This is a genomic window from Bacteroides sp. An51A (genome assembly GCF_002161565.1).
Taxonomy (GTDB): Bacteria; Bacteroidota; Bacteroidia; order Bacteroidales; family Bacteroidaceae; genus Phocaeicola; species Phocaeicola intestinalis.
Map to the genome: position 1 here is coordinate 57,672 of NZ_NFIC01000003.1, position 57,671 is coordinate 115,342.

The following is a 57,671-nucleotide window of genomic DNA, read 5'->3' on the forward strand; positions in this document are numbered from 1 at the left end:
CATGGTGGGCATCTTGTTGCTCGTGGCGGCACGGGCGGCAGGCATGCCCTTTTCGTATAGTTTCCGCAGCCTGTCGGTGTCCGACGGGTTGCCCGATTTGGTCATCAACACTTGCTATAAGGACCGGTCGGGCTATATGTGGTTTGGTACCAATGTGTCGTTGGAACGTTTCGACGGCATTCGTCTGAAGCATTATCTGATAAAGGGGAAAGCCGAAAACCTGAAACGGGTATATGCTGTTGCCGAGATGGCAGAGGGGGAGATATGGGTAGGGTCGGATGTGGGGTTGCTGCATCTGGACAAAGCGACTGATGACCTGGAGGCTGTAGAGCCGGTATTGATAGATGCTCCGGTATATTGCCTCTTGTCGGACGGGAAGCAAACGCTGTATGCAGGCACGCGCAAAGGACTGTTCGTTTACGAGGGCGGCAAGATGCGTCACATCCTGATAGACAAGAACGTGTTTTCGCAATGGAACGAAATCAAAGGGTTGAACATCGGCGAAGACGGCCGTTTGTGGCTGGCTACCTTGAAAGGGGTAGTGGCTTTGTATACCGCTTCGGGCAAGCTGGAGACGTATGCATACCGGAACCCGTTTTACTCGCTGACCCGTATCGGCGGGGTATTGTATCTGGGAACGATGAACGAAGGAATCGTTACGTTCGATACGCAGGAAAAGGCTTTCGGCAAGCTGGTGGATGTGGGCTGCTCGGTCATCTCTTCTCTTTCTACCGACGGCAAGGACCTGCTGTATGTAGGGACGGACGGAAATGGAGTCCATTTCGTGTCGGTGACTCAGCGAAAGGTCGTGAAGTCGTTCCGGCACGAGACCGGAAACGATGCCAGTATCCGTTCCAATTCGGTGTACTCGCTTTTAGTAGACCGCGACGGGTTGCTTTGGATAGGTTTTTATCAGCTGGGGGTGGACTATACGTTGCACAATAACGGGCTGTTTGCGGCTTATCGGTATCCGCCCTATTTGGATACGCGTGACATGCCGGTGCGTACCATCGCTTTCCACCAGGGGGAAAAGCTGGTAGGCTCGCGCGACGGGCTGTATTTTATCGATGAAGACAGGCGGTTGTTCAAGAGTTTTCATAACTTGCGTGCCAATATGATTATTTCCAGTTGCTATTTCGAGGGGAAATACTACATCGGTACGTATGGAGGCGGCATGTATGTGTTCGACCCGCTGACCCTTGAACTGGTTGATTTCGATGCGGCGGAGGGCGAGCCATTCCTGACAGGCCATATATTCTGCATCCGTCCGGATGCGGACGGCGATTTGTGGATTGGCACTTCATCGGGGCTTTACCGCTATCGGGCAGGGAAGCAGGTGGCTCATTATACCGGTTCCAATTCCAAGTTGCCCGAAGGGAATATCTACGAGGTCTTTTTCGACTCTACCCGCAAAGGATGGATTTGTACCGAGAAAGGGCTTTGCATTTGGGATGCTTCGTCGGAAAGCATCCGTACGGATGTCTTTCCCGAAGGATTCATCAACGAAGAGAAAGTAAGGGTAGTCTACGAAGACTCCAGGCACAATCTTTATTTATTGCCCGAAAAGGGTACCTTGTTTGTGTCCGACCTTTCCATGAGCCATTTCTCGCGTTTCGACAACGAACTGCTTCGGGGCAAAACGCTGATGTCGGTGGTGGAGGACAATGAAGGATGGCTGTGGCTCACTACCAACAACGGCATCTATCGCTACGACAAGAAAGACCGGGTGATGCCTTATAGCCTCTCCGACGGTATCTTGAGCCCTATCTTTATCAACTGTATGCCGGTGAAGGACGAAAGCGGCGGACTTTGGTTCGGCAACTCCAAAGGATTGGTTTATCTGGACATGAACAAGCTGAAGTCGAGAAACGTTCCGCCTTATAAGCTGGCTGTTTCGGGAGTGCAGGTTGATGGGGAAGAGGCGGTTCCCGAAGTGTGGAGCAGAGGACAGGCGGACGGCATTTACCTGGACAAGGTGAAAAACAATCTGACCGTTTTCTTTTCGGCACTTACTTATACCTATCCGTCTGATATGTTTTACGAATACAGGTTGGAAGGCGGAGAGGATGACGTGTGGAAACCTTTAATCGGTAAGTCGTCTGTTTCTTTTTACAATTTGTCTGCGGGAGGTTATCTGCTCAGGATACGTAGCATCGGGTTTCCCGAATCAGAAATCGCATTGCCTGTTAAGGTGCATTCCGTATTTTGGAGCTGGTTTGTGGCAGGGGCAGGACTGTTGTTTATCGGAAGCCTTGCCTGGTTTCTTGTGCGGAAGAAACGGTCGGGACGCCTGCATGTATCCGGCAGGCAGGAAAGCCAGGATAATCCCGTTACGCAGCCCGACCCGGACAAACTGGTATTGCAGACCATTCTAGACGGTGCGCTGGAAACATACATTCCGCCGATGGAACATTCGGAGGACGAGCCGGCAAAAGAGAAATACAAGGTGCACAAGGTAGACCCTGAAGAATGCCGCCAGCTCCAGAAAATACTGGAGCGGCTGATGCAGGAAGAAAAACCTTATAAGAATTCCGACCTGAAGATTGCCGATTTGGCAAAGATGACAGGATACACCTCGCATACGCTTTCTTACTTCTTCAATCAATACCTGAAGAAGAACTATTACGATTACATCAACGAATACCGTGTGGAAGAGTTCAAGCGGCTGATTGTGGATGAGCAATATGCCAAGTACACGCTGGAGGCGTTGGCAGAAGTATGCGGCTTCAGTTCGCGTGCCTCTTTCTTCCGTTATTTCAAGAAGGTGGCAGGTATCACTCCCAATGAATACATCAAGCAGTTGAACCGTTAAGAAATAATACCTGCAGTGTCATGAAGGCGCAAAGAGGTTCTATTCCTCTTTGTGCCTTTTGTTTTGCCCGATGCAGATAGTTGCGTAGGCAAACGCAGGCAGGTGCGTTGTTTGTAAGATTATTAATCTTCCGGCTGTAAGATTATTAATCTTACACGTGTAGGATTATTAATCTTACAGAAAAGTTACTTATTTTGGTGGAACGATGCAGTTAGGTCAATGGGGCAAGAGAGTTATTTGCCGGTGTGGGAGGATATAAGCTGGGAAAATAGTTTCAGAAATCTGGGGTTAAGGCAGGTGCCCGGTTGTGTATGTTGATGGATAGGCTGGCAGGATATTCTGTTTTGTATGTTGTTTTTGTGTCTTATCGTGTTCTTTTGGGTTATTCTGTTATTATTCTGCAATATGTAAAAGGCAGTAAAACGTCACGTACAGTATCACACAATTATTTGAGACTTCCATTCGTACTCTTCTAATCATTTGAAAAATAATTATTTATTGATTGTTTAGTCTCTATTTATTGAGTGATATAGCTTTTATTCCTGAATAATTTCACATGTAAGATACACTACATATATTTGCATGTAATTCAAAAAAAGATTTAATGATATGAAAAACCGTATTAAAATGTCAGACCAGTTGATAACCGAATATTATGAAGAATACCGTCGGATAGTGTTTTTCTATATTTGCCGTCGTATCGATGACAGGGACGATGCGGAAGATTTGACTCAAGATGCTTTTTTACGATTACTTGAATACCGGATGATGATTCGTCGGGATACATTGAAATATTTCCTTTTTACCATTGTGCGTAATTTGGTAAACGATTATTTACGCCGTTTATATAAGAAGCAGGAAATCGACCGCTATCTGTATGAGGTGCTTCCGGTTTCTGTTACGGATTTGGAGAGCCAGGTGATTGCAAAAGACTTGCGGCGGTGGGAGTACCGGAAAGTTGCTACGCTTTCCGAACAGCGTCGGAAGGTGTATGTGATGAGTCGGTTTCAGTCTAACTCCATTTCGGAAATATCCCAAAAGCTGAATCTGTCCTTTCGTACGGTAGAAAGCCACCTTTTTGTTAGTAGGAGAGATGTACGTGAATTCATGAGAGCATGTATCTAAATAAATTGTTAATTTAAAAATTGATTTATGAAAAATGTAGTGAGAATGTTGTCAAAGAGAATGTTATTCTCTGTCTTTATGGCATCACCTTTGATGGCTGGAAGTTCGTTATCGGCTTTTGCAGGTATAGGCAGCGTAGGGTGGATGCAGCAAGCTAATGTTGTAGAAGGTATTGTAACTGATGTGAACGGTGAGCCGGTTATTGGTGCCAGCGTTGTAGTGAAAGGCACGTCAAACGGGACTATTACAGATTTGGATGGTAAGTTTAGTTTGCCGGATGCTCAAGGCGTTTTGGTTATTTCGTATATCGGTTATAAGACGCAAGAAGTGGTTCTTGACGGGCAGAAACATCTGAAAGTCATGATGGAAGAAGATTCGAAAGCTTTGGATGAAGTGGTAGTAGTGGGGTATGGTACACAGCGTAAATCAGACCTTACAGGTTCTGTTACCACAATCAAGTTAAAAGACATTTCCGGTATCCGGGGAGGAAATGCCGGAGAAGCTTTGCAAGGGAAAAGCGGTCTGACGGTCGTGACTTCAGGAGCGCCGGGAGCAACTCCTACCGTCCGTATTCGTGGTATTGGTACGGATGGTGACGCTACTCCTGTGTACGTAGTAGACGGGGTAATGACAAATAATATAGATTTTCTTAACCCTAAAGATATCGAGAGTATGAATGTGCTGAAAGATGCCTCAGCTACTGCTATTTACGGTTCAAGAGGAGCCAATGGCGTGATTATGGTGACAACAAAAAGAGGCGAGTCCGGAAAGCCTGTCGTTTCGTACTCAGGGAGTGAAGGCTTTCAGTATATCATTGATAATTATGATGTCTGCAATGGTTCCGAATATGCCCGCTTAATGAATATTGTTGCCCAAAATTCCGGACAAGAACAACCTTACGGAAATCCGTCGGGGTATGGAAAAGGAACTGATTGGCTGGGGGAAATGACCCGGAACGGTTGGACACGTGACCATCAACTTTCTGTATCGGGTGGCTCCGAATCTGTGAATTATAATGTGAGTGCCGGATATTTCAAGCAGAATGGTGTATGGGAGAATACGTCTTATGACCGCTGGACTTTCCGTATCAATAATGAATATAAGCTTTCAAAATCTATCCGGATAGGACATAACTTGAATTTAGCTGTCAGCAACAGTGACGGCAGAAGCGATTCATATCGTTTGATGCGTTCCGTTTTGTCTGGTTCACCTCTTATTACACCCCAAAATGAACAAGGAGAGTGGAATTCTATGCAGAATGGTGATTTGATAAATCCTGTTGCGGAATTAGCCCTGAATGCCGGTTATAACAATAAGCGGATACGTTTCTTTGGGAATGTATGGGGAAGCTGGGAAATAGTGAAAGGGCTTACATTCCGTACGTCGTATGGTGTTGATTGGTTACATGGTTATGAACATCAGTTGAAGGGGATTTACAATATCAATCCATCCCATCAAAGCAGCAGTTCTAATACCTTTATGGAGAATTATGCGCTCGAAAACACATGGTTGTGGGAAAATACATTGACGTATGATCGTTTATGGGGGAACACTCACCATTTGAATATCCTGGCAGGTTTTACGTCTGAAAAAGCACGGACACAAGGATTGGGAGCAAACAGCCGGAATATTTTGATGTACGACAAGGATTATGGCATGACAGCTACCGCTCCTACTGATGCAGACCGTACTGTGGCAGCGGTCAAACCGACAATTACGACAAGAGCTTCTTACATGTTCCGTGTCAATTATTCATTGAAAGACCGTTATCTGTTTACGGCTACAATGCGTGCGGACGGTTCTTCCAAATTTGGAAAGAATAACCGTTGGGGGTATTTCCCGTCGGCTGCAGTAGGTTGGCGGGTCAGTGAAGAAGCGTTTCTGAAGGATGTGGACTGGTTGAGCAATTTAAAGATAAGAGGAAGCTGGGGACAAACAGGTAATGACAAGATTCAGGACAATGTTTCGTATGCGTTGGTATCGATGGTTGATGAGTATCATGCTGTTTTTAATGGACAAGTATATCCCGGTGTAGGTATTGTAAATGCATCTAATCCGGATATCAAATGGGAACGTAGTGAACAGGTTGATTTGGGATTTGACTTGGGGTTGTTTAATAGTATGCTGACTCTTGAGTTTGATTATTTCAACCGTAAGACCAAAGACCTCTTGATGATATTGCCGATAAAAGGCGGTTCGGTGGGTATTACGCCTACATATTCCAATGCAGGTTCAGTCCGTAACAGTGGTTTTGAGTTTACTGTTGCATGGCAGGATAACAGGCATCCGTTCAATTATGGTTTTACATTTAGTGGAAGTACATTCAAGAATGAAGTAACCGATTGGAAGAATCAAAAGACTATTTCCACTGCTTGGTCTACTAATCTTCAGACAGCCAAGGAAGAAGGAAAACCTTTCGGATATTTCTATGGGTATAAGACGCAAGGCATTTACCGCACTCAGGCAGACCTTGACCGCTGGAACGAATATGCCCGTAGCAAAGGGGCGGACGTTTATCATTCGGAAGCCCAATTGGGAGATTTGATTTATGTAGACGTTGACGGGGATGGAAGAATTACCGCAGAGGATCAGACGGATCTTGGAAACCCTTATCCTAAATTTACGGGAAGCTTGGGATTTAATGCGTCGTGGAAAGGGTTTGACTTGTATTTGGATTTTACCGGAAGTTTTGGAGGGAAGGTGATGAATAACTCTTACAATGACTTTACATCGGTGACCAACAATATGCATCGTGATTGGTGTGATTCATGGACTCCTGAAAATCCGGACGCTGTTATGCCTCGTTTGGCAGGCGGATCTATCAATGTGGGAAGAACATTGGATATAATGGTTTTCGATGGTGATTATCTGAAATTGCGTTCTGCAGAATTGGGCTATACGTTGCCTGATGAATGGATGAATAAGATTGGGATTGGCAGACTTCGTATCTATGTAAACGCATCTAATCTGCTTTACTTTACTAAATATAAAGGTTTTACTCCCGAAATCATGGATGGGCAGGATTCGAATACTTATCCGATGGCGGGCAGTGTGAACTTCGGTTTGAATTTGACTTTATAATAATTCTTTTAATTCAGAAGATATGAAACAGATAAAAACATATATAATGGCATTGGCTGGAACTTGTATATTAGGTTCGTGTAGTGATTTCTTGGATGTTACTCCGCAAGGAGAATTGACCACAGATTTGTATTTTAGCCAAGAAGAACGAATTAATGAAGCGGTATCACGTGTTTATTCATCCATTAACTGGCGTTTTTTCCGTTTGGGTACAATGTATTTTACAACGCATGAGTTTCCTTCGGATGATGTGCGGATGAATACGGCAGACGCTAATTTCTTGACTGCATATAACTTTCAGTACGACCCCAATAACGTTTATGTGGAACGGTTATGGGAAAGATGGTATCAATATATAAATGATTGCAACCAGGTATTGGAACTTACGAAAGATTATGATGATGAAACAGCAGCTCTTTATAACGCGCAGGCACGTTTTTTCCGTGCATATTGGCATTTTGATTTGATGAATGTATTCGGTGAAGTAGTGTTGCGTGACCATGTTCCGGCAGAAAATGAATATAATATTCCCAAAAGTTCAGAGGAAGATATTTATAGATTGGTAATATCTGATTTGGAATACGCTATAGAACATCTTCCTACCCGTCAGGAATGGGGAGAAGAAAACTTGGGTCGTGTGACCAAAGGAACGGCAAAAGGGATACTGGCAAAGGTTTACTTATATCGTCAGGATTATGAAAACGCCTACAAGTATGCCAATGAAGTTGTGAATGTAGACCATGAATATTCACTCGACCCGGATTATCGGAATCTGTTCTCTATTCAGGGTAAATATTCTTCGGAAAGCATGATGCCGGGACACTATATTTACCAGAATATCGAGGGGCGTTTGCGTAATCCGTATGTAGAGTTTCAAGGTATTCCCGGCTCAGGATTGGGGTCTGCTTATTTTGTTCCTTCCGATGAATTTGTAAGTGCTTATGAAGAGGGAGATCCGCGTAAGGAAGCGACAATCTTTGAAAAGGGAGAAACCATTGAAGGCTATACAGGTGAAATAACTTGGCTGGAAGAAAAAGATGAGGCAGGGAATGTTGTATCTGAGTTTAACTATGCAAACAAGAAAGTGATTTGGCCCGCTACGCAATGGCCCGACAATGACTTTTTCAAGCAAGAATTGAACCTGCCATTCCTCCGCTTTGCGGATATCTTGTTGGTTTATGCCGAATCGGCTAATGAACTTGGGAAAACAACAGAGGCAGAAGATGCCCTTGAAAAAGTCCGTTTCCGCGCTCGTGGAAACCAAACGTATGCCGAGGCAGGTGTATTGCCGGAAAAAAGAGGGTTGGGAAAAGATGCCTTACGGGAAATAATCTGGAACGAACGCCGTATAGAATTGGCTTTTGAAGGAAACCGTTGGTTTGATTTGGTGCGTTATGAAAAAGTAGTACCCAATTATACGACCAACCTCATGCACCGTAAAGGACGGACGAATTTTGACTATGCGAAGCATAGCAAATTCCCTATTCCTACCTATTATATAACCAGTTCAGAAGGGGTCTTGACACAAAACCCTGCATGGCAATAGGTTTTAGTATCAGATAAATTTCTAAATTTGAATATCCGCAAACATTCCATGTAGGAGTAAAATGCGGATATTCATTTTTTAATGGTAAGTCTGTATTTGCTTTCATTGGGGCATACTCTCTTGCTTTTTCGGGGAAAAATAATTATTATTGCAAAGTGAATGTCCGCAAACAGCCCATGTAGGGGAAATGAGGATATTCGTATATTTTACAATCATAAACCGTAACACGTAGATTCTTATGAAACCGATTTTTCTAAAATGGACCTTTGCCGTATGCTTTTTGAGTATGGTTTATGGCATACAGGCACAGTCTTATGTATGGATATGCAGTACAGAAAACAATTATTGGAAAGAGGATGAGACCAAGCTGCAATCCCGTCCCGTTCAGACTCCTTTGCTGGAAATAGATGGGACAGAAAAAGGCGTTCCTTTCAAGGCATGGGGTACGACGTTCAACGAGTTGGACTGGGATGCCCTGCTGGCGCTGACCCGTGATGAACAGGATGAAATTATGCATAACCTGTTTGCTCCCGACGGAGACTTGAAGTTTACCCGCGGACGTATCCCGATGAATGCCAGCGATTATGCCCGTTCGTGGTATAGCTGTGACGAAGTGGCAGGCGACTTGGAACTGCGTTATTTCAATATCGACCGCGACAAGCTGGGCATCATTCCTTTGATTCGTGCCGCCCAGAAGTTCAATCCTCGCTTGACTTTCTGGACATCTCCCTGGAGTCCGCCAAGCTGGATGAAAATCAATGGAGATTACCCGGTACTGAGCAGCCGTTTCAACCGGCAGGACAAGCGTTTGGACTATCTGCTGTATGGTTCGCAAGACGGGGTAGACGAGGATGAGATGAAATTCTTGGGCGAGCGTGAAGGGCAATTCCCCCGAAAACTGGCTACACAGGATTATTTCATTCAAGACCCTCGTTACCTGCAGGCATACGCCAATTATTTTTGTAAGTTCATCGATGCCTATAAAGCCCAGGGGGTAAACATCGATATGGTAATCTATCAGAATGAAGCCTACAGCTACACGCCTTATCCGGGCTGTGCTTGGACAGCCGAAGGCACGATACGTTTCAACCGTGATTATTTGGCTCCTGCCTTGAAAAAGCATCATCCGGATGTGAAGCTGTATTTGGGTACGTTTAATACCAACCGGCAAGACCATGTAGAAAAGGTATTAAGCGATGACCGGTTGCGTGCCTGCATCGAAGGGCTTGCCTTTCAGTGGGAAGGACGTCAAATCCTGCCTGCCATACGCCGTCAGTATCCCGGTTTCCATTATATCTGTTCGGAAAGTGAATGCGGCAACGGAGCTATGGACTGGAAGGCGGGCGAGCATACGTTCTTTTTGATAAGTGACAATGTGGGCAATGGTTGCGACGAATGGTTTAATTGGAACTTCTTGCTTCCAAAGCATGGCACCAGTCCTTGGGGATGGAACCAGAATGCATTGATAGAGCTGGACAGTGAAACACGGACGTTCCGCTATACGGCAGAATATTATGCCGTGAAGCATTTTTCTCATTTTGTCGTTCCCGGAAGTGAAATGATAGGCTATGCTCCCAAAGAGAAAGACGGAACGATAGCGGTGGTCTACCGTACTCCTGAAAAGAAAATTGTCGTTATAGCAGGCAATTTGGGCGATACGCCGCAGCCGGTAAGCGTGAAGATAGGGAAGAAATACCTTAACGTGACGCTGGACGCACATTCCCTGCATACTTTTGTCATGAAGTAGTTTGTTGGTAAATGAATTTCACCACAGTATAAATGAAGTGGCACGATGAAGAAACGCAGCTTCACGCAGATTTTCGCAGATTATAAATAATGAATGTCCGCATTTTGCCCAATAAGGAGTTAAAAGGAGTTATTTCAAGGAGTTAAAAGGAGTTAGAAGCCAATACTTTTGCTCATGGGAGCCATAGCAGGATTAACTCCTGCCGAAGGCATAACTCCTTCTAATTCCCTTTTATACTATGGGCATTTTGCGGATATTCAAAAAATTTAAAAGCCTCTGTGTCCTCTGTGGTGAATCCCGATCCGCATCACCTTATTTGCTGAATGTCACATTTTCTACATGTTCGCCGATGAAAATCCGTGCCATATCCGCCTGTTTTGTACCATGCAGGTTTGCCGGGCATGTCGTCGAAGATAACCGTACCGTTGATGCGGAGGTTCTCGAAGCGGATGTTTCTTACCAAGCGGTCGCGGTCGTAGCCGATGATGTGCGACAGTTCGGCATGATGAAGATGGGCGAATACGTAGCGTTGTCCAACTTGCGCAATGGTACGGATAACCAGAACAATACGGGAAGCTGGCTGGTAAGTGCCACCCAGATGCCGTTTACGACCTATGAATATTGCATCGACTGCTCTTGCCGCGATAAGAACCACGGTGCAACCCATACGCAAATGGCAGATGATGAAGGTCGTGGCAGCATTCGTCCGGGATGGGAAATCCTGTACAACCATTATGCAAAGGTGGCAAATGTGGGCAGTGGCTATACGTATGCCAAGCAGTTCGCCGACAAGCTTCGTCCCGAAGGCGGTGTGGGTGAACCGGAAAACCGTTACGGTACAAACAGCGGTGCGTTCGACCAATTGGGTTGGGCAACCTTGATGCTTTACCGTGAATAGATATTGTTAAGAAGCTGTTTTGAATTTATCGTGCGATGATTTGGGATGAGTTTTTGAGGCATTTTTGCTTCTGTGATGAGGAAGATAGCGGGCTATCTGACGAAGAACAGGAGCGAAAAGGACCCAAAAATCGCCCAAAGCACACACGAAAACGGATACATCAAGCCAAGAAAAACTTTTTGGAGAAATTCAAAACAGCTTCTAAGTTAACCCAAAGAAAACGGGGCTTGTCCGGATGATGTGAATCAATCGGATAAGTCCCGTAATGTTATAAGTAACTGCTCATAAATGAGATTCAACACAGAGGACACGGGCATATACTCTCATAAGGAATGTGGCGTATAGTAAGGCAGCAGGAACCGGAAGAAACCCTGCTCCACCTCCTGGTTGGGGGATTCAGACGGTTGTTCTACAAATCTTCCTTCAATCCTTGCTTCCAACCGGGGAAAGGGCAGTGGTCGTGGATCTCACGGAAAAGCTTTAGACAGTAATTCACCAAATTACGGGCTTCTTCCACTACAATGGGGTCACCCATGATTTCAATCAACGAGCGGGAGGTGGATGTATTAATCGTCTTACGAATACCCATCTCGTTGTTGCTTAATGTTACCAGGCTGTAATCGGATTTACAAGTCATTAAGTCTATCACTTGTGGGCAGGGCTTTTCGAGCATCTGTAACAGCTTATTTACGTCTGCATGGTTGGTGATGCGCTTGAAAAAAGTGCCCCAACCCGCAAAAAGCATTACCTCGTTTTTTCCATTAAACAGGAAGTTTACTATTCCGTAAAAGCCTTTTCCTGCTTTAAATATATATTCGGCATAATCTTTACGGACTACAAATGTCATCGCTTCGCCCGCTATAAATGTGCCGCCGGCAGTTGTCTGTAAGAAAGTACGCATAAGTTATCAAATCTGTTTACAATGTTATTAAAATGCGAAAACCCACCGTGAGTGCTCTTCAGTCACCCACTTCTCCACCGTCCTTGTTTCCGATGAGAAGTTTACGCCTATCAGGTAAAGCTTGCGTTTGTCCGTCTGGAAAGGGAGGGCATAATGGTTGTCCTTGATTTGCCGGAGGGCTTCTTCGGCGGTCTTGTCAAGCTTCAGTTCTATGATGTAAATATAGTCTTTTGTCTGAATGGTAATATCTATGCGGCCTTGGCTGGTCGCCTGCTCTACCTGCACATTGTAGCCCAGCATGGTGAAAATCAGGTAGAGAGTGTTTTGGAAATCCTTTTCCTTGTCAGCTCCTGCCACCATGTAGCTTCTGCCTGCCAGCATGGTCTGGATGGTTTGCAGCAGGTCATCGGGGTTGCCCTGTTTGACGGCTGAAGTCATCTTGTTGAGAATGCCCCTGACGCTCGATTGCTGCTGTGACGTGTAGTAAGGCATCAGAAAACGGAAGAAACCCCGCTCAACCTCCTGATTGGGGAAGTCCAGACGGTAACCTAATTCGGGGTCATAACCGGCAATGGTGAGATAGCCGCTCTGGAAGAGTACGGGAACGGGGTCATCATATCCCTCGTCTACGGAAGAAAGTACATCTCCGTCCACATAAATGCCTTTCAAATCATGCAACTCATAGTCGTTCTGTTGCAGCAGCTTGACCAAAAAAGTGGGTGTGCCTGTCTTAAACCAATAGTCATTGAACTCTTTTTTTGCAAATGTATTGAGCAGGCTGAATGGATTGTAAATGCCTACACTGTTCTGCCGGAAATGATAACCGTCGTATTGCTTGCGCAACCTCTCGCATGCCTCTTCGAAGGTCATGCCGTTGGCATCGGCAAGTTCGCGGATGGAGTCGTCAAAGTAAATGTGCAGTTCTTCTTCAGATATGCCACAGATGTCCACATAGCGGGGATCCATGGTGATGTCATCCAGATTGTTTAGGTCGCTGAAGATGCTGACGTGGCTGAACTTGCTCACGCCCGTGATGAAACCGAAACGGATGTAGGCATCCAGTGACTTGAGAACAGAGAAGAAAGCTTTCAAGGCTTTCCGGTACGCATCGTGCAACGGTTTGTTGTCGATGGTGCTGAGAAGCGGTTTGTCGTATTCGTCCACCAACACCACCACTTGTTCACCCGACTGTTTGTAGGCAGTATGTATTACGTTATAGAAACGTTCTTCGGGAGCCAGGTTGCTATCAGTAGTCATGCCATAACCCTGTTCCCACATCACAAGGTGCTTATTCAATTCCGCTTTGAGGGATTCTTCATCCTCATAATTACGAGCATTCAAGTCCAGATGAAGTACAGGATACGTCTTCCACTCCGTTTCCAGTTTCTCTATGGCAAGTCCTTTGAACAAGTCTTTTTGTCCCAAGAAGTAAGCTTCCATAGTAGAGACCAGCAAGGATTTGCCGAACCGGCGGGGACGGCTGAGAAAGTAGTATTTCCCCATCAACGCCATTCGGTAAATAAATGCCGTCTTGTCTGCGTAAACGAATCCGCGCTTGCGGATGTCGGCAAAACTCTGTATTCCTATGGGGTACTTCATCATGGCTCTGTAAGTTTTTGAGTTTTTAAGTTCTTGGGATGTTTGATTTTGTTTACAAAGTTAACGATTAATCTTCAACAGACAAAGAAAAAGTCGGTTTATAGTAGAACAAAATCTCACCACAGAGGTCACAGGGTACCACAGAGAAAAAATTTAAAAGCCTCTGTGTCCTGTGGTGAGAAAATGCACAATTTCATACCGCGTAAAATATAAAAGAATGCAGACGGGGACAGACGGACACAGATTTTACTATAAAATCACTTCTGATTGACTTTAGAAGATGAAATGAGCACTTGCTTATCTGAATCTTTCTTTGTATATTTGCTGCATAAAAATGAGTTTGTATATGAAGAAAGAAATAAACGGTTGGCTGAATATTTTGCTGGGATGTATCATCCTGGCGGCAGGTTTTGTGTTTTTCATCAATCCATATAACATTGTGCCGGGAGGTGTATATGGGGCGAGTATCGTGTTGCATAACCTGTTTCCTTCCGTTCAGGTAGGTACGTTCGGGTATATGTTCGATATTCCGTTGCTTATCCTTTCGGTCATCTTTTTAGGCACGAAGCTGGGGGCGCGTACCATTGCGGCTGCATTGACCACTCCTTTGTTGATGAACATCATGTCGCGTCTGGTATATCCTACGGAAGAAGCTTTGCATGCGCTTGACCCGTCTCAGCTTTTGGGAGGCATTATGGACTTGTCGGACCATCTGATGCTGACCTGCGTGATGGGTGCCGTACTGATAGGTATCGGGAGCGGCATTGTGGTGAAGAATCAGGCTACTACGGGCGGGAGCGATATTGTGGCAATGATGCTTCAGAAGTATATGCACATCCGTTTCTCGCGGGCGATATTGCTGGTGGACGGGATCGTTGTCTGCTTTGGTTTGTTGGTGATTGGGTTCGGATTGGGAAGCGGAGAAGTATCCGAGGAACCTTCCGTTTATTTGTCTTTGTATTCGTTGATAGCTATCTTCATCGTATCGCGGGTGATAGCTTATATGATAAACGGCTCGAAGAATGACAAGCTGATATTTGTTATCAGCGAGAAGGAGTTGCCAGATTTGCATAAGTATATCTTGAATGATTTGGACCGTACCGCTACATGTATCAAGAGCAGCGGCTTGTACACGAAGAAAGAGAAGGAGATGATTTTCCTTGTGGTGAGCTACAAGGAAGTGGCGGGCGTGAAAGCCACGATAAAGCTTGCCGACCCGCGTGCCTTCGTGGTAGTGACCGATGCTTACGATACGTTCGGTGAAGGCTGGAAGCAGCTTCCTTCGCCCAATGAGATTGAGCCGGAGTGATATCGGGACTTACGCACGATATGATAACTTCTGCTAATAGAAGCTGTTTTGAATTTATCGTGTGATGATTTGGGATGAGTTTTTGAGGCATTTTCGCTTCTGTGATGAGGAAGATAGCGGGCTATCTGACGAAGAACAGGAGCGAAAAGGACCAAAAAATCGCCCAAAGCACACACGAAAACGGATACATCAAGCCAAGAAAAACTTTTTGGAGAAATTCAAAACAGCTTCTAAAATCTCAAGATGAGGGAAAAGCCAGATTTTTTTTGAAATAAATCATGTCTGTAAGTACTTTTCCGTCTTCTATGATGGGATGGTCATAGTGGAGCATGAAGAAGTCCGGTACCGTATGCGAATAGGTGAAACCACAGCTTTTGTAAAACGAGACCGTTTGTATGCTGTTTCCGGTTCCTACCATCATTGTTGTAAACTGCTTGCTGTAGAGCCGGCACAGATAGCTTATCATTTCCCGTCCGTAACCATGCCGTTGGAAAGAGGGTGCAATAGCCAGGTTTTTCAGTTCGCATACCTTGTTTCCTTCGTCTGTTACAACGGCAATGCCTATGGTATCTGTTCCGTGGTGCATGACATGCATTGTACCTCTTTCCAGGTAGCGGTCAATCATCGATTCTTGTTCGTCTGCCAGCAGCAGAAGTTCAAGGTATTGTTTCTTGTCGGTTTTTATTTCTGTTATTTCCATATTCATTACACTTGTCTACAAGGATGTCGGTTGTATGTCCGTCTTCGACAAATATAGTCAATCCGAAATAAAAAGCGAATATTTGCATACATTATTTTTATTTTTCGCAAATCAATATTGTTTCGCTATAAAAGATTGAATTATGCCAATCAGGAGTTAAAAGGGAGTTATAGGTAGTTATCGCCCGCTGGGCGGGCTGGGAGTAAGATGCCAATACCTTTTTGCGCCGCTTCTGTAGAGACGATGTGCAGAGACGATGTGCACATCGTCTCTACTACGTGGCATATACAAAATGCACAAAATAAATACCGCTAACTCCTGATTCGCATGAATTCCGCAAATGGTCCATGTAGGGGTAAAATAAAAAAAGCCGGAAACATCTAATTGTGTGATGTTTCCGGCTTCCGCCTACTGGTTACTATTAATGAATTTCAATCACTTTGTTGATTTTGGCTTTTTCTTCAGGCGTGCGTTTCGGCAACTCGATGGTCAATACACCGTTGTTGACGTTGGCGTTGATTTTATCCTTTTCCACATCGTCCGGAAGAACCAATGCCTGCTGGAATTTCGTGTAAGAAAACTCACGGCGCAAGTACTTCTTGTTTTCCTTGTCCTCTTCCTTGTTTTCGGTTTTCTTTTCCATAGAGATGACCAATTCGTTGTCTTCACTCAAGTGGATGTTGAAATCCTCTTTCGTCATACCCGGAGCCGCAACTTCAACCTTATAATCTTTGTCACTTTCTATCACATTGATAGCAGGTGCCGTTGCGTTAGCCTTTACCATCCAATCGTTATCGAAAAAGTCATTGAAAATGCTCGGTAACCATTCTTGACTGTAATTTCTTCTGCTCGGTGTCATAATCTTAATCTCCTATTTTTAAGTTCTTTGTTTATCAATTGTTCTTTTGAACTCCCTCTGCCTTTCGGCTTCCGAAGTTCACTTACAGATGTGCAAACTCTGTGCCGCCAGACGGCATGGCTTGTTTTTTAAACTTGCGAAAACTATTTTAAACAAAATGCCTTTGCTTTTAAACTTTCGGAGAGCCGGAAGGAAGAAGTTTGTCATAAGGGATTGCCTATTTGGCAGGAAAGAAGAAAAAAAGTCAGTCGGACTTGATAGAGTGCCGGTTTTATGCTATATTTATCGGCATAAAGAGAGATGCCATGCATACGAAAGGAAAGTTTGTTTTAATCCTATTGATTATGATACATAGTATTGGAAACGCCTGTTCTTCGGGTGAAAAGCGTGTCCGTATGCCGGCGGTTGCCGGTGCTTTTTATCCGGCAAAGGCGGATACGTTGAGAAAGATGATAGCATCGTTCATGTCCGATGCTTCTTCGGTAGAGCCGGATAAGGAAGTGCAAGCGGTGATTGTTCCGCATGCCGGTTATGTTTATTCGGGTGCGATTGCATCCAAAGCCATAAAGGCAATCCCTGCGGATGCTGCCTATAAGCGGATATTCTTGCTCGGTCCCAGCCATCGGGCTGCATTCGACGGTGCTTCGGTGAACGGTGCTTTCGGTAGTTATGCCACACCGTTGGGTGAAGTGCAAGTAGACAAGGAGGCATGCGATGCGCTATTGCGTGCCGATACAGTTTTTACTTATGTGCCCGAAGCTCATGTCCGTGAACATTGTCTGGAAGTTCAATTGCCCCTCTTGCAAGTACATTTGCGCGATGTCCCTCCCATCGTACCGATTATCATAGGTACGCAAGACTTGGCAAAGTTAAGAAGAATCGCCCAGGCATTGCAGCCTTATTTTACTTCGGATAATCTGTTCGTTATCAGTAGTGACTTCTCGCATTATCCTTCGTACGAGGATGCCAACCGGGTAGATAAAGCCACGGGAGAAGCGATTGAGAGCGGTTCGCTCCGGAAGTTTCTGGATGCGTTGGAGATGAATGCCCGCGAGGGTGTGCCCCAATTGTTGACCAGTGCGTGCGGGCAAAGCCCTATCGCCGTACTCCTTTCATTAATGGAGGGACGCAAGGATTTGCAAGTCAGCCATTTGGCTTATTGCAATTCGGGCGATGCCGTTTATGGAGATAAAGACAGGGTGGTAGGCTATCATGCTTTTTCGATAGTAAAGAAGGAAGAAACAGGTGCATTTGTGCTGGCAGAGGATGAGAAGACGCAACTTTTGCAAATTGCCCGTAGGAGCATTGACTATGCACTTGCCCGACGGACGGACTTGCCCTACGATTCTACGAAAATGAGTCTTGTGTTGCAACAACATTGCGGTGCGTTCGTGACCCTTCATAAAGGAGGAAAGTTGCGCGGATGTATCGGAAATCTGGTAGGGTATAAGCCGTTGTATCAGACAGTTTCTTCGATGGCACGTGCCGCCGCATTCGAAGATCCGCGCTTCTATCCCGTAGAAGAAAGCGAGATGAAAGACATTGATATCGAGATTTCGGTGCTTTCCCCTTTGCGGAAGATTCAAACCATCGATGAGTTCCAGTTGGGGCGGCATGGCATCTATATCATAAAAGGAGAGCATCGGGGGACGTTCCTTCCTCAGGTGGCAAGGGAAACGGGATGGACGAAAGAAGAATTCTTGGGGCATTGCGCACGCGATAAGGCAGGTCTGGCCTGGAACGGCTGGAAGGATGCGGAACTCTATGTGTACGAGGCGATTGTATTCGGTGAATAAAAAGGAAAATAAAACGATGCGGATGAAAGAAGCGGCTTATTATATTTCGAATCCCGACGGGACGGTGGTATGTGTGCTCTGCCCGCATCGATGCAAGATAGATGAAGCTAAGTGCGGGAGGTGCCGGAGCCGTATGAATCGGGGAGGGCACCTATATTCGTTGGCATACGCACGTATATGCGCTATGCACGCCGACCCGATGGAAAAGAAACCCTTGTTTCATTTCTTGCCGGGAGCGACTTGTTTCTCTATCGCTTCGGCGGGGTGTAACCTTTCGTGCCTGAATTGCCAGAACTGGTCTGTATCGCAGGTTTCTCCGATGGAAATCCCTTCTCAGACCTTGCTTCCCGAAGATTGTGTACGCCTGGCTAAGAAGTATGGATGCAGGGCGGTGGCATATACCTATACCGAGCCACTTACGTATCTGGAATATGTGCGCGATTGTGCTTCGGCTTGCCAAGAGGTCGGACTGAAGAACGTGCTGGTAACGGCTGGCTATGTGAATGAAGCGCCTTTACGCGACCTTCTGCCTTTTATCGATGCCGTAAACATCGATTTGAAATCATTTTCAGACGAGGTTTACCGGAAGGTAAGCCGTGTCCGGCTCCAGCCGATATTGGACACCTTATTGGCAATGCGTGATGCCGGCGTGTGGATAGAGATAACACACCTGCTTATCCCCACTGTCAATGATAACGAACAGGATTTCCGTGCGATGTGCTGCTGGCTGGTGACGAACGGCTTTGCGGACTCTCCTTTGCACATCAGCCGCTTTTTCCCTCGTTATCGTTTGCAGCAGCTTGAGCCTACTCCGTTGGAAACGTTGCTTGCTGCAAAGCAGATAGCAGAAGAGGAGGGGCTGCGTTTTGTCTATATCGGTAATACTTCTTTGCCAGATGTGGGGAATACTTATTGTCCGAGATGTGGCAAACGGCTTGTGAGACGTGAAGGGTATTGTGTCTCACAAGCAGGTTTTGTCGGCGTATGCCCGTTTTGCGGAACCAGTATTCCGGGGCAGTGGACTTGAGGGAGCAGTTCATGAGCGTTATCTTTACGGTCTGCAGCGTGTACGTCATTCGTTTTGTCCGCTTTTTACTTTTTTCAAGTATTCGGAAGGCAGCATTCCATATTCTTCCTTGAAGCACTGGCGGAAGTAAACGGTACTGTTGATGCCTACTTTAAAGGCTATTTCTGAAATGCTGTATTTCCCTTCAAGCAGCAGTTTTTCAGCAAGCTGCATCTTTATTTTCCGGATAAATTCATTGGTAGACATTCCGGTTAATGCTTTTACTTTGCGATATAGTGTAGAGTTGCTCATGCAGAGGTGACTGGATAGAAAACTGATATCGATTGTTTCTGTCGATGAGAGGTTTTCGGTAATTACATGAGTCAGATTGTCGAGAAATTCTTTGTCGAGCTTATTCAATGAATCAGTCAGGATGCTATGTTTCTCTTCGATGTCTTTTTCTGGGGAAATCGGACTTGAAGCTGTAATATAGCGTTCAGATAATCGCCTGCGTTGAGCCAATAGGTTATTGATGCGGCTGTGGAGCAGGCTGGCACTGAACGGTTTGGTCAAGTATGAATCGGCTCCCGACAGATAACCTTCCTCTTTGTCAGCAAGTGTATCTTTAGCTGTAAGCAGGATGATGGGGATGTGGCTGGTACGTATATCCTTTTTCAGCGCTTTACATAGTGCGGTTCCGTCCATGACGGGCATCATGATGTCGCTTACAATAATGTCGGGAATATATTCTATAGCTGCTTCTACACCTTCTTTTCCGTTGGTGGCTGTTTTTACCTCGTAAAGGTCGGTAAACGAATCGACCATGTAGTCGAGGATATCTTTGTTGTCTTCTACGATTAGGATGACGGGGCGCATGCTGTCTGCTGTTTCTTGCAATTCTTGGACAGGCAAAGCTTGGGGAGCTGCAGTTTCTTTCTCTTCTGTGGTAAGGTCGCGGTGAAGTGCCGAAGGATAATTGTTGGTTGCCACAATCCGTACGACAAAGGTGGTTCCTTCATTGAGCTTGCTATGGGCTTCGATGCTTCCTTCATGCAAAGTTACGAGATTTTTTACTAATGCCAGTCCGATGCCCGTCCCAGAAGCTTGATGTATGCTTCCCTCCTGGTAATAGCGGTCGAAAATGTGTTGCAACGCTTCGGGGCTTATGCCGTATCCGGTGTCTTGTACACTTAGTTCCAGATAGCGTACGTTTTGTTTGTCCGTCCAGTGTGCACTTATTGTAATTTGTCCTTTTTCGGTATATTTCAGTGCATTGCTGATAAGGTTGTCGAGGATAATGGTCATGGCTTCTTTGTCGAAATACAATGTCATTTCTTCGGCTTCAGTCTGTATCTGTATGTTTATCCGCGGGTTTTTATTCAATTCTTTGTATTTGAGTCCTATTTCGTATACCAGCGCAACTATGTTTTCGCGGCATACACATAGTTTTTTATTTTGTGTTTCAGTCTTGCGGAATTCCAGTATTTGGTTGACTAACTCCAGTAGTCTGATAGCACTTTGATGGATGACAGCGATGCGGTGTCTGTCCTTACGGGTCAGTGTATGGCTTCCCATCATGTCTTCCAGCGGACCGATAATAAGCGTAAGCGGTGTACGCAATTCATGAGTAATATTGGTGAAAAAGCGCAGTCTTTCGTCATTGAGATGCTGTTCTTGCTCGTGGTTCCATTTTTCTGATTCGTACAGGTATTCCAGATTAAGTCGTCGTTTGTAAGTTTCCAAAAGGATAAATAGCAGGGTAAGTCCGATAACGACATATGCCAGTTTGGCTATCCATGACAGCCAGAAAGGCGGTTCGATGTTGATGGATAAAGTCGTTGTCTTATCCGACCATTTTTGGTTACGGATACGGGTTTTGACCATCAGTTCATACTTGCCGTAAGGAACGTCTCTGAATGTAATGTTATTCATATCGGATATATACCATGAATCGCTGAGCCCTTTTAGCATATAAGCATATTCAACTTGTCCTTCCAGTGCGTAGTCTGGTACACTGAAAGCAATTTTAAAGTTGTTTTGTTTATGTTCCAGTTCGATATGGTCACAATTGGCGAGAGGATAGGTTTGCCCATTGCTTTCGGCCAAAGGAAACGGAGTCAGGACGGTTATTTTCATGAAGAAAGCCTTGGGAGCTTCTTTGGGAGACAACACTTGTTCGGGAGCGAAATAACAAAGTCCGTTGGTAGAGCCAAAATACAGGTTTCCTTTGTTGTCTTTGCATACACATCCGGTAGTGAAGCTGGCAAGGGGGATATTGTCTTTATGATTGTAGTTAAAGAATTGTCTCCCGTTCTGCTTGAAACAGGAAATACCTTTATTGGTGCTGAACCAGATGTTGCCGGCATGGTCTTCGATAATAGCTCGGATGTGAGTGTTGTCCAACCCTTCAGTACGCTGATATTTTTGATAATCCAAATTATTCGGAGGAAAACATACCAGACCGTCACCTGTGGCAATCCATACGTTACGTCGGGTGTCTTCATATATGTCGTTGACGGTATTGGATGGAAAGCCTGCGTATGTATCGAAAGTGTGTATCAGTTTTAAGTCTTGTGAATAAAGGAAGAGACCTCCTCCAAAAGTTCCTACCCAAATACGTCCTTGGGTATCTTTGATGACATCTCTTACTAAATTTTCGGGGATGTCTATGTGCTTGACAATCTTTTTGGAAGTCCGGTCTATCTGATATATTCCGTTACTGCTGCTTATCCACATCAGTCCGTTTCTGTCTTCGAAAAAGGAACGTACATCTGTTGTGCTCAGTTCTTGTGGAAACAGTTGGCGGAATGACTGTTTCTGGTTATCGAAATACATGATGCCTTTGCGGAAAAGTCCGAACCACAGATTGCCTTCCGAATCACAAAGAGCTGTCTGTATGGAATTTCCACTAAGATTTCCATTGTGAACCGTATAAGTGGCGGTACGTCGTCCATTCTCCAGTACGTTGATTCCTCCTCCGTCGGTTCCTATCCATAACCGATTGTGTTGGTCTATACATACGGCACTGGCTATGCGGGCATTCAGGTTGCTTCCAGGCATGTCTTGCGAATAGCAATAAGTATTGAATAATGTAGCGTCATTGTTGAGAAAGTTGACACCTCCGCCCCAAAGTCCTACCCAAATGTTGTTATTAGAGTCCTGAAAGATACTGCGTACGCTTGAATTGCTGAGACTGTATTCATCGTCTCCTTCACGGATGTGGCGGTAGTTGAGGTCTTCTGCCGATGAAAAGAAGCGTTGTGATAAGTCAATGATGGCTATACCTCCAAATTCGGTAGCTATCCATAGTTGTTTGTCGTTCAGTTGGCAGATATCAAAGATATTGTATGAAAGCAGGCTGCCTGACGTACCGAAATTCAAAAAATTTTTTTCTTCGGGATTAAACAATGCCAGTCCTTTATCTGTGCCAACCCAGATATCTCCGCTTTGGTCTTGATAAATACATTTCACTTCGTTGCCGGGCAGGGAGGTAGGATCGTTTTCATCATGTCTGAAATTTTCCACCTGTTTGGTCTTGAGTGAGAGGATACTCATACCTTCATATCTGTGTCCGATATATAAATTGCCTTTGCCGTCTTCTGTAGCAGTCCAAATATGGTTACCTGGCAATTGGGGTACGGTTGTCCGGTCGTAATGTGTAAATATGCCTGTTTTTTTGTCCAGATAATCGATGCCTTTCCAGTAAGTAGTTATCCATAAGTTCCCATCTTTTGCAGGATAGATGCCTGTCACGTCATCGGTGGCAAGGCTGTTCGGGTTGTTGTCATCGTGTCGGTAGATGGTGAACGTATTGTTCCTGTAATCGAATGCGTTTAAGCCTGCTCGTTGGGTACCTATCCACAGAATGTTTTCTTCTGGATCGTCCAACAGACAATTCAGCTCATTTCCTGTTATCCCTTGTTCGTTGTTTTCTGTCTTGTAATATGTAGTGAAAGTTGTTCCTTCCAGTTTATTCAGTCCTTCTTCTGTAGCAAACCAAAGATAACCATTCTTGTCTTCCGCAATATCGATGACAAAATTGTTGGACAATCCTTTTTCCATTCCCAGACGTTTGATGGTGTAGGTTTGCGACCAACAATTGAAAGCGTTCAGCAAACAGATGATAAATAGGAAATGTTTCATGTGGTTATATGTTTTTTCAGTTGGCAAAGTTTATAAGTTGACAAGGTCTTTGAATAGATAAAGCGGATGTTTCTTTACTCTTCAAAAACCCTGTCAACTGAAAAAGTTATTCGGCTTTCAAGGTTACTTCTGTACCTTTCAATAATGGAGATGTAAACTTGACACGGATTTCACCTTTTTCGCCTGTTGCCTGGATATAGGCAAGCAGACGTCCGTGGTACACCCGTTGGCGGTTATCGGTATAATCGCCCATGTCGCTGTTGTCCGAGTTTTCCAGTCCCAGCAGCTTTGCAGGACCTTCGATGTGGCAGGTGATGTTGTTGTCTCCCAGTTTCACTACCGTACCTTTCTCGTCTACCACTTCCACGGTGATGTGTGCGATGGTTTTGTCGGGCGAAAGGGTATCACTGTCTGCGCTTGCCCGGATGGCATAAGGACGTCCGGACGAAGTGATGGAGTAGTTGGAAAGGACATTCCCGTTCGTATCACAGCCTTCCGCTTTCAGTTTGCCTGCTTGATACGGAATGTCCCAATAGATAATGCCGCTCTTGTCATCATAGGGTTTCATCTTGCCTATTTCTTTCCCGTCCAGTAACAGGCGGGCTTGCGGGGCGTTGGTGTAGCATACCACACGAATCAGTTGTCCCGGCTCATAATTCCAGATATCCCATGCATCTTGTGAAAGCCAGTCTTGTCCTTTCTTTATCGGATAGGTGCCGATATAGGTCACCGGGTGTTCGCACCACAAGGAAGCGCGGAAGTGTCCGCGCGGTTTCGGGAAACTGCCGAAATCCAGCAATCCGGTGTATAAGCCGCGTGAAGGCCAGCGTCCGGCTTCACCCAAGTAATCGGTTCCTGTCCAGATAAATTGTCCGAAGATAAAATCTTTGTCGCGCACGGCAAGCCAAGCGTCAAAGCCTACGCCTGTTTCGCTGCCGTAGATGATACGGTCGGGATAGGTGGCATGGTCTTCGTCGTAACGGTTTTCTGTATAGTTGTATCCTACTACGTCTACAGCCTCCGGATATTCCGTTTGATTGGACATGACTACTCCTGCCAAAGCTCCGGTGACAGGACGTGATGTATCTATCTTACGTACGCAGGCAGCCAGGCGTTTGGCTATCTTACCGATACGCATGGCATCGGGGGCATCGGGCTTGTAGCCGCCGAACATCGGTTGGTTAATGGTAGTCCCGTCAAGAATCGGGTGTGAATAGGGGTCGTTCGGGTAGTCCACTTCGTTGCCGATACTCCATAAGAAGATGCAAGGATGGTTGCGGTCGCGGCGCACCATATCGGTTACGTCACGTTCAATCCATTCTTCAAAGAAATCAAAGGAACCGTCAAAGCTGGGTTCCCCTACATTCCAGCCTTGCACCCATTTGCGTTTCGGAAATTCCCATTCATCCGAAGCTTCATCCATGACAAGGAATCCCATTTCGTCGCACAAGTCGTAGAGTACAGGTGCTTGTGGGTTGTGGCTCATGCGGATGGCGTTAACGCCGATGGCTTTCAGGTTTTGCAGGCGGCGTTTCCATACTTCTTCCGGCACTACGGCTCCCAGTACGCCGGCATCATGATGCAGGCAGACACCTTTTACTTTCATCCATTCGCCGTTCAGGGCAAATCCTTTGTTGGGGTCGAATTGCAGGGTTCGCAGTCCGACACGGGTTTTACTTTCATCTATTTTCGTTCCGTTTTGATAAAGTCCGGTCTTTAGCGTGTAGAGATAAGGTGCGTCCAGGTTCCAACGGTGCGGTTTTGATAGTTTCAGGTTGACATTTTGTATGGAGATGCCTTTTTTCCCGTCTTTTATTTTTGCCTGTTGTTGGGCTACCAGTTTCCCTTCTGCATCATAAAGCATCGCTTTTACCTCTAGTTTTCCACTGACATCGCTGTGCTTCTCCACTTTCATATTTACGGCTATAACCGCACGCTTGTCGGTAAGGGAAGTCGCTTGCCATCCTACACCCCATTGTGCAAAATGGGTTTCGGGAGCAGCAATCATCCATACATCGCGGTAAATGCCCGAGCCTGTGTACCAGCGCGAGTCGGCGTAACGGCTGTGGTCGATGCGTACGGCCAATACGTTTTCTCCTTCCTTTAAATAAGGAGTCATGTCGTACATGAATGAGATATATCCGTTCGGACGTTTCCCCAGCAGGTGTCCGTTCAGATAGACTTCGCTCCGGTTGTATGCTCCTTCGAAGTAGATGTAATGCCGCGGAGCATCATCGGTTATCTGGAAATGCTTCCGGTACCAGCCGATACCTCCAGGCAGATAGCCTGTGCAGCTGGCAAGAGTCGGAGAGGCTTGTCCTTCTATCGACCAGTCGTGCGGCAAATCCAGCTTGCGCCACTTGCTGTCGTCATAATTTGTTTGCAAACTGAGCGAATCGTCTTTCAAGTTGAACAACCAACCTTCATTAAATTTGCCAGCTTTGCCAAAAGATACTTGCGCCTTTGCCGGGATGCATATCAGGCATACCAACAGGCATAACAGGGTATAAGTAAGTTTGTTTCTCATCGTTTGGATTTTTGTTATATATAATAATAGGTTTAGAAGCTGTTTTGAATTTCTCCAAAAAGTTTTTCTTGGCTTGATGTATCCGTTTTCGTGTGTGCTTTGGGCGATTTTTGGGTCCTTTTCGCTCCTGTTCTTCGTCAGATAGCCCGCTATCTTCCTCATCACAGAAGCGAAAATGCCTCAAAAACTCATCCCAAATCATCACACGATAAATTCAAAACAGCTTCTTAAAGGTACAAACTTTATTTCAATGTATATACCACAGTGGTTACACTTTCCGCATCCAATATTACTTTTTCATCTGTTGCGTAGTTTTTTTCTTTCAGGTTCTTGTCTTGTGTGGTAGTGTAAGTGGTAATGGAAGCTACATCGCCGTTCCAGCCTTCCCGGGTTTCGTTCAGCCGGACACCTTTGTCAGAATAATTGGTATAGACGGCTACTATCTCATCAGCTTCGGGCGATATCCATGCCGAACCGAAGAAGTTCATAGATTCGCTTAGTTCCATGGCAATGCGGCGGTATCCCGGACGGATAAAGCGGCTGTAGTTGCCCAATACCCAAAGGGTAGGCATGGCTTGGTAACTTCCTCCGTTACGCAGCAGTCCGGTATCACCTCCGTCACCGGTCCATCCGTTCGGTATCAGTGAAATAAGCAGGAAACGGTCTTTTTGTCCCCATTGCGAGATATCCATCGAAGTCCAATAACTCCATGAAGTCACTCCGGCTACGGTCAGGTCGTTGTGGATGACGCGCGACATATAGAGGGCAATATCCATGGTTGTGGCTGTATCATAACTGCCGAATTCGGTAGAGCTGTAGTTGTCTCCCAGCATACTCCATTCGGTTTGCCATACTTCCAGTCCGTATTGTCCGGCAGTTTGTGCCATGCGTTCGCGGGCATTCCGCATGCCGTCCCATGTGCCGTCTGTCCAGTAACTGTGTCCGCCTATCAGGTTTTTTACGTGGGTTAGGTCCCCGATGTAAGCCGATGAGCTTGGCTCGAAGAAGGCTTCTATCACTTTGCTGCGGTTGGGGTCGTCTTTGGTCGTATAGAGGTAGGTCCATTCGGCAGCTTCTCCGGGCAAGATGTCAGTAGAAAGACCACGTTCTGTCAATGCGTTGTCCAATTCACGGAGCAAGTGTGCCGCTTCGTCGTTGGTCCATGGGCTTCCTTCCTGTCCGCCGTCATTCCAACTGAATTGCGGTTCATTGATGGGAGATATGTGGGTGATATTGTATCCTTCGCTGGTGTAGTGGGCAGCTACGTCTGCCATGTAAGCGGCAAAGTCATCGTAACAGTCTTCTTTCAGGTTCGATTGGTTGCCCTCCGATGAAAATCCTTTTCCGTTCTTGGTATACTGCACGGGTGGGGTATTGCTGAACAAGACGAATTGGTCACAACCCAATTCTTTTGCCTGTTCCATAAAATAGCGTTGTCCTTCGCAACGGGTCCAGTCTAAGGTCAGGTCATCGTTCAGATACGATTCGGCACGGCGTGAAACGTTCGAGATACCGCTCTCGTCTCCTTGTTCCATGCTTCCGCCTCCCATGTTGACACGCCACATCGAGAGTCCGATGCCCTTGGGCTGTCCTTCGGCGATTTCCGAAGAAAAAAGCAATTCGGCTATCTCATTCCGGTTATTTGTCCAATATTTGCCTACAAAAGCAGGTGTCCAGCAGTCGGAAGCGGCAAATCCCTTTATGGTCTGAAAGGTCTGTCCGGCATTGATGGTGACGTTCTTGTCTACACTGACTGTCGGTTCATCGTTAGGGGTTTCTGGTTGAGATTCGTTGACTGCATCGTCACTGCAGGCACTCAGGCTTGTTGCCAGTGAAGCAAAAAGTAATGTTATCAGTTTCATGGTTTGTGAATTAAGGGGAATTTTAATAAAAAAAGGTGTGTTCAATTTTATGTTGACACACCTTTTTGTGCTTTTATAATCAGATCAACCTATTGAATATGTTATCCTATTTGTTCAGAAATACAAGCCGGCAAGCAAGTTATCGGTACATCATGGAACTTTATCCGTTTGCCGGCTTGTTTCTGGCAGTAATTAATTCCAGCCCGGATTTTGGGTGATTGAACCGTTTGACTGTGTGATTTCGTATAATGGAATCGGGAATACAAGGTCGCGGTTTACATCGAAGCTGATACCTTTGTCACTGGATTCACCTTGGTTTTCCCATTCGTAGCTGTCACGGGTGGCTTCGTTCATGTTCCATTGTACAAAGCTTCCGTTCGGACCGAGGATGCTGGCGATAACCGGTTGGTCGCTATCGTCTTTCCAACGGCGGATGTCATACAGACGGTTTTGTTCGAAAGCAAGTTCCAGACGGCGTTCCTGGCGGATGGCATCGCGAAGTTGATGTCCTGTAGTTGTAACAGCCGGCAATTTGGCACGGGTACGTACGCGGTTCAATGCTTCTTGTGCATCACCATCTTGTCCCAGTTCGTTGCAGGCTTCGGCATACATCAGCAATACATCGGCAAAGCGCAGAATACGATGGTTCAACGGACTCTTGTCGGTATTATATATTTCCGGACGGTCTTCCAGCGGAAGGAAGTACTTGCGGATGATGCGAGCTGACTTATGTTGCGCCGGGTCGATGATGTAACAGTTCGGATCCCAACCATAACGTTCAATATATTCATCATAGTTTGCCATTTCTTTGCTGTTGGCAATGAAGTCATCAAATTGGTTTTCACCTGCAATTTCAGTACAACCAGTCTTGATGATGGTCCATTTCAAACGGACAGTGTCACCTGCATCAATGTAAGCTTGTTCCAAGTTGGCTGTCGGTTGGCACCAGCTCCAACCGTCGCCGGGTCCGTTACGGCATCCGGTAACTGTTGCTAATGAACCGCCTAATGCTAAGGTCGCATGATATTCGTATTGTACTTCGAAGAGGCTTTCGATACTGTTGTCATATTCCAAATCCCATACTTGACCGAATTCCGGAAGCAAGTCGTATTCGCGACTGTTAATGACTGTTTGTAATACATCGTGTGCTTCCTGCCATTTTTCTTGATACAAATAAACTTTTCCTAACAGTCCAAGAGCTGCACCACGGGTGGCGCGTCCCATATCAGCCGCTGCATATTCGCTACGTTCAGGCAATACTTCAGCTGCAGCTTGCAGGTCTTCTTCAATAAAGGCATATACTTCTTCTTCTGAAGCACGGGTGATGCCTTGCACTTCTTCCGGCAGCAAAAAACCGGTCATTAAAGGTACGCCACCGAAATTACGAACCAGTTCAAAGTAGTAATAAGCACGGAGGAAGCGGGCTTCTGCTACCAACCGATTTTGTGTTTCGGTATCAGTTAATTCAGTTTGGCTGATACGGTCGATTGCTACATTGCAACGCAAGATACCTTTATAACGGTATTGCCAGAAGTTAGAGATAGGTCCGTTACTAGCTCCATTACCTTGATAATGTGCCAATGAAATATAGTCGCTTTGGCTTTGGGTAGTGTTTCCCATCCAGGCATCATCGCTACACATTTCAGAGAGCAGCCATACGGTGTTGATGTTCCACCAGCCACCACACGTGATGTCTTGGTAACACCCAGTAACATAAGCGTTACATTCATCGATTGTCGTGAAGTAAGTATCTAGGTTTTGTTGTCCGCGTACTTCTTCGGTCAGAAAGTCTTCGCACGAAGTAAAGGTAAGCGCGGCACCTAATGTCAATATACTAAGTAAATGTTTCATGTCTGTCAGTTATTAAAATTTAAAGTCTATGCCGAACAAGAAAGTACGTGGATTCGGGTAAGCGGTGTTGTCAATACCCGTATTGATTGCACTACCTGAACTGTCGGTTGTACCATCCAACATCGGACGTTCGGGATCCATACCCGAATAACCGGTAATGGTGAATGGATTCTGTGCCGAAAACGAAATGCGCAACTGAGAACCACCTACCCATTTTTCAGGCAAGGTATAACCAATCTGCAGCAGTTTGCAACGCATGTACGAACCGTCTTCTACATAGAAGCTGGAGACACGCTGGTAGTTTAAGTTCAAATCGCTATACGACAGACGAGGAATGTCGTTGCTGGTTCCTTCGCCGTGCCATGCTTCGTTCAGGGTACCAGCCCATACGTTTTGTCCGTTCGAGCCAGAATATAATCCTTTTGTCGTATTGTAAATGTCATTTCCGAATGTGCCGTAAAAGTTAGCGGCAAAGTCAATGTTCTTGTAGCGCAGCCCAATGTTGATACCCATCATCAGATCAGGATATGGATTACCGATAAATGTTTTGTCGTTGGCATCCAATGTCCCGTTGTGGTCCAAGTCTTTGAAACGGATGTCGCCCGGTTGTGCGTTGGGCTGAATCAACGTTCCGTGTTCATCGGTATGGGCATATACTTCTTCCCAGTTTTGGAACAAGCCGTCAGCTACATAACCGTAGAAGCGTGAAATCAGACCGCCGTCTTCATTGCGAATGATTGAGTCACTATTGAATCCACCTGCAGTTACAGGACCGTCACCCGAGAAGCGGATGGCTTTGTTGCGTACGGCAGACAGGTTGACGCCAATGTCATACGAGAAGTCTTTGCCGATTTGGTCGCGCCAGCTCAGTCCTAATTCCCAACCGCGAGCCTGCATACTACCGATGTTCATCCATACGGTACTGTTCCAGTTAGGGTAACCTACGGCAAGGACATTCTGTTTCTGGTACAACATGTCTTTCGATTTCTTTTGGAAGTATTCGAACGTAACGCCTAAACGGGATTTCAACAATGACATATCAATACCTACGTTCCAATCTTCTACGGTTTCCCATTTCAAGTTGTTGTTACCCACTGATGAAATGAAGTAACCATTGGTGATAGTACCTCCGTAAGCATATTGAGTTTGGTCGAGCAGAGTTAAAGTTGCATTGTTATCAATGTTCTGATTACCTACACGTCCCCAACCTCCACGGAGTTTCAAATCGCTGAAGATTTCTTGGTCTTGCATGAACTCTTCGCTCGTGATTCGCCACGATGCGGATACTGCTGGGAAGAGTGCATATTTATTTCCCGATGGGAAACGGGAAGAACCATCGGAACGAAGGGAAGCAGAGATGTAGTAACGATTATCGTAGTTATACATGATACGTCCCAAGAAAGACACCAACGTATTATAACTGGTTGATCCGAATGCTTCAGCAGTAGTTGGGTCACCGGCGTTTACTTCTTGCATTTGATCCAAATTGTTGGGTGTATTGTCGCGAGTAGCCTGCGTGTTGTAATAAGCATAGCGTTCTGCCGTAAAACCTGCCATGACATTCAGGTTATGTTTCTCAGCAAAGGTCTCGTTATAGGTAATCGTATTGGTCCAGTTCCAGTCGAACCATTCTTGCGATTGGCGAGATACATCGCTTAATGTCTGTTGTTCCAAGGCATCCATATAGAACTGAGGCACGAAGTGGTCGGTGCGGCGGTAGTGTGCGTTAGCACCGAATTGTGTGCGTAAAGTCAGTTGTTCAATGGGGTTGATCTGTAAATAGGTGTTCAAAAGGGCACCCATTTCACGAGAATGGTCGTTGGCACGTGCAATCGAACCGGCAGGGTTCCAAGTCTGGTTGTTGTACGAACGCTGGTAGTTGTTGTACGCATTGTCTTCCCATTGGTCTTCGGGACGGAATACCGGTGTCGTCGGGTCCATTGACATGGCAGAAGAGAACTGGTTCGGTGTATCGTCCCACGATTCCATACGCGGAGCAATATCGAATCCTACCTTTACATATTTATTGAAGGTGTATTCGGTGTTCAAACGGGCATTCAGTTTGTCCCAATAACCTACATCAAACTGGGAGTTGTTGCGGTAGTAACCCAAACTCAAGTTATATACCAGCTTGTCTGTACCTCCTGCGATACTAAGCGAGTAGTTCTGAGTCAAGGCAGTCTTATTTACTACTGTATCCCACCAGTCTGTTCCGCCAGGATTAGTCGTAGCTCCTGTATCGTTCCAGTTCGAAGTTAATCCATCATTTGTATAGCGTGTATTGTATACTTCTTTGTATTCAGAAGGACCTGCTACACTTGGCTTGGATATAGTTTGGAAACCAACCGAAGCCGAGAAGTTGATGCTGGTTTTTCCGGCTTTTCCTTTCTTGGTGGTAATCAAGATTACACCGTTCGATGCACGTGTACCGTAAATGGCGGCTGCCGAAGCATCCTTCAATACTTGCATTGATTCGATGTCGTTGCTGTTCAGGAAGTTGATGTTTCCGCTAATCGGCATACCGTCCACTACGTAAAGCGGGTCGGTACCGTTGACAGTGGTAACACCACGGATCAATACTTTCGGAGTAGTTCCCGGTCCACCACCACTGGATATCTGCACACCGTTTACTTTGCCTTGCAAGGCATCCATGGCATTGCCCGTAACGGTTTGGGTAATGTCTTCCGCCTTTACAGTAGCAATAGAACTGGTCAGGTCACTCTTCTTGACGGCACCGTAACCGATGACCACCACTTCGTCCAGTAATTCGCTTGATTCTTTCATCACAATGTTGATGGTAGTGCGTCCGTTTACGGCAATCTCCTGTGTTTCATAACCGATAGAGGAGAATACCAATATGGCATCTTTCGGTACGTTGGGTACCGTATAGTCTCCGTCTAGTCCGGTAATTGTACCATTAGTGGTACCTTTCACCTGCACCGTAGCTCCAATCAAGCCTAACTTATCGGCATCCGAAGTCACGATACCTTTCACTGTAATCTGTTGTGCAAAGCCGCATACGGATAGCAGCAACAGACAGGTTATCAATATCTGTTTTCTCATATTAGATAATTATTTGGTTAATTACTCTCTTACTAATTTAGCTCGTCCCAAATGTGAATCGAAGTAGAAACGGTAAGTTCCGCCGGTTGTTACGGTTGGTTTAGACCATACGTCTTGACCGGTAGTAGGACCGGTATAATCCGGATTCTTCGATGCGCTTTGCGTATAATAACTGAACACGTCAAGGTCAGTTTCGCTAATGCTACACCATCTTACAGCGTTCCACCACGAACTGGTGTGGTAGTTGTGGATAATGAAGTTCATTTCTTCTCCTGTAGCCAGTTCCATCGGTTCACTATAGAAAATGTGCGGATTAGTAGTGTCTTGTGTGAATGATACCACTCCGGTCGGGTCGCTTGAAGTCAGACCGAAAGTAAAGGCAATGTATTCGCTTTGATCTCCCCACAAGTCGAAGCATTCTTCGCCATACGTCATATCCGTACCCCACGGGTCTTGCGCTTCTTCTACCGAATAAGTTCCTGCAATTTCGTAGGTCAAATCCCAAATGTTGAGATTAATAATGTAGTAAACATTTGCCTGGTCTAATACCAGAGGTTGTACCAAGTTCGGGTCGTTTGTCAGTACGGTATTGTCTTCCGAGTTGATACCATAACGAACAGAGAAGCTGGTAGGAGTCGGGATGAAGTAAACTTCGGTTCCTGCTTCTGCATTGTAATAAATAGCCTGATACTGGTATTCGCCTGTATGGTCTATGCACATCGGTACACCGAATACATCGCTGTTCAGTTCGGCTTCGGTAGCTACATCGGCTATATACATTTTTTCATAATCCATTACATCGGTCACACGGATGGTAGCGGTGCGTGTTACAATTTTACCGATGGTATCAGCCAATGTTACCGTGTATGCGTAATCCTGGATTTCTGCAGGGAAAGATACACTTTCTGTGTATTCACCGGTTGTCTGCATTCCTAAGTCAATGCGTTTGGGAAATCCTTCCAGACCTTCGATATCGATGTTCAGATAGTCTAGTCCACGATCATCGCTCAATGAGAAGTTAAGATCCAAAGTCGGTGTTTCTCCTTCACGTAAGATAACCGGAACGATACTTCCTTCATCAGGTGCTCCAGATACGAATACAGGATCTTCGAAGTCTCCGTCAAGTGTGACTTTGACATCTTGTGTTACCGACCGTCCGCCTATATCGGTAATTGTTACCGTTACTGTATAGCTGTCGGCTATTTCATTTGCAGGCATGTCAAAGTTGTAACTCAACTCATACTCGGTTTGAGGTTCTCCATAGATTTCAATTAAATCAATGGTTTTGTTCAGATACAAGGCTTCACATTGCAATTGGATGGTTGAAATGCCGTCCGCATCGGTCAGTGTGCCTTCAATCGTAAATGTACGTCCTGCAGCAGTCTGTATGTGCAGAGTCGTCATTTCCGCAACAGGACTTTGCCCGTCTACATCGGGATAAGTGTCATCGTCACTACATCCCGTCACACATAGGCTCATTGGTAAGAGTGCCCATAGTGCCAGATTTAAGAAATGTTTCTTCATGCGATTTATTTTAAAGTTAATTACGTTTGCAAATATAGAGAAATCATAAATTAAAACAAATCTTTAATCGTGCAAATCACATGCACAAATCTTTCAAAATGCCGTTTGAATGCATTCTGTGCCTGTTTGACCGGATTAACACACGTTGTCGGATTCGTGTTTCCGGCTGGTTGCATATCTGTTTTCAGCCGGATGGCAATGGGCAAGAAACAGACTTAGTTTTATATTCCACGGGCTGAAACGTACATTCCGCGGCGTGGAACGTATATTCCATGGGCTGGAACGTACATTCCACGCTGTGGAATATAAAAGCAATTCAATGGAACAAAGGAAATCATTTGTTTCATCGGATGAATGTATGGAGGTTCGAAGGCTTTCCTTGTGTGTCTTACCTGCCTGTACTTCCTAAAAAATGGGCGTTTCTTTGTAATTATGTTAATGAAGTAAATATTTTCCATTGGAAATTTTGTATTAATGAAAGTTTATTGTTTATTTGCAAAAGTTTCCAATGGAAATAATATAAAACGAAAAATAAAAAGACGTATGAAGATTCTTATTGTAGGAGGAGTAGCGGGAGGAGCCACAGCAGCTGCCCGCATCCGTAGAAATACCGAAGAAGCCGAAATTATCCTGTTCGAGAAGGGAGCTTATATTTCGTATGCCAATTGTGGATTACCTTATTATATAGGTGGGGTTATCGAGGAACGCGAACGGCTTTTTGTACAGACGCCCGAAGCGTTCGGGAAGCGGTTTAACATCGATGTGCGCACGCTTTCGGAAGTGACGGCTATCGACCGGGAGCGGAAGGAAGTGACGGTCCGTACTGCCGAGGGGAAGGTGTATCAGGAAAGCTATGACAAACTCTTGCTTTCGCCGGGGGCGTCGCCTGTGCGTCCGCCTTTGAAAGGTATCGATTCGGAAGGCATCTTTACCTTGCGGAATGTAACCGATACCGACCGTATCAAGCGATACTTGGACGAAAAGCAGGTGAAACGCGCGGCGATTGTAGGCGGAGGCTTTATCGGGTTGGAGATGGCGGAAAACCTGGTGCATGCCGGAGTAGAGGTTTCGGTGGTAGAGATGGCAGACCAGGTGATGGGACCTATCGACTATTCGATGGCTTCGCTGGTGCACGAACATTTGATGCAAAAAGGGGTGAAGCTGTATTTAGGGCAGGCGGTAGAGGCGTTCGAACGGACGGATGCGGGCTTGGGAGTGACCTTCAAGTCGGGTATCCGCTTGCAGGTGGATATGGTGATATTGTCTATCGGAGTGCGTGCCGAAACGCGCCTTGCCTCGGAAGCAGGATTGAAGCTGGGCGAGATGAAAGGCATTTATGTGAATGAATATCTGCAGACTTCGGATGAGGCTGTTTATGCCGTGGGGGATGCGATAGAGTTTCCGCATCCCGTTACGGGAAAGCCGTGGCTGAATTTTCTTGCCGGTCCGGCAAACCGTCAGGCACGCATCGTGGCAGACAATATCGTATTCGGGAACAAAGCAGTGTATGAAGGTTCCATAGGTACGTCCATAGCCAAGGTGTTCGATATGACCGTGGCATCTGCCGGCTTGCCTGCCAAGCGTTTGAAGCAAATGGGAATTGCTTACCTTTCTTCTACGACGCATTCGGCTTCTCATGCCGGTTATTATCCGGGTGCGTTGCAAATGGCGGTTAAAGTAGTCTTTTCGCCCCAAGACGGAAAGCTGTACGGGGCACAGATAGTAGGATATGACGGGGTAGACAAACGGATTGACGAGTTTGCCCTGGTTATCAAGCAAGGCGGAACGGTGTACGACCTGACCCGGCTGGAACATGCGTATGCACCTCCTTTTTCTTCGGCAAAAGACCCGGTGGCAATAGCCGGTTACGTAGCCGGAAATATCCTGAGCGGAAAGATGACACCGCTGTATTGGCGCGAATTGAGGGATGCCGACCTGAGTCGGGTGACTTTGGTGGATGTGCGTACCCAAGATGAATTTGAGTTAGGAGCCATTCCGGGGGCTGTTAATATGCCGTTGGATGAATTGCGGGAGCATCTGGATGAGATTCCGCAGGACAAGCCGGTATGGATGTATTGCGGTGTAGGGTTGCGTGGCTATCTGGCAAGCAATATCCTGAAAGGCCATGGATTTAAAGAGGTGCGCAATCTGGCCGGAGGCATTAAGACGTATAAGGCTGCCGTGACACCGGTAGATTTGCCTTCGGAAGGCACCCCTTGTATTTCGGCTGGTGGGGAAAAAGCTTCCGGAATGGATATGCAGCCAGACAAGGTGATAAAGGTCAATGCATGCGGCGTGCAGTGCCCCGGACCGATACTGAAGCTGAAGCAAGGAATGGAAGCGTTGCAGCCCGGACAATGTCTGGAGGTAAGTGCTACCGATGCCGGATTTCCACGTGATGCAGAAGCGTGGTGCCGTACGACAGGTAATCGTTTCCTTTCGAAAACGGAAGAAAACGGAGTGTATCGGGTGCGGATAGAGAAAGCCCAGGCGGTTTCTGCCGTAGGACAGAAAACAGCAGTTGGCGGGAAAGGCAAAACTTTTATTCTTTTCAGTGATGACCTTGATAAAACTTTAGCTACTTTTGTACTCGCAAACGGAGCGGCTGCTACGGGTGAGAAGGTGACCGTCTTCTTTACGTTCTGGGGGCTGAATGCCATCAAGAAGGAGCAGAAACCGAAGGTACGGAAGGATGTCTTCGGCAAGATGTTCGGTATGATGCTGCCTTCTGATTCGCGGAAGCTGAAGCTCTCGAAAATGAATATGGGCGGAATCGGTTCGAAGATGATGCGGTATGTCATGAAGCAAAAGGGAGTGGACTCGCTCGAATCGCTCCGCCAGCAAGCCATTGCTAACGGGGTGGAGTTCATAGCTTGCCAGATGTCGATGGACGTGATGGGAATAAAGCGTGAGGAACTGCTCGACTGTGTGACGATAGGTGGCGTGGCGACCTATATGGACCGTGCCGGTGAGGCAAATATGAATCTGTTTATTTGATTATGGAAAAGATACAATGTATATGTGTGATGCGCGACTTGCTGAAGGGGCTTTCCGAACTGGAGAACCGGCTGGAGGAAGCTTACGGGGTGTCGCTCAACGAGGCGATGGTGTTGTGTAGTGTGGGAGCGGAAACCGTGACGGCAGGAACCATTATCTCTTGTACGGGATTGACTTCGTCGCATGCTTCGAAGGTTATCCGTTCGGTAGAGGATAAGGGCTTGCTGGCACGCAAGCTGGGCGAGCAGGACAAACGCCAGATGTATTTCACGCTTACGCGGAAAGGAAAAGCTTGTCTGGAGAATATCAAGGAGCAGGGGGTGGAAGTGCCCGAATGGCTGGCTCCGTTGTTTTTTAGGTAACAAGGTTACGAGTTGACAAGGCTTTAGATACATAGGTAGAACTATTTAAGACCTTGTCAACTCGTTACCTTGTCACCTCGTCATCTCATTGAAAAGTATGAAAAAGAAAAAAGAAGACTGGGAAGTGCCGGGCAATGCCGGACAGGTATTGCTGCATACATGTTGTGCGCCTTGTTCATCGGCAATTATTGAATGCCTGATGCAGCACGGGGTACGCCCTACCATTTATTATTGCAATCCGAACATTTATCCGGAAGAGGAATACCGGATCCGGAAAGAGGAATGTACCCGTTATGCACAGGCGTTGGGCTTGGATATCATCGATGCCGATTACGACCACGAGGCGTGGCGTTGTGCGGTTCGTGGCTTGGAAGGGGAGCCGGAAAGGGGAGGGCGTTGCCTGCAATGTTTCAGGTTGCGTTTGCGTGATACGGCACGTTATGCCCATGAGCACGGTTTTACGGTGATTACTACTACGCTTGCTTCTTCACGTTGGAAGAGCTTGGACCAGATTAACGAAGCCGGACGCTATGCCGTAGAACCTTATCCCGACGTGACGTGGTGGGACAAGAACTGGCGGAAAGGCGGGTTGAGCGAACGCCGCATCCAGATTATCAAGGAATATGATTTCTATAACCAGCAATATTGCGGGTGCGAGTTCAGCATGCGGAAAGAAGAGGAAAATACTCCTTAAAGTTTATTGTGTGGTGTAAAGTTTGACTTCTTTTTCCTCAACTCACGGTTTTTTTGTATGTTTGCATCCTAAAATCAATATGCAACTTGCAAGAAATGGAAGGATTATTCGTCAGAAAAAGCATAGATGCCTTGCAGGAAGAAGCCGGGCAGACAGGAAATAAGACCCTGAAACGGGTATTGGGACCTGTCAGTCTGGTGGCTTTGGGGGTAGGCGTGATTATCGGAGCCGGGCTGTTTTCTATTACAGGGACAGTGGCTTCGGAATATACGGGACCTGCTATTACGCTTTCGTTTATCATAGCTGCGATAGGATGCTGTTTTGCCGGGCTTTGTTATGCCGAATTTGCCTCGATGATTCCGGTGGCAGGTAGTGCTTATACTTATTCGTATGCCACTATGGGAGAACTGATAGCTTGGATTATCGGATGGGACCTGGTGTTGGAATATACCGTGGCTGCTACTACGGTCAGTATCAGTTGGAGCCGTTATCTGGTGGTCTTTCTGCAAGGAGCAGGCATTGATTTGCCCCATACATTGACTGCTTGTCCGTGGGATGGGGGCATAGTCAATATACCTGCCATGGTGATTGTGGTATTGATGAGCCTTATTCTGATGCGAGGGACGGCGGGCAGTTCGTTTTTCAACGGACTGATTGTATTTTTGAAAATCAGTGTGATTCTGGTTTTTGTCATTTTGGGTTGGAAGTTCATTCAGGCAGATAATTATGTGCCATACATACCTGAAAATACCGGAAAACTGGGTGAGTTCGGATGGTCGGGTATTTTGCGGGGGGCAGCCATTGTGTTCTTTGCTTTCCTGGGATTCGACGCGGTAAGTACTGCGGCACAAGAAACGAAGAATCCCAAGCGCGATATGCCTATTGGTATTCTGGTATCTTTGCTCGTCTGTACGATATTGTACATTCTTTTTGCCCATGTGATGACGGGGGTAGCTCATTATACAGATTTCAAAGGTCAGGAAGGCATCGCTCCGGTAGCTGTGGCTATCGAGCAGATGGGATATGCCAATGCGCAGGGGGTGATAATGCCTGCTTACCCGTGGCTGAATAAGGCAATTGTACTTGCCATTCTTTTTGGTTATTGTTCGGTGATTATGGTTACTTTACTTGGTCAGAGCCGTGTGTTTCTCAGTATGAGCCGCGATGGTTTGTTGCCTCCTTTTTTTTCTCGTATCAATACACGTTTCCGTACACCGGTACATAGTAATTTCCTGTTTATGGTAGTGGTAAGCTTGCTTGCCGGTTTTGTTCCTGCCCAAGTGGCAGGCGAAATGACCAGTATCGGTACCTTGCTTGCTTTTACATTGGTTTGTGCTGCTGTGCTGATTGTGCGTAAGACGATGCCTGATGTGCATCGTGCATTCAAGACTCCGTGGGTCCCTTTTGTGCCCATTATGGGTATCCTTACCTGTTTGTGTATGATGTGTTTTCTGCCGGCCGACACGTGGATTCGGTTGGTTCTTTGGATGTTGATAGGCTTGGATATCTATGTCAGTTATGGAAGAAAACACAGTAAACTGGAACCAGGAAGGGTTTATCGTAAAGGCGATACGGTATTGAATATCTTAGGACTGGTGCTGGCTGTGCTGAGTGTAATTACTGGTTTATGGCACCAGCAGACTGTAGGTTGGGAAGCCGACAAGACTTTGCTGGTCATTTCTTTTGTCTTTGCTTTTACCCATTGTGCTTATTATATGTGGCGGCTTTGGCATCAGGCAAGCGACTTGAAGCGGGCTCCGAAGTCATAAAAGAAGTTATAATGTAAGTACGCGGACAGAAAAAATGAAATATCAACCAATATAATATGGATAAAAAGCCGTTATTTTACGGCAATTTAAGACAATATGGATAAAAACAGACTATTTGTAGCCATACAGGCATCTTTGAAAGCCGGGGCTGCTATTATGGAAGTATATACCGACCCGAACGCAGATTTCGAGGTGGAACGGAAAGCTGACAATTCGCCTTTGACGATAGCCGACCGCAAGTCGCATCAGATTATTGTGCAGGAATTGTCGGCATTGCCTTATCCTGTGTTGAGCGAGGAAGGTAAAGAAATACCTGTTGCCGAGCGAAGAGGCTGGAATGAATTGTGGGTGGTAGATCCTTTGGACGGTACCAAAGAGTTTATCAAGCGTAATGGAGAATTTACGGTAAATATTGCTTTTGTGAAAGACGGACGTCCTGAGGCTGGAGTGATATATATACCGGTCAGGGAAGAGCTGTATTTTGCTGATGAGGTTTTGGGGGCTTATAAACTGGAACACGTTGCCCGTTTGAATCCAGAGGATACACTAGAGAGCCTGATAGGACGTGCACAACGTTTGCCTTACCCGGATGGGCGGACATACGGTACATTTGTTGTCGTGGCTTCGCGTTCGCATCTCAATGCTGAAACCGAGCATTTTATCGATGAAATGAAAAAGAAATATACCGAAGTACAAACCGTGTCGAAAGGAAGCTCGTTGAAACTTTGCCTCATAGCCGAAGGTAAAGCAGATGTCTATCCCCGATTTGCACCTACAATGGAATGGGATACAGCAGCCGGACACGCTATTGTACGTGCAGCAGGAGGTGAAGTGTATCAGGCTGAGACAAATCTTCCCCTTCGGTATAATAAAGAAGATTTGTTGAATCCGTGGTTTATCGCTTATCCCTGTATTGGTCGTTAAACGGAGTTATATTTGGAAGCCGAACGGAATTATATTGGAAGTTAAAGGGAGCTATGTGGAAAATTAAAGGGGAGTCGGATATCAGTCACTCTGAAGTATTGGTCTTTTGTTGCTTCTGATTCCGGCGAGACATGACTTCTGAATTAAAAATAAACTTTTCAAGACTATGAATTTTGAAATACTTTTTGTGTTGCTGGGGCTGATAGGGATGCTCGTTGCGCTTATCTTGGATAAAATGCGTCCGGGCATTGTACTGTTGTCATTGGTCGTGGTGTTTATGGCGGCAGGTATTATCACTCCCAAACAGATGGTTGCCGGATTTAGCAATCGTGGCATGATAACGGTAGCTTTGTTGTTTCTGGTGAGTGAAGGTGTGCGCCAAAGTGGTGCACTAGCCACGGTCATTAAGAAATTGTTGCCCGAACGGAAAATGTCGGTAATGCAGGCACAGTTGCGTCTGTTGCCTGTTGTTAGTGCTTTTTCGGCTTTCCTTAACAATACTCCAGTAGTGGTTATCTTTGCACCTATTGTGAAAAACTGGGCAAAAAAAGTTGGGCTTTCGTGTACCAAGTTCCTCATTCCTTTGTCGTATGCTACGATTTTGGGTGGGTTGTGTACACTTATCGGAACATCTACCAATCTGGTGGTTCACGGTATGATGATTGACCGTGGTTTGCCGGGGTTGAAGATGTTCGATCTTGCCTATATTGGCATTCCCATCACAATAGCCGGACTTCTTTTCATTTTGTTTACTTCGAAGAAACTGCTTCCAGCCGAACGGCCCGATAATTTTGAGGAAGAAGAGGCAGATGCGGCGGAAGTGAAAGGACAGCATATAGTAGAAGTGGTGTTGGCATCACGTTTTCCTGGTTTGAAGCGCAAGTTGAAGAATTTTGATTTTAAACGTCGTTATGGGGCTGATATCAAGGAAATACGCCAGGGAGGCCAGGTTATCACCAAGAACTTGGGTGAAGTGAGGTTGCAGGAAGGTGACACACTGGTATTGCTTGCTGATGATGAGTTTACCAAGGCGTGGGGAGATTCTTCCGTTTTCCTGATGATGACTAATGGGCAGGAGATACCTTCGCGTCCGATGCCTGGGTGGAAGAAATGGACAGCATTGGCGCTTTTGCTGATTATGATTATCGGTGCTACTATCGGTGAGCTTCCTTATTTTCAGGAACGTTTTCCCGGTGTGAAGATGGACATGTTTTTCTTTGCATCGGTTACGGCTGTGGTGATGGCTTGGCTTAAGATATTTCCTCCGAAAAAATATACTAAATATATCAGTTGGGACATACTTATCACCATAGCTTGTGCCTTTGCTATCAGTGCGGCGATGGAAGAATCCGGACTGGCGGCGTTGATAGCCAATTTTATTAAAGATGTGTCTGGTTCGTTGGGAGCTTGGGGAGCTTTGGCGTTGCTTTATTTTGTCACACTGGTTATTACCGAACTGGTAACGAACAATGCTGCAGCAGCACTTGCCTTTCCGCTTGCGCTGGAAACGGCTGCAGAATTCAACGTAGATCCGATGCCTTTCTTCATCGCTATCTGCATTGCTGCATCGGCAGGTTTTGCTACCCCCATCGGTTATCAGACTAACTTGATTGTGCAGGGAGCCGGTAATTATCGGTTTACCGATTTCTTGAAGATTGGTCTTCCGATGGATTTGATTGTGATGATTTTATCGGTAGGTCTTATCCCGCTGATATGGCCTTTTGTACAAGTGTGATTTTCAATGCGGACGAAAGAGATGCGGAAACGTTATATCCGAAGGGCTTGTCTTTCAGATAAATCTGCATATCTTTAATGTCCGGCTATATAGATAGTAAACAGAAAGATAATAAATGAACAACATTTATCCTATATTCGACAAGATGCTGTCCCGTGCTGACAAGGAGAAACTGTTGGGGCAACGTGGATTGATGATTTGGTTTACCGGACTGAGTGGGTCGGGTAAGAGTACTCTTGCCATTGCGCTTGAACGTGAACTGCAACAACGGGGATTGCTTTGCCGCATCCTTGATGGAGACAATATCCGGAGTGGAATCAACAATAATTTGGGCTTTTCGCCAGAAGACAGGGTAGAGAATATCCGTCGCATAGCCGAAGTTGGCAAGTTGTTTGTTGATACAGGTATTATTACCATTGCCGCATTTATCAGTCCGAACAATGAACTTCGTGAAATGGCAGCACATATCATTGGTGCGGATGATTTTGTGGAAGTTTATGTCAGTACGCCGATAGAAGAATGCGAGCGGCGTGATGTGAAAGGCTTGTATGCCAAGGCACGTCGTGGGGAAATCAAGGAGTTTACAGGGGTTTCGGCTCCGTTTGAAGCACCTCAACATCCGGCACTTTCGCTCGATACTTCGAAGTTTTCGCTCGAAGAATCAGTGGACCAGCTCCTGCACTTGATTTTGCCCAAAGTGTCCGCCCCTCTGAGTAAGGAATGAAAAAAAGAAAAAGCAAACATTATAAATTATGCAAGAAGAATACAACTTGAGCCACTTGAAAGAACTCGAAGCCGAGTCTATTCATATCATTCGTGAGGTGGCTTCCGAATTTGAAAACCCGGTGATGCTGTACAGTATCGGAAAAGATTCATCGGTAATGGTGCGCCTTGCCGAAAAAGCCTTTGCTCCGGGCAAAGCGCCCTTTCCATTGATGCACATTGATTCGAAATGGAAATTTAAGGAAATGCTTCAGTTTCGTGATACATATGCCAAAGAACACGGCTGGAAACTTATTGTGGAAAGTAATATGGAAGCATTCCGTGCCGGAGTAGGCCCCTTTACTCACGGAAGTAAGGTACATACAGACTTGATGAAGACGCAAGCGTTGCTTCACGCTCTTGATAAATATAAGTTTGATGCTGCTTTTGGAGGAGCACGCCGTGATGAGGAAAAATCACGTGCCAAGGAACGCATCTTCTCTTTCCGTAACGAATTCCATCAGTGGGATCCCAAGAACCAGCGTCCCGAACTGTGGGACATCTACAATACTCGTATCCGTAAAGGGGAAAGCATCCGGGTCTTTCCTTTGAGCAACTGGACAGAACTGGATATCTGGCAATATATCCGTTTGGAAAAGATACCTATTGTGCCTTTGTATTTCGCCAAGGAACGTCCGGTAGTAAATATTGACGGGCAGCTTATCATGCCTGATGATGACCGTCTGCCCGAGAAATACCGCGATAAGATTGAAATGCGGAAAATCCGTTTCCGTACTTTGGGGTGCTGGCCGCTTACAGGGGCTATTGAAAGCGATGCCGATACCATAGAGAAGATTGTGGAGGAAATGATGACCACCACCAAGAGCGAACGCACAACCCGTGTTATAGACTTCGACCAGGACGCAAGTATGGAAGAGAAGAAACGGGAAGGATACTTTTAAATGAATAATTAATAATGAATAATTAATAACGATTCCTACATTCGTTTGTTGTTCATTACCTATTCATGTACCGTTATTAACTATTAATTGTTAATTATTAATTGAAGAAAAATGGAAGAAATAGATAAAACCAAATCAGGAAACCCGATGGAAGGCGAAGCCAGAGGCCGTATGTCAATTGAAGAGTTTCTGAAAAAAGATGAGGAGAAAGACCTGTTAAGGTTCCTTACTGCCGGTTCGGTAGACGATGGAAAGTCTACTCTTATCGGACGCTTGCTTTTCGATAGCAAGAAGATTTACGAAGACCAGCTTGTGGCATTGGAACGCGACAGCAAACGTGTGGGGAATGCCGGTGAGCACATTGATTATGCTTTGTTGCTCGACGGGTTGAAAGCAGAACGCGAGCAGGGGATTACCATTGATGTTGCTTACCGCTATTTCTCTACCAACAACCGTAAGTTCATCATAGCCGACACTCCGGGGCACGAACAATATACGCGCAATATGATTACCGGAGGCTCTACCGCTAATCTGGCGGTAATTCTTGTTGATGCACGTGCCGGAGTCATTACCCAAACCCGCCGCCACTCTTATCTTGTTTCCTTATTAGGCATCAAACACGTGGTATTGGCGGTGAACAAGATGGATCTTGTAGATTTTTCGGAAGAAATATTTGATAGAATAGTAGCGGATTATAAAGCATTCATCGCTCCATTGGGTGTGCCTGATGTGACTTGTATTCCACTTTCGGCACTTGATGGAGATAATGTGGTCGAAAAATCGGCACGTACTCCGTGGTACGCAGGTCCTTCCTTGTTGGAATATCTTGAAACCGTGCACATTGGTAACGACCATAATTTGAAAGATTTCCGTTATCCTGTGCAATACGTCTTGCGTCCTAATCTCGATTTCCGCGGATTTTCATCCAAAGTGGCTTCGGGCATCGTGCGCAAAGGAGATGAAGTGATGGCATTGCCTTCGGGGAAGAAAACCCGTGTAAAGGCAATCTATGCTTCTGATGGAGAATGCGATTATGCTTATCCGCCTATGTCGGTCACTCTGACCTTGGAGGACGAAATAGATGTGTCACGTGGCGAAATGCTGGTGCATCCTGACAATATGCCGTTGGTAGGACGTAACTTTGAGGCGATGCTTGTCTGGATGGACGAAGAAAAGATGGATATGGAAAAATCGTTCTTCCTGAAACAAACTACCAATACCAGCCGCACACGCATCGATAGTATCAAGTACAAGGTGGATGTCAACACGATGGAACACCTTTCAATTGAAAATGGACAGTTGACAAAAGAAACACTGCCTTTGGAGCTGAACCAGATAGCTCACGTGGTGTTCACGTCATCGAAAGAGCTTTTCTTCGACCCTTATGCCTGCAATAAGGCGACGGGGGCGTTCATCCTTATCGATCCGATAACCAACAATACCAGTGCAGCTGGCATGATTATCGGCAAGGTAGACGACAAGGACATGCATACTACGATGGAAATCCCGGTACTAGACCTGCCTAAGTTAGGGATTGCTCCCGAACACTATGATGCCATCGAAACCATTGCAAAAGAATTGGAACGCCGTGGATACGCAATAGAGATAAAGAAATAAGTTTTTAATGAAGAATGAAGAATTAAGAATGAAGAATTTTGACTGGTTCACATCATTCTTAGTTCTTCATTCTTAATTCTTCATTTACAATATGGGCTTATTAGAATTTAGCAAATTGCCGGTTAACACCTTGGTAGGTGCCGACTGGAAGACATTCAACGAAATAACCAAAGGGCGTGCCATCGGTTCTGCTTATCGGGGAAAGTTCCGTCTGACAAAAGCAGTGTGCCGTCTGCTTTCTGTATTGAAACCCTTGCAGGATAAGAAGTATGCAAGCCTCCTGGCACAGAAGCCGCTCGAACATGATCCGGTATTCATTTTAGGGCACTGGCGCAGCGGAACCACCTTTATGCACAATGTTTTTTCATGTGACAAACATTTTGGTTATAACACTACCTACCAAACCGTATTCCCGCATCTGATGATGTGGGGGCAACCTTTCTTTAAGAAAAACATGAGCTGGCTAATGCCTGACAAGCGTCCTACCGATAACATGGAGCTTGCCGTTGACCTGCCTCAGGAGGAAGAGTTCGCCCTTACCAATATGATGCCTTATACGTATTATAACTTTTGGTTCCTGCCCAAGCACATGCAAGAGTATGCCGATAAGTATTTGCTTTTCGAAGATGTCACGGATGCTGAGTTGAAAGTGTTTGAGGAAACTTTTACCAAGCTTATCAAGATTTCGCTCTGGAACACTGGAGGCACCCAGTTTCTCAGTAAGAATCCCCCTCACACAGGCCGCGTGAAGGAATTGGTGAAGATGTTTCCCAATGCCAAGTTTATCTATTTAATGCGTAATCCGTATACGGTATTCGAGTCTACCCGGAGTTTCTTCACCAATACCATCAAACCTCTCCAACTTCAAGACATCAGTCCTGAAGAGTTGCAGCAGAACATCCTCACGGTGTACGACAAGCTCTATCACAAATATGAGGCTGACAAGCATTTCATTCCTGAGGGCAACCTGGTAGAGGTGCGTTTCGAGGATTATGAAAAGAACGCGTTCGACCTGACGCAGGAAATCTATCAGAAACTTTCTCTTCCTGGATTCGAAGAAGCACGTCCTGCCATTGAGGCATACGTCAACAAGAAGAAAGGCTATAAGAAGAACAAATACCAGTATAAGCCGGAAACAGTAGAGCTGGTGGAAAAGCACTGGGGATTTGCTCTTGATGAATGGGGATACAAGATCTGATTTATACAAATAGGGATTAAGAAGCAGTTTCTTAGAAGCTGTTTTGAATTTATCGTGCGATGATTTGGGATGAGTTTTTGAGGCATTTTCGCTTCTGTGATGAGGAAGATAGCGGGCTATCTGACGAAGAACAGGAGCGGAAAGGACCAAAAAATCGCCCAAAGCATACACGAAAACGGATACATCAAGCCAAGAAAAACTTTTTGGAGAAATTCAAAACATCTTCTTAATGAATGTCCTGATTAGCCAATACATATCTCCTGAAAACGAAGATATGTATCGGCTGATGGACATTCTTTTTTTTATTCCCACTCGATTGTGGCAGGTGGTTTCGATGAAATATCGTAGCAAACTCGGTTTACGCCTTTCACCTTGTTGATGATGTCATTCGATACCTTTGCCATAAATTCATAAGGAAGGTGTGCCCAGTCGGCTGTCATGGCATCAGTGCTTGTTACGGCACGTAGTGCGACTGCACGCTCGTAGGTGCGTTCATCACCCATTACACCTACGCTCTGCACAGGTAGAAGGATGACACCTGCTTGCCATACTTGGTCGTAGAGCGCAGTTTCTTTGCCTTCAGTATTTTTTGTTTTCCAATCGCGTAGACCTTGGATGAAAATATCATCGGCATCTTGAAGGATGCGTACTTTCTCGCGGGTAATGTCGCCCAGGATACGTACGGCAAGTCCCGGTCCGGGGAAAGGATGACGAGTGATGAGGTGTTCGGGCATACCCAGTTCACGGCCTACGCGGCGTACTTCGTCCTTGAATAAGAGACGGAGTGGTTCGCAAAGTTTCAGATTCATCTTTTCGGGTAATCCGCCTACGTTGTGGTGGCTTTTGATTACTGTTCCGGTAATGGAGAGCGATTCGATGCAGTCGGGGTAGATGGTTCCTTGCGCCAGCCATTTCACATCATGTATTTTGTGCGCTTCTTCATCAAATACGTCAATGAATCCTTTGCCGATGATTTTGCGTTTGCGTTCGGGTTCGGTCACGCCTGCCAGTTCGGTAAAGAATTTTTCGCTGGCATCAACACCGATGACATTCAGGCCAAGGCATTCATAGTCATGAAGTACATTGCGGAATTCATTCTTGCGTAACATACCGTGGTCGACAAAGATGCAAGTCAGGTTTTTGCCGATGGCTTTGTTGAGCAACACGGCTGCTACTGATGAGTCAACACCTCCGCTCAGTCCGAGTACTACTTTGTCATCACCTAATTGTTCTTTCAGTTGCGCAACTGTAGTTTCAATGAATGACGCCGCGCTCCAGTCTTGTTTGCCTCCGCAGATGTCTACTACGAAGTTTTTCAGGATTTGTGTGCCGTCTTCAGTGTGATACACTTCAGGATGGAACTGTACCCCCCATAGCTTTTCTCCTTCTGCCTGATAAGCGGCAACTGCTACTTTGTCGGTAGAGGCGATAATCTTGAAATTTTCGGGTAGAGACGTAATGGTGTCTCCATGGCTCATCCATACTTGCGAGTTTTCACGGACATCTTTCAGCAACGGATTATCGTGGTCGAACTTAGCCAGATGTGCCCGTCCGTATTCACGGGTATTGGCAGGTTCTACCTTGCCTCCGTTGGTGTATGCCATAAATTGTGCACCGTAGCAGATGCCTAAAACCGGATATTTGCCACGGATATTGCTCAAATCGATTTTGAAAGCCTTTTCATCGTAAACCGAGAAAGGGCTTCCCGACAGAATCACACCAATGACGGAAGGGTCGCCGAAAGGGAACTTGTTGTAGGGAACAATCTCGCAATACATGTTCAGTTCGCGCACGCGGCGTCCGATGAGCTGCGTGGTTTGCGAGCCGAAATCGAGAATAATAATCTTTTCCTGCATATTCAGTTCTGTATAAAATTGAAAGATTGGGCAAAGGTACTCATTTAAATTGAGAATTGAAAACAGGGTGTTGAAAATTCCAACGCAAACGTGTTTAATTTTTGCGGAGGTTTATTTTTGCAGGACATCGTTTCCGGCACGTATGTTTTTTTATACCATGCGTGGTATGAAATTGTGCCTTTTCTCACCACATATAGTATAAGTGTCCGTATTCATATTAATTTGTTTTGAATCGTTATTCTGAAATGGAAAAATGTAAGCCTATCCTCTTTGCAACTATCGGAATAAGGAGGCTTTCCGGATGAATTTTGTTCTTTTTTTCACTAAAGTTCGTCAATATCACACTTGGTTTTGGCGGTTAGGTTCACCTTTTATAATTTCGTCATCGTTATGGAAAAATTGATAGTAAAAGAGGTTCAGACCGGGCGTGAAATGGACGATTTCGTACGGTTTCCCCATCGGTTGTATGCGGATTGTCCTTATTATGTGCCTGATTTGGATATGGATATACGTGAGACGTTCGACAAACGGAAAAATCCGGGGCTTGATTTCTCGGATATTCAGCCATTCATCGCTTATGATAGTCATGGAGATACGGTAGGGAGGATTGCCGGCATCATTAATCATCGTGCCAACGAAAAGTGGCATACGCGTAACGTGCGTTTCGGCTTTATTGAATTTGTCGATGATATTGAGGTGGCGGGAGCTTTGCTTCGTGCTGTAGAACAATGGGGGCGGACACGGGGAATGAATGCGATACAGGGACCGATGGGAATTTTCGACTTTGACAAGGAAGGTATGCTGGTGGATGATTTCGATCAGGTCAGTTCTATGATTACCATCTATAATTATCCGTATTATCCCCGTCATTTGGAAGCATTGGGTTATGAGAAAGAAGTCGATTGGGTTCAGATTCGTGTACAGGTTCCCGAGGAGATTCCACCTAAATATGCCCGTGTGGCGGAATTGTCGAAAGAAATGTTTGGTTTGCAGGTAAGGAAGCTGACTTCGGCCGACATTTCAGAACGTAATTATGGTAAGAAAGTATTCGATTTATTGAATGTTGCCTATTCTCCTTTATTCGGATATACCGAATTGTCGGACAGGCAGATAGATGGCTATCTGAAACGTTATTTGCCTTTGCTTGACTTGCAGTTGCTTCCTGTGATAGAGAATGAGAAAGGTGAGCTGGTAGGCGTAGCGATAACGATGCCCAGTCTTTCGAATGCGTTACGGAAGGGAGGTGGAAGACTTTTCCCGTGGGGATGGTATCCGTTGCTGCGTGCATTGAAATGGAAACGGGAAGAGAAGGCAGAACTTTTTCTGATAGCTGTCCGCCCTGATTACCAGGGATTGGGTGTGAATGCCTTGTTTTTTGCTGATCTGATACCGGTCTATAACAAGTATGGTTTCACCTGGGCAGAAACAGGGCCGCAATTGGAAACAAACGTAAAGGAACTTTCGCAATGGAAACCTCTACATCCGGAAATCGTGAAAAGGAGGCGGTGTTATCGGAAAGTGTTGGAATAAAATAATAAACTGATAGAATATGAGAAGAGTAGTAATAACCGGTATGGGTATCTGGTCGTGTCTGGGTACGACACTGGATGAAGTGTGCCGGTCTTTGTATACAGGAAAAAGTGGAATCGTATTCAGCCCTGAACGTAAGGATGCAGGATTCCGTTCGGCTTTATGTGCACAGATAGCCAAGCCCGACTTGAAACCTTTTGTGTCGCGCAATCTGCGTCAGTTTATGCCCGAAGAGGCGCAATATGCCTATATGGCTACACGTGCGGCACTGGAGCAGGCCAGACTGGAGCCTGACTATATCGAGCAGCATGAAATAGGCATCATTTATGGAAATGATTCGGTGTCTGAAGCTACTATGACCGGGCTTGACAAGTTTCGTGAGTTTCACGATACGGCGGCATGTGGAAGCGGTACCATTTTCCAGTCGATGAACTCTACCGTGACTATGAACCTTGCTTGTCTGTTTAAATTGAAAGGTATCAATCTGACAGCATCAGCCGCTTGTGCCTCAGGCTCCCAGTCGGTAGGACTTGCGTATTTGCTTATTCGAAATGGCTTGCAGGATTGTATCGTGTGCGGTGGAGCGCAAGAAGCCAATATGTATGGCGTGGCGGCTTTCGATGGCATCCAGTCGTTCTCTATACGTGAGGACGAACCTGCCAAGGCAAGTCGTCCGTTCGATAAGGACCGGGATGGTCTGGTGCCTGGAGGAGGGGCAGCTACGTTGATTGTAGAGAGTTACGAACATGCTGTAAAGCGAGGTGCTCCTATCCTTGCCGAAGTCGTAAGCTGGGGATTCTCGGGCAACGGTGCGCATATATCTACTCCCAATGTAGAAGGTCCGGCACGCTCGCTGGAACTGTGTCTGAAGAATGGGAACGTGTCTCCCGATGAGATAGGTTACATCAATGCTCATGCCACTTCCACACGTATCGGTGATAGCCGGGAGGCACTGGCGATAGCACAGGTGTTTGGTGAGCTTCCGGTACCGGTCACTTCCACCAAGAGCCAGACAGGGCACGAGATGTGGATGGCTGGTGCCAGCGAACTGATTTATTCCATTCTGATGATGAAGAATGATTTCATAGCCGGAAACATCAATTTCGAGCATCCCGATGAAGATACAGCCCGTATTCATGTGCTTCCGGAGACGCGTCCCATACATTTCGATATGTTCTTGTCGAACTCGTTCGGCTTTGGAGGTACAAATTCGACGTTGATTGTCCGGAATGAGGGATGACGGATACGATGGAGCTGTTTTGTATGATGATTTATAAATTAAGTAAATAAATAAAAACTAAGTTATGACACGCGAAGAAATCATTGAAAAAGTCAACACGTTGTTGGCAGAAGAATTTGAAGTAGAAGCATCTACATTGACTCCCGATGCAAATGTTAAGGAAACCCTTTCGCTGGACAGTCTGAGTCTGGTAGACCTGGTGGCACTTATCCAGCAGACTTATCAGGTGAAGATTCCTGTTTCGGATTTGCGTCAGATACAGACGTTTACCGATTTGTATGATTATATCGAATCACATTTGCCTGCGGCATGATGAAAGTGGATATACAGGTGTTGATTCCACAACGTGAGCCGATAATCATGGTCGACAGGCTGGATAAGGTGGAGCATGCGTATGCGGAAACTTCGTTGGAAATCCGTCCGGACAATTTTTTTGTTGCTCCGGACGGACGATTGGAAGAGGCGGGAATCATTGAGCATATTGCTCAGTCGGCTTTGGCATTTGCCGGTTATTGGGCTTTGCAGGCCGGAGCTTCCGAACCTCCGGTAGGATATATTGGTGAAGTGAAGAAATTCCATTGCTACCGTTGTCCGCAAACGGGAGAAATCCTGCATACCCGGATTACAATAGAAGCCGAAGCGGAAGGCATCACTCTGGTAAGAGGAGAGACTTCCGGCAACGGTACTCCGGTAGCAGATACTCAGATGAAAATATCCATTTAAGAGAGTTGAGACATGTTACTCAGAAACAATTATTATAAGGTATATAGTGCACATTATGGAGCCGAAGACGCTCTTTTTCATGTTGCTTTGTTGCCCGGATGCGATGTATATCGGGGGCATTTCCCCGGCAGGCCTGTATGTCCGGGGGCATGTAATATCGAGATGATGAAAGAATGTGTGGAAGAAGCGGTAGGCAAATGTGTATCTATTGTTTTCATTAAACAATGCCGGTTTACTTCGCTGGCATCTCCCGATGTGTGTCCCGAATTGGATCTCCGTCTGCATTTTCAGGTATTGGGGGAAGGAAGGTTCCTGTTGACCGCTACTCTATCCGATGCAGGTATTACGTATATGGAATTTAAAGGAGAGATAGAGAAATGACAGAACTTTGCATCAGAATTTATCGTTTTTTCCGGCGTCATCGTATGGTGTGTTGGATATCTCTGGTTGTGTTGTTTGCTTTCTTTGGGTATTGTGCTTCATGCATTCATCTGGAGGAGGACATCAATAAACTGATGCCTTCTTCGAAAAACGAAGATGGTACGACCAAGCTGGCTTTTGCCAACTTGCGTATTAAGGACAAGACATTTTTGGTATTCGAAGGCAAAGAGGGTGTTTCTACCGAACGTATGGCAGAGGTGTGTGATGCCTTTATTGATTCGTTGCAGGCTAAGGATGCCTTGTCCGATTCATTACACCGGGTGATAGAGGATGTGTTTTACCGTTTGCCTGAAGAACTCTTGCCGGATGCCATTGATTACCTGAGTGGACATTTTCCTGCTTATATCGATACAAGCTTTTATGCCTGCATCGACACGATGCTGACCGAAAAGCATTTTCGCCGGCAGATGGAGATAAACCGGAAGGATTTGCTCAGCCCGATAGGCACGTTATATCCCGAACTTATCCAGATGGATCCGCTAGGTATGCGTATGCTTCTGAAGGAGCAATTCTTGCCGGCATCAGCTGGAGAGAAAAAAGGAGGTTATAAAATCCTTGACGGGCATATTTTCGTAAGTGACTCTACGGTGTGTGTGGCATTTATTACGCCCCGCTATTCGGCAACTAATACAGGTCAAGGTTCTGCTTTGTTTACGATGTTGAATGAACAGATAGCTCAATTTGCCCAGACGGCTCCTGACATCAAGATAGCTTATCACGGTACGCCTGCCAGTGGCTTTTATAATTCGAAACAAATCAAGTCGGACTTGGCTGGCACCCTTTCCGGTTCGTTGCTTTTCGTATTGGCTTTTATTTTTGTTTGCTATCGCAATTGGGATACACTTCCTTTGTTGGTCTTGCCCGTCCTGTTCGGAACGTTATTCGGACTTGCTTTGATGTATTTCATCAAGGGACAATTTTCATTGTTGGCATTGGGTATCGGAGCGGTTATTTTGGGTGTGGCATTCAGTTATGTGTTACACATCATCACCCATTATAAGTATGTTGGTAATCCCGAACAGGTCTTGCGTGACGAAGTCAAGCCGGTGTGTCTGGGTTGTCTTACAACCATTGGCTCGTTTATGGGAGTAGTATTTATTCGTACCGAGTTGTTGCAGGACTTCGGACTTTTTGCCACTTTCGCCATTCTGGGCACTACGGCATTCAGCTTGATCTATTTGCCGCAGTTCTTAAGTCCGAAGCGAAATAAGTTGAACCGGCGTGCCTTTGCCTTAATTGACCGTATCAATGCAGTGCCGTTCGACAGAAGCAAACCTTTATTGATTGTTATTCTGGTGGTAACCGTGGCTTGTATCGGACTTTACCTGGCCGGAGGCACACGCTTTGATGCTGATATGCATAACCTGGGATATAAGGCAGATATTACCACCTATTCGGAAGAATTGTTGCGAAGCAAGACGTATACAGGCGATAAAGAGAAATATTTCGCCACTTCTGGAGCTACGATGGAAGAGGCGGTGGAGCGTTTTGCCGGAATGGCCCGGAAACTGGATTCGCTTCAGCAGGCAGGATTGGTGAAAGGCTATACACGTATCGACCGGATATTCGTTCCTTTACGTGTGCAACAAGAACGTATAGATGCCTGGAAAGCATATTGGAACGAAGACCGTCTGAAACGGGTGCACGAGTTGATTACCCGTACGGCACCTCAGGTTGGCTTGCGTCCCGAAGCTTTTGACTTGTTTTTCGAATATGCTACTGCCGATTATCATCCGGATGCCTTGTATGAGGCGGGTATCATTCCTGCAGGATATCAGTCTACATTAATGGAGCAATCGTATAATGGCGAATACCTGTGTTTTACGTCGGTGAGATGCGCCAATGATACGGTGCGTAGCAAGACGAGCGATTATCATCGTATTTGCGATGCTATTGCAACACAGCCTCACATGTTGGTGTTGGATACCTATTATTATACTACGGATACTTTGATGCAATTGAACGATGACTTCAGTGTATTGCAATGGGTTTCTATGCTTTTTGTCTTGCTGGTCTTGTTTTTCAGCTTCAGGGGGAATATCCGGTATACGTTACTGGGATTTATGCCGATTGTATTCAGTTGGCTTATTGTATTGGGAATGATGGTGTTGTTCGATATGAGTTTTAATCTTATCAACATCATTATCTCTACTTTTATTTTTGGTATCGGAGTGGATTATAGTATCTTTGTCATGAGTGGACTGATAGGAGAAGAACGCGACACGCGATTGCTGGGATACCATAAAACCGCTATTTTCTTCAGTGCGGTTATATTAGTGGTAACTGTAGGCTCGATGTTGTTTGCGGTACATCCGGCAATCCGTTCGGTGGGCTTCTCTACCTTGGTCGGATTGCTGGCGGCTGTTATTATCTCTTATGTGCTACAGCCCGCTGTGTTCAGAATGATTCAGAAGAAGAAATGAAATACGACATTATAATAATAGGAGGCGGACTGGGGGGATTGGTGTGTGGCTGTATCCTTTCACGGGCGGGAAAACGTCTGCTCGTGCTGGAGAAAGGAAAGCATACAGGTGGATGTATCCAGAGTTATCGCCGGGGAGGAATGGAGTTTGATACAGGGTTCCATTATGTGGGAGGACTGGAGGAAGGACAACTCTTGCGTCGGGTATTCGACTATTTGGGATTGATGAAACTTCCGTGGAAGCGCATGGATGAGGTGGTCGACCGTGTGATGATAGGAAAGCGTACCTTTGCACTGGCACAAGGTTATGACCGGTTTGCCCAAATGCTTGCCGATGAGTTTCCGGCGAAAAGAGATGCCTTATACCAATATGCTGATTTGTTGAAGCGGACGGAAGAAATGCAGCTGAATGCCTTGAACCCTCATTCATCGGATATGGATTTCCATACTTGGATGTTGGAGACCAATGCGTACCGGTATCTGCAGGAGAAGTTTGACGATTCTTTGCTGGTCGACGTGCTGAGTGGTGCTTCACTGAAGATGGAACTGAGAAAAGACACATTGCCGTTGTTTACATTTGCTCATGGCTATTGTGGTTATGTGGGCAGTAGTTGGCGGATTGCAGGCAGTGGTTCGCTGATAGCAGAGGCGTTGGCAGAACAAATCCGTTCGCAGGGAGGCGAGGTGATATGTAATGCGGAAGTAGATGAATTACTGGAAAAGGAAGGTCAACTGACGGGAGTCCGGTGTAAGGACGGAAGAATTTACGAAGGGATACAATTCATTTGTGCCACCCATCCGGCAGAGATGTGCCGGATGTTGAAGCAAGGGGGATTGCTGAAGAATGTGTATCGTCACCGGATATGCCGGCAGGAAAACACCAATGGGATGTTTACGGTATCGTTGTGCCTGAAACCTCATGCATTGCCTTATGCGAACTGGAATTACTATGTATATCGGCATCCTGATATTTGGACATATCCGTCAGATGGAGAAATAGACCGAGTATTGGTAGCCAGTCATGTTCCGGACGATGGAGGAGAGTATGTGCGGCAAATCGATTTATTGGCTCCGATGGACTGGAGTCTGTGCCGTCCATGGATATTTACCCAAGTAGGTAAGAGAGGACCGGAGTATGAGGCAATGAAACTCCGTATGGCAGATGCCTGTATGACATTGGCCGAATCGTGTATACCTGGTTTGCGGAGAGCGGTCGTGCAATGTTATACCAGTACTCCGCTTACATACCGTGACTATGTGCATACTCCCGACGGGTCGGCTTACGGCATGCGGAAAGATTTCAACAGTCCGTTTGGAGGGATGCTTCCGGTGCGTACGCCCATTCCCGACCTGTTCCTCACAGGACAAAGCCTGATGGTGCATGGTGTGCAAGGTGTAACTATGACCGCGCTTTTCACGTGTGCGGAAATTATAGGACGGGATTGGATATGGAAGCAAGTGATACAGAAATAGAATATAGTTAATTTAAAGACAGAACATATATGGAATTACAGACGGATGTATATGCCTTGACCCGGGAAGTGGTGGCATTGGTCGGCTTTTTGATTTCGCCCGAAGCCGGATACATTACGGGAGAGGTAATATCAATTGATGGAGGACTTTATACATGAGAACAACGATGAAAAGATGGCTGGTATGTTTATCGGTATTTTTGCTGGCATGTACTACATTTATGTGGGCACAAGGTGCCGGCATGACACAAGTCATGAAGAAGTATAGAAGTGTGCATACGCTTACGGCTTCTGTGGTGCGTATCAAGCACAATGTAGCTTTTGCAGAAGATGCCAGATTGGATGGGAAACTTTATTTCAAGGCTCCCGGACGGATGTGCATGCGTTTCGAAGGAGATAAGGACATGTTGCTGATGGAAGGCAATGAATTTACGATGGTAGAATCGGGACGTAAAAGCGTGGCAAAAGGGCAGACACAAGCTCAATTCGAATCGCTGGTAGAGGTGTTCAAGCAAATGGTGCTGGGCATGGATATTTCGGTTAGTCCCGAAGAACTGGCAGAGGTGAAAATGGAAGAGAAAGATGGTCTTTGTACCTTGACAGTAACACCTCGGGTAGATGGAGGAAACAAGGTGCGCCGCAGATTGTTGTTTTCTTCTTTTGTACTGACCGTCGACT

At 45.9% G+C, this 57,671-nt stretch carries 42 protein-coding genes and 2 pseudogenes (2 of these 44 cut by a window edge); 31 read left to right on the forward strand and 13 right to left on the reverse strand.

Annotated features, from left to right (window positions below):
* The 5 genes from B5G04_RS06570 to B5G04_RS06590 form a co-directional block, all read left to right on the forward strand.
* On the forward strand, positions 1 to 2,812 hold the 3' portion of the coding sequence (locus B5G04_RS06570) for a two-component regulator propeller domain-containing protein (RefSeq protein ID WP_087396400.1). Its footprint begins 29 nt before the window's first position; 2,812 of the gene's 2,841 nt are visible here — the last part of the coding sequence; the start codon falls outside the window, past its left edge; it ends in the stop codon at positions 2,810 to 2,812.
* Between the two features lie 609 nt (positions 2,813 to 3,421).
* A complete protein-coding gene (locus B5G04_RS06575; RefSeq protein WP_087208417.1) occupies positions 3,422 to 3,937 on the forward strand; it encodes a sigma-70 family RNA polymerase sigma factor in 516 nt (171 codons plus the stop codon).
* A 27-nt stretch (positions 3,938 to 3,964) separates the two neighbouring features.
* Positions 3,965 to 7,018 carry a TonB-dependent receptor gene (locus B5G04_RS06580; protein ID WP_087396402.1) on the forward strand — a complete coding sequence of 1,018 codons (3,054 nt, stop codon included), beginning with the start codon at positions 3,965 to 3,967 and terminating at the stop codon, positions 7,016 to 7,018.
* A 22-nt stretch (positions 7,019 to 7,040) separates the two neighbouring features.
* Complete coding sequence (locus B5G04_RS06585) at positions 7,041 to 8,564, forward strand: RagB/SusD family nutrient uptake outer membrane protein (protein WP_087396404.1); 1,524 nt, start codon at positions 7,041 to 7,043, stop codon at positions 8,562 to 8,564.
* Between the two features lie 286 nt (positions 8,565 to 8,850).
* On the forward strand, positions 8,851 to 10,311 hold the full coding sequence (locus tag B5G04_RS06590) for a glycoside hydrolase family 30 protein (protein ID WP_239414057.1): 1,461 nt from the start codon (positions 8,851 to 8,853) through the stop codon (positions 10,309 to 10,311).
* A 312-nt stretch (positions 10,312 to 10,623) separates the two neighbouring features.
* Here B5G04_RS06590 and B5G04_RS20415 read toward each other — a convergent pair.
* Positions 10,624 to 10,816 (reverse strand): annotated as a pseudogene (locus B5G04_RS20415) (endo-polygalacturonase); the annotation flags it as partial.
* 168 nt (positions 10,817 to 10,984) lie between these two features.
* Between B5G04_RS20415 and B5G04_RS20420 the strand changes: the two are divergent.
* A complete protein-coding gene (locus B5G04_RS20420) occupies positions 10,985 to 11,209 on the forward strand; it encodes a hypothetical protein (RefSeq protein ID WP_204470762.1) in 225 nt (74 codons plus the stop codon).
* A 35-nt stretch (positions 11,210 to 11,244) separates the two neighbouring features.
* Entirely contained in the window at positions 11,245 to 11,448 is a 204-nt protein-coding gene (locus B5G04_RS19725; RefSeq protein WP_158100065.1) for a hypothetical protein, read from the forward strand.
* A 170-nt stretch (positions 11,449 to 11,618) separates the two neighbouring features.
* Here the strand turns inward: B5G04_RS19725 and B5G04_RS06605 are convergent, their stop codons facing one another.
* Together B5G04_RS06605 and B5G04_RS06610 are read right to left on the reverse strand one after the other, a co-directional pair.
* Positions 11,619 to 12,110 carry a hypothetical protein gene (locus B5G04_RS06605; protein ID WP_087247121.1) on the reverse strand — a complete coding sequence of 164 codons (492 nt, stop codon included), beginning with the start codon at positions 12,108 to 12,110 and terminating at the stop codon, positions 11,619 to 11,621.
* A 27-nt stretch (positions 12,111 to 12,137) separates the two neighbouring features.
* Positions 12,138 to 13,709, reverse strand: coding sequence for an ATP-binding protein (locus B5G04_RS06610; protein ID WP_087396692.1), 1,572 nt, complete (start codon positions 13,707 to 13,709; stop codon positions 12,138 to 12,140).
* A gap of 346 nt (positions 13,710 to 14,055) precedes the next feature.
* Here B5G04_RS06610 and B5G04_RS06615 point away from each other — a divergent pair, with 346 nt between their 5' ends.
* Positions 14,056 to 15,018 (forward strand): YitT family protein, encoded by a 963-nt coding sequence (locus B5G04_RS06615; protein ID WP_013617439.1) that lies wholly within the window; start codon positions 14,056 to 14,058, stop codon positions 15,016 to 15,018.
* 64 nt (positions 15,019 to 15,082) lie between these two features.
* Positions 15,083 to 15,265 (forward strand): hypothetical protein, encoded by a 183-nt coding sequence (locus B5G04_RS19730; RefSeq protein ID WP_158100066.1) that lies wholly within the window; start codon positions 15,083 to 15,085, stop codon positions 15,263 to 15,265.
* On the opposite strand, the gene B5G04_RS06620 is transcribed toward B5G04_RS19730, so the two are convergent.
* A complete protein-coding gene (locus B5G04_RS06620; protein ID WP_087396406.1) occupies positions 15,257 to 15,724 on the reverse strand; it encodes a GNAT family N-acetyltransferase in 468 nt (155 codons plus the stop codon). The genes B5G04_RS19730 and B5G04_RS06620 overlap by 9 nt on opposite strands.
* Positions 15,725 to 16,139: 415 nt before the next feature.
* Positions 16,140 to 16,577, reverse strand: a complete 438-nt coding sequence (locus tag B5G04_RS06625) for an Hsp20/alpha crystallin family protein (protein WP_022040996.1) — start codon at positions 16,575 to 16,577, stop codon at positions 16,140 to 16,142.
* Between the two features lie 344 nt (positions 16,578 to 16,921).
* Between B5G04_RS06625 and amrB the strand changes: the two genes are divergently transcribed.
* Positions 16,922 to 18,373 (forward strand): AmmeMemoRadiSam system protein B, encoded by a 1,452-nt coding sequence (amrB, locus tag B5G04_RS06630; RefSeq protein WP_239414042.1) that lies wholly within the window; start codon positions 16,922 to 16,924, stop codon positions 18,371 to 18,373.
* 16 nt (positions 18,374 to 18,389) lie between these two features.
* Positions 18,390 to 19,400, forward strand: a complete 1,011-nt coding sequence (amrS, locus tag B5G04_RS06635) for an AmmeMemoRadiSam system radical SAM enzyme (RefSeq protein WP_239414043.1) — start codon at positions 18,390 to 18,392, stop codon at positions 19,398 to 19,400.
* A gap of 45 nt (positions 19,401 to 19,445) precedes the next feature.
* Here the strand turns inward: amrS and B5G04_RS06640 are convergent, their stop codons facing one another.
* The 7 genes from B5G04_RS06640 to B5G04_RS06665 form a co-directional block, all read right to left on the reverse strand.
* Positions 19,446 to 23,522, reverse strand: a complete 4,077-nt coding sequence (locus B5G04_RS06640) for a hybrid sensor histidine kinase/response regulator transcription factor (protein WP_087396407.1) — start codon at positions 23,520 to 23,522, stop codon at positions 19,446 to 19,448.
* Positions 23,523 to 23,628: 106 nt separating this feature from the next.
* A complete protein-coding gene (locus tag B5G04_RS06645; protein WP_087396409.1) occupies positions 23,629 to 26,049 on the reverse strand; it encodes a sugar-binding domain-containing protein in 2,421 nt (806 codons plus the stop codon).
* Entirely contained in the window at positions 25,949 to 26,251 is a 303-nt protein-coding gene (locus B5G04_RS19295; RefSeq protein ID WP_143270438.1) for a hypothetical protein, read from the reverse strand. Before B5G04_RS19295 ends, B5G04_RS06645 begins: the two co-directional genes overlap by 101 nt.
* Positions 26,252 to 26,291: 40 nt before the next feature.
* Positions 26,292 to 27,911 carry a glycoside hydrolase gene (locus B5G04_RS06650; RefSeq protein WP_087396411.1) on the reverse strand — a complete coding sequence of 540 codons (1,620 nt, stop codon included), beginning with the start codon at positions 27,909 to 27,911 and terminating at the stop codon, positions 26,292 to 26,294.
* A gap of 192 nt (positions 27,912 to 28,103) precedes the next feature.
* Positions 28,104 to 29,762 (reverse strand): RagB/SusD family nutrient uptake outer membrane protein, encoded by a 1,659-nt coding sequence (locus B5G04_RS06655; protein ID WP_087396413.1) that lies wholly within the window; start codon positions 29,760 to 29,762, stop codon positions 28,104 to 28,106.
* A gap of 12 nt (positions 29,763 to 29,774) precedes the next feature.
* Positions 29,775 to 32,825 (reverse strand): TonB-dependent receptor, encoded by a 3,051-nt coding sequence (locus B5G04_RS06660; protein WP_087209194.1) that lies wholly within the window; start codon positions 32,823 to 32,825, stop codon positions 29,775 to 29,777.
* A 21-nt stretch (positions 32,826 to 32,846) separates the two neighbouring features.
* On the reverse strand, positions 32,847 to 34,349 hold the full coding sequence (locus B5G04_RS06665) for a hypothetical protein (RefSeq protein WP_087396415.1): 1,503 nt from the start codon (positions 34,347 to 34,349) through the stop codon (positions 32,847 to 32,849).
* Positions 34,350 to 34,892: 543 nt separating this feature from the next.
* On the opposite strand from B5G04_RS06665, the gene B5G04_RS06675 reads away from it, so the two are divergent.
* From B5G04_RS06675 to B5G04_RS19735, 11 genes are all read left to right on the forward strand, one after another.
* Positions 34,893 to 37,346, forward strand: coding sequence for an FAD-dependent oxidoreductase (locus B5G04_RS06675; RefSeq protein ID WP_087396417.1), 2,454 nt, complete (start codon positions 34,893 to 34,895; stop codon positions 37,344 to 37,346).
* Positions 37,347 to 37,348: 2 nt separating this feature from the next.
* Positions 37,349 to 37,708, forward strand: a complete 360-nt coding sequence (locus B5G04_RS06680) for a winged helix DNA-binding protein (RefSeq protein WP_087209182.1) — start codon at positions 37,349 to 37,351, stop codon at positions 37,706 to 37,708.
* A gap of 97 nt (positions 37,709 to 37,805) precedes the next feature.
* Complete coding sequence (locus tag B5G04_RS06685; RefSeq protein ID WP_087209179.1) at positions 37,806 to 38,402, forward strand: epoxyqueuosine reductase QueH; 597 nt, start codon at positions 37,806 to 37,808, stop codon at positions 38,400 to 38,402.
* Positions 38,403 to 38,497: 95 nt separating this feature from the next.
* Positions 38,498 to 40,171, forward strand: coding sequence for an amino acid permease (locus tag B5G04_RS06690; RefSeq protein ID WP_087396419.1), 1,674 nt, complete (start codon positions 38,498 to 38,500; stop codon positions 40,169 to 40,171).
* A gap of 96 nt (positions 40,172 to 40,267) precedes the next feature.
* Positions 40,268 to 41,095 carry a 3'(2'),5'-bisphosphate nucleotidase CysQ gene (gene cysQ / locus B5G04_RS06695; RefSeq protein WP_087209173.1) on the forward strand — a complete coding sequence of 276 codons (828 nt, stop codon included), beginning with the start codon at positions 40,268 to 40,270 and terminating at the stop codon, positions 41,093 to 41,095.
* 166 nt (positions 41,096 to 41,261) lie between these two features.
* A complete protein-coding gene (locus B5G04_RS06700; RefSeq protein ID WP_022041008.1) occupies positions 41,262 to 42,830 on the forward strand; it encodes an SLC13 family permease in 1,569 nt (522 codons plus the stop codon).
* Positions 42,831 to 42,945: 115 nt separating this feature from the next.
* The gene (gene cysC, locus B5G04_RS06705; RefSeq protein ID WP_087396421.1) at positions 42,946 to 43,554 is read left to right on the forward strand and encodes an adenylyl-sulfate kinase; all 609 of its coding nucleotides are present in this window, start codon (positions 42,946 to 42,948) and stop codon (positions 43,552 to 43,554) included.
* A 28-nt stretch (positions 43,555 to 43,582) separates the two neighbouring features.
* Entirely contained in the window at positions 43,583 to 44,494 is a 912-nt protein-coding gene (gene cysD, locus B5G04_RS06710; RefSeq protein WP_022041010.1) for a sulfate adenylyltransferase subunit CysD, read from the forward strand.
* A gap of 111 nt (positions 44,495 to 44,605) precedes the next feature.
* Positions 44,606 to 46,111, forward strand: coding sequence for a sulfate adenylyltransferase subunit CysN (gene cysN, locus B5G04_RS06715; RefSeq protein ID WP_087396424.1), 1,506 nt, complete (start codon positions 44,606 to 44,608; stop codon positions 46,109 to 46,111).
* Between the two features lie 91 nt (positions 46,112 to 46,202).
* Positions 46,203 to 47,309 carry a sulfotransferase gene (locus B5G04_RS06720; RefSeq protein ID WP_087209167.1) on the forward strand — a complete coding sequence of 369 codons (1,107 nt, stop codon included), beginning with the start codon at positions 46,203 to 46,205 and terminating at the stop codon, positions 47,307 to 47,309.
* A 59-nt stretch (positions 47,310 to 47,368) separates the two neighbouring features.
* The gene (locus B5G04_RS19735) at positions 47,369 to 47,539 is read left to right on the forward strand and encodes a hypothetical protein (RefSeq protein WP_158100067.1); all 171 of its coding nucleotides are present in this window, start codon (positions 47,369 to 47,371) and stop codon (positions 47,537 to 47,539) included.
* A 72-nt stretch (positions 47,540 to 47,611) separates the two neighbouring features.
* Here the strand turns inward: B5G04_RS19735 and guaA are convergent, their stop codons facing one another.
* The gene (guaA, locus tag B5G04_RS06725) at positions 47,612 to 49,165 is read right to left on the reverse strand and encodes a glutamine-hydrolyzing GMP synthase (protein ID WP_022041013.1); all 1,554 of its coding nucleotides are present in this window, start codon (positions 49,163 to 49,165) and stop codon (positions 47,612 to 47,614) included.
* Between the two features lie 390 nt (positions 49,166 to 49,555).
* Here guaA and B5G04_RS06730 point away from each other — a divergent pair, with 390 nt between their 5' ends.
* The 9 genes and pseudogenes from B5G04_RS06730 to B5G04_RS06765 form a co-directional block, all read left to right on the forward strand.
* Positions 49,556 to 50,695, forward strand: a complete 1,140-nt coding sequence (locus B5G04_RS06730) for an N-acetyltransferase (protein WP_087396426.1) — start codon at positions 49,556 to 49,558, stop codon at positions 50,693 to 50,695.
* 19 nt (positions 50,696 to 50,714) lie between these two features.
* Complete coding sequence (locus tag B5G04_RS06735; RefSeq protein ID WP_022041015.1) at positions 50,715 to 51,935, forward strand: beta-ketoacyl-[acyl-carrier-protein] synthase family protein; 1,221 nt, start codon at positions 50,715 to 50,717, stop codon at positions 51,933 to 51,935.
* 64 nt (positions 51,936 to 51,999) lie between these two features.
* Positions 52,000 to 52,248: an acyl carrier protein gene (locus B5G04_RS06740; RefSeq protein WP_022041016.1), complete on the forward strand. Its 249-nt coding sequence runs from the start codon at positions 52,000 to 52,002 to the stop codon at positions 52,246 to 52,248.
* Entirely contained in the window at positions 52,245 to 52,658 is a 414-nt protein-coding gene (locus B5G04_RS06745; protein WP_087396428.1) for a beta-hydroxyacyl-ACP dehydratase, read from the forward strand. The genes B5G04_RS06740 and B5G04_RS06745 overlap by 4 nt, the downstream gene beginning before the upstream one ends.
* 12 nt (positions 52,659 to 52,670) lie before the next feature.
* Positions 52,671 to 53,039, forward strand: coding sequence for a hypothetical protein (locus tag B5G04_RS06750; RefSeq protein WP_022041018.1), 369 nt, complete (start codon positions 52,671 to 52,673; stop codon positions 53,037 to 53,039).
* Complete coding sequence (locus tag B5G04_RS06755) at positions 53,036 to 55,522, forward strand: MMPL family transporter (RefSeq protein ID WP_087396430.1); 2,487 nt, start codon at positions 53,036 to 53,038, stop codon at positions 55,520 to 55,522. Before B5G04_RS06750 ends, B5G04_RS06755 begins: the two co-directional genes overlap by 4 nt.
* The gene (locus B5G04_RS06760) at positions 55,519 to 56,994 is read left to right on the forward strand and encodes an NAD(P)/FAD-dependent oxidoreductase (RefSeq protein ID WP_087396432.1); all 1,476 of its coding nucleotides are present in this window, start codon (positions 55,519 to 55,521) and stop codon (positions 56,992 to 56,994) included. The genes B5G04_RS06755 and B5G04_RS06760 overlap by 4 nt, the downstream gene beginning before the upstream one ends.
* Positions 56,995 to 57,059: 65 nt before the next feature.
* Positions 57,060 to 57,152, forward strand: a pseudogene (locus tag B5G04_RS19300) (beta-ketoacyl-ACP reductase); the annotation flags it as partial.
* An 8-nt stretch (positions 57,153 to 57,160) separates the two neighbouring features.
* Positions 57,161 to 57,671, forward strand: the 5' portion of a protein-coding gene (locus B5G04_RS06765; protein ID WP_087207437.1) for an outer membrane lipoprotein carrier protein LolA. The gene runs 122 nt beyond the window's last position; the window shows 511 of its 633 coding nt (coding positions 1-511); it begins with the start codon at positions 57,161 to 57,163; the stop codon falls past the right edge of the window.

What these genes read in the sequence shown, in the direction of transcription:
- B5G04_RS06575 (WP_087208417.1), top strand. Translation starts at nt 3,422, where the DNA reads ATGAAAAACCGTATTAAAATGTCAGACCAGTTGATAACCGAATATTAT.
- B5G04_RS06580 (WP_087396402.1), top strand. Translation starts at nt 3,965, where the DNA reads ATGAAAAATGTAGTGAGAATGTTGTCAAAGAGAATGTTATTCTCTGTC.
- B5G04_RS06585 (WP_087396404.1), top strand. Translation starts at nt 7,041, where the DNA reads ATGAAACAGATAAAAACATATATAATGGCATTGGCTGGAACTTGTATA.
- B5G04_RS06590 (WP_239414057.1), top strand. Translation starts at nt 8,851, where the DNA reads ATGGTTTATGGCATACAGGCACAGTCTTATGTATGGATATGCAGTACA.
- B5G04_RS20420 (WP_204470762.1), top strand. Translation starts at nt 10,985, where the DNA reads ATGGCAGATGATGAAGGTCGTGGCAGCATTCGTCCGGGATGGGAAATC.
- B5G04_RS19725 (WP_158100065.1), top strand. Translation starts at nt 11,245, where the DNA reads ATGATTTGGGATGAGTTTTTGAGGCATTTTTGCTTCTGTGATGAGGAA.
- B5G04_RS06605 (WP_087247121.1), bottom strand. Translation starts at nt 12,110, where the DNA reads ATGCGTACTTTCTTACAGACAACTGCCGGCGGCACATTTATAGCGGGC.
- B5G04_RS06610 (WP_087396692.1), bottom strand. Translation starts at nt 13,709, where the DNA reads ATGAAGTACCCCATAGGAATACAGAGTTTTGCCGACATCCGCAAGCGC.
- B5G04_RS06615 (WP_013617439.1), top strand. Translation starts at nt 14,056, where the DNA reads ATGAAGAAAGAAATAAACGGTTGGCTGAATATTTTGCTGGGATGTATC.
- B5G04_RS19730 (WP_158100066.1), top strand. Translation starts at nt 15,083, where the DNA reads ATGATTTGGGATGAGTTTTTGAGGCATTTTCGCTTCTGTGATGAGGAA.
- B5G04_RS06620 (WP_087396406.1), bottom strand. Translation starts at nt 15,724, where the DNA reads ATGAATATGGAAATAACAGAAATAAAAACCGACAAGAAACAATACCTT.
- B5G04_RS06625 (WP_022040996.1), bottom strand. Translation starts at nt 16,577, where the DNA reads ATGACACCGAGCAGAAGAAATTACAGTCAAGAATGGTTACCGAGCATT.
- amrB (WP_239414042.1), top strand. Translation starts at nt 16,922, where the DNA reads ATGATACATAGTATTGGAAACGCCTGTTCTTCGGGTGAAAAGCGTGTC.
- amrS (WP_239414043.1), top strand. Translation starts at nt 18,390, where the DNA reads ATGCGGATGAAAGAAGCGGCTTATTATATTTCGAATCCCGACGGGACG.
- B5G04_RS06640 (WP_087396407.1), bottom strand. Translation starts at nt 23,522, where the DNA reads ATGAAACATTTCCTATTTATCATCTGTTTGCTGAACGCTTTCAATTGT.
- B5G04_RS06645 (WP_087396409.1), bottom strand. Translation starts at nt 26,049, where the DNA reads ATGAGAAACAAACTTACTTATACCCTGTTATGCCTGTTGGTATGCCTG.
- B5G04_RS19295 (WP_143270438.1), bottom strand. Translation starts at nt 26,251, where the DNA reads ATGATTTGGGATGAGTTTTTGAGGCATTTTCGCTTCTGTGATGAGGAA.
- B5G04_RS06650 (WP_087396411.1), bottom strand. Translation starts at nt 27,911, where the DNA reads ATGAAACTGATAACATTACTTTTTGCTTCACTGGCAACAAGCCTGAGT.
- B5G04_RS06655 (WP_087396413.1), bottom strand. Translation starts at nt 29,762, where the DNA reads ATGAAACATTTACTTAGTATATTGACATTAGGTGCCGCGCTTACCTTT.
- B5G04_RS06660 (WP_087209194.1), bottom strand. Translation starts at nt 32,825, where the DNA reads ATGAGAAAACAGATATTGATAACCTGTCTGTTGCTGCTATCCGTATGC.
- B5G04_RS06665 (WP_087396415.1), bottom strand. Translation starts at nt 34,349, where the DNA reads ATGAAGAAACATTTCTTAAATCTGGCACTATGGGCACTCTTACCAATG.
- B5G04_RS06675 (WP_087396417.1), top strand. Translation starts at nt 34,893, where the DNA reads ATGAAGATTCTTATTGTAGGAGGAGTAGCGGGAGGAGCCACAGCAGCT.
- B5G04_RS06680 (WP_087209182.1), top strand. Translation starts at nt 37,349, where the DNA reads ATGGAAAAGATACAATGTATATGTGTGATGCGCGACTTGCTGAAGGGG.
- B5G04_RS06685 (WP_087209179.1), top strand. Translation starts at nt 37,806, where the DNA reads ATGAAAAAGAAAAAAGAAGACTGGGAAGTGCCGGGCAATGCCGGACAG.
- B5G04_RS06690 (WP_087396419.1), top strand. Translation starts at nt 38,498, where the DNA reads ATGGAAGGATTATTCGTCAGAAAAAGCATAGATGCCTTGCAGGAAGAA.
- cysQ (WP_087209173.1), top strand. Translation starts at nt 40,268, where the DNA reads ATGGATAAAAACAGACTATTTGTAGCCATACAGGCATCTTTGAAAGCC.
- B5G04_RS06700 (WP_022041008.1), top strand. Translation starts at nt 41,262, where the DNA reads ATGAATTTTGAAATACTTTTTGTGTTGCTGGGGCTGATAGGGATGCTC.
- cysC (WP_087396421.1), top strand. Translation starts at nt 42,946, where the DNA reads ATGAACAACATTTATCCTATATTCGACAAGATGCTGTCCCGTGCTGAC.
- cysD (WP_022041010.1), top strand. Translation starts at nt 43,583, where the DNA reads ATGCAAGAAGAATACAACTTGAGCCACTTGAAAGAACTCGAAGCCGAG.
- cysN (WP_087396424.1), top strand. Translation starts at nt 44,606, where the DNA reads ATGGAAGAAATAGATAAAACCAAATCAGGAAACCCGATGGAAGGCGAA.
- B5G04_RS06720 (WP_087209167.1), top strand. Translation starts at nt 46,203, where the DNA reads ATGGGCTTATTAGAATTTAGCAAATTGCCGGTTAACACCTTGGTAGGT.
- B5G04_RS19735 (WP_158100067.1), top strand. Translation starts at nt 47,369, where the DNA reads ATGATTTGGGATGAGTTTTTGAGGCATTTTCGCTTCTGTGATGAGGAA.
- guaA (WP_022041013.1), bottom strand. Translation starts at nt 49,165, where the DNA reads ATGCAGGAAAAGATTATTATTCTCGATTTCGGCTCGCAAACCACGCAG.
- B5G04_RS06730 (WP_087396426.1), top strand. Translation starts at nt 49,556, where the DNA reads ATGGAAAAATTGATAGTAAAAGAGGTTCAGACCGGGCGTGAAATGGAC.
- B5G04_RS06735 (WP_022041015.1), top strand. Translation starts at nt 50,715, where the DNA reads ATGAGAAGAGTAGTAATAACCGGTATGGGTATCTGGTCGTGTCTGGGT.
- B5G04_RS06740 (WP_022041016.1), top strand. Translation starts at nt 52,000, where the DNA reads ATGACACGCGAAGAAATCATTGAAAAAGTCAACACGTTGTTGGCAGAA.
- B5G04_RS06745 (WP_087396428.1), top strand. Translation starts at nt 52,245, where the DNA reads ATGATGAAAGTGGATATACAGGTGTTGATTCCACAACGTGAGCCGATA.
- B5G04_RS06750 (WP_022041018.1), top strand. Translation starts at nt 52,671, where the DNA reads ATGTTACTCAGAAACAATTATTATAAGGTATATAGTGCACATTATGGA.
- B5G04_RS06755 (WP_087396430.1), top strand. Translation starts at nt 53,036, where the DNA reads ATGACAGAACTTTGCATCAGAATTTATCGTTTTTTCCGGCGTCATCGT.
- B5G04_RS06760 (WP_087396432.1), top strand. Translation starts at nt 55,519, where the DNA reads ATGAAATACGACATTATAATAATAGGAGGCGGACTGGGGGGATTGGTG.